This is a genomic window from Pandoraea cepalis (genome assembly GCF_902459625.1).
Taxonomy (GTDB): domain Bacteria; phylum Pseudomonadota; class Gammaproteobacteria; order Burkholderiales; family Burkholderiaceae; genus Pandoraea; species Pandoraea cepalis.
Genome location: NZ_CABPRY010000015.1, coordinates 1 through 57,531, shown reverse-complemented (window position 1 = coordinate 57,531; position 57,531 = coordinate 1). Strand labels below are relative to the sequence as shown.

Annotated in this window: 46 protein-coding genes, 3 tRNA genes, 1 pseudogene and 1 other annotated feature (1 of these 51 only partly in view); of the genes and pseudogenes, 31 read left to right on the top strand and 19 right to left on the bottom strand. The window is 62.7% G+C overall.

Features of this window, described 5'->3' with window-relative positions; genetic code table 11:
• Positions 1-741, bottom strand: the beginning of a protein-coding gene (gene ppk1, locus PCE31107_RS21450) for a polyphosphate kinase 1 (protein WP_150610600.1). It extends 1,380 nt beyond the left edge of the window; the window shows 741 of its 2,121 coding nt (coding positions 1-741); the start codon lies at positions 739-741; its stop codon lies beyond the left edge, outside the window.
• A 152-nt stretch (positions 742-893) separates the two neighbouring features.
• On the opposite strand from ppk1, the gene ppx reads away from it, so the two are divergent.
• Positions 894-2,438, top strand: coding sequence for an exopolyphosphatase (gene ppx, locus PCE31107_RS21445; RefSeq protein WP_150610599.1), 1,545 nt, complete (start codon positions 894-896; stop codon positions 2,436-2,438).
• Positions 2,439-2,555: 117 nt separating this feature from the next.
• Here the strand turns inward: ppx and PCE31107_RS21440 are convergent, their stop codons facing one another.
• Entirely contained in the window at positions 2,556-3,383 is an 828-nt protein-coding gene (locus PCE31107_RS21440) for a GNAT family N-acetyltransferase (RefSeq protein WP_130027893.1), read from the bottom strand.
• Between the two features lie 187 nt (positions 3,384-3,570).
• A complete protein-coding gene (locus PCE31107_RS21435; protein ID WP_150610612.1) occupies positions 3,571-4,047 on the bottom strand; it encodes a SixA phosphatase family protein in 477 nt (158 codons plus the stop codon).
• A gap of 177 nt (positions 4,048-4,224) precedes the next feature.
• Between PCE31107_RS21435 and PCE31107_RS21430 the strand changes: the two genes are divergently transcribed.
• From PCE31107_RS21430 to PCE31107_RS21410, 5 genes are all read left to right on the top strand, one after another.
• Positions 4,225-4,301: transfer RNA gene (locus tag PCE31107_RS21430), tRNA-Pro, on the top strand.
• 495 nt (positions 4,302-4,796) lie between these two features.
• Positions 4,797-6,626: a DEAD/DEAH box helicase gene (locus PCE31107_RS21425; protein ID WP_174966752.1), complete on the top strand. Its 1,830-nt coding sequence runs from the start codon at positions 4,797-4,799 to the stop codon at positions 6,624-6,626.
• Between the two features lie 197 nt (positions 6,627-6,823).
• A complete protein-coding gene (locus PCE31107_RS21420) occupies positions 6,824-7,180 on the top strand; it encodes a hypothetical protein (protein ID WP_150610598.1) in 357 nt (118 codons plus the stop codon).
• Positions 7,181-7,547: 367 nt separating this feature from the next.
• Positions 7,548-7,760, top strand: coding sequence for a 30S ribosomal protein S21 (gene rpsU / locus PCE31107_RS21415; protein ID WP_017231887.1), 213 nt, complete (start codon positions 7,548-7,550; stop codon positions 7,758-7,760).
• Between the two features lie 161 nt (positions 7,761-7,921).
• Positions 7,922-8,395: a WbuC family cupin fold metalloprotein gene (locus PCE31107_RS21410; protein ID WP_130026471.1), complete on the top strand. Its 474-nt coding sequence runs from the start codon at positions 7,922-7,924 to the stop codon at positions 8,393-8,395.
• Between the two features lie 35 nt (positions 8,396-8,430).
• On the opposite strand, the gene PCE31107_RS21405 is transcribed toward PCE31107_RS21410, so the two are convergent.
• The 3 genes from PCE31107_RS21405 to PCE31107_RS21395 all read right to left on the bottom strand — a co-directional run bounded on the left by PCE31107_RS21405 (position 8,431) and on the right by PCE31107_RS21395 (position 10,736).
• On the bottom strand, positions 8,431-8,877 hold the full coding sequence (locus PCE31107_RS21405; protein WP_150610597.1) for a glycosyltransferase family 9 protein: 447 nt from the start codon (positions 8,875-8,877) through the stop codon (positions 8,431-8,433).
• 402 nt (positions 8,878-9,279) lie between these two features.
• Positions 9,280-9,354, bottom strand: a tRNA-Arg gene (locus PCE31107_RS21400).
• A 158-nt stretch (positions 9,355-9,512) separates the two neighbouring features.
• Positions 9,513-10,736, bottom strand: a complete 1,224-nt coding sequence (locus PCE31107_RS21395) for a CaiB/BaiF CoA transferase family protein (protein WP_150610596.1) — start codon at positions 10,734-10,736, stop codon at positions 9,513-9,515.
• Positions 10,737-10,979: 243 nt separating this feature from the next.
• Between PCE31107_RS21395 and alaS the strand changes: the two genes are divergently transcribed.
• The 5 genes from alaS (at position 10,980) to PCE31107_RS21370 (ending at position 17,694) form a co-directional block, all read left to right on the top strand.
• Positions 10,980-13,604 (top strand): alanine--tRNA ligase, encoded by a 2,625-nt coding sequence (alaS, locus tag PCE31107_RS21390; protein WP_150610595.1) that lies wholly within the window; start codon positions 10,980-10,982, stop codon positions 13,602-13,604.
• Positions 13,605-14,073: 469 nt separating this feature from the next.
• Positions 14,074-15,339, top strand: coding sequence for a YbfB/YjiJ family MFS transporter (locus PCE31107_RS21385; protein ID WP_150610594.1), 1,266 nt, complete (start codon positions 14,074-14,076; stop codon positions 15,337-15,339).
• Between the two features lie 55 nt (positions 15,340-15,394).
• Positions 15,395-16,165: a class II aldolase/adducin family protein gene (locus PCE31107_RS21380; protein ID WP_150610593.1), complete on the top strand. Its 771-nt coding sequence runs from the start codon at positions 15,395-15,397 to the stop codon at positions 16,163-16,165.
• Between the two features lie 108 nt (positions 16,166-16,273).
• Positions 16,274-16,474 (top strand): 4-oxalocrotonate tautomerase, encoded by a 201-nt coding sequence (locus PCE31107_RS21375; protein WP_246181927.1) that lies wholly within the window; start codon positions 16,274-16,276, stop codon positions 16,472-16,474.
• Between the two features lie 86 nt (positions 16,475-16,560).
• Positions 16,561-17,694, top strand: coding sequence for a threonine aldolase family protein (locus PCE31107_RS21370; protein WP_246181926.1), 1,134 nt, complete (start codon positions 16,561-16,563; stop codon positions 17,692-17,694).
• Between the two features lie 42 nt (positions 17,695-17,736).
• Here PCE31107_RS21370 and PCE31107_RS21365 read toward each other — a convergent pair whose 3' ends face one another.
• A complete protein-coding gene (locus tag PCE31107_RS21365) occupies positions 17,737-18,981 on the bottom strand; it encodes a chloride channel protein (protein WP_425494742.1) in 1,245 nt (414 codons plus the stop codon).
• 286 nt (positions 18,982-19,267) lie between these two features.
• Here PCE31107_RS21365 and PCE31107_RS21360 point away from each other — a divergent pair, with 286 nt between their 5' ends.
• Together PCE31107_RS21360 and PCE31107_RS21355 are read left to right on the top strand one after the other, a co-directional pair.
• On the top strand, positions 19,268-19,798 hold the full coding sequence (locus tag PCE31107_RS21360; protein ID WP_150610591.1) for an NUDIX domain-containing protein: 531 nt from the start codon (positions 19,268-19,270) through the stop codon (positions 19,796-19,798).
• Between the two features lie 99 nt (positions 19,799-19,897).
• Positions 19,898-20,125 (top strand): sulfurtransferase TusA family protein, encoded by a 228-nt coding sequence (locus tag PCE31107_RS21355; RefSeq protein WP_017231876.1) that lies wholly within the window; start codon positions 19,898-19,900, stop codon positions 20,123-20,125.
• 116 nt (positions 20,126-20,241) lie between these two features.
• Here the strand turns inward: PCE31107_RS21355 and galU are convergent, their stop codons facing one another.
• On the bottom strand, positions 20,242-21,126 hold the full coding sequence (gene galU, locus PCE31107_RS21350; protein ID WP_150610590.1) for a UTP--glucose-1-phosphate uridylyltransferase GalU: 885 nt from the start codon (positions 21,124-21,126) through the stop codon (positions 20,242-20,244).
• Positions 21,127-21,155: 29 nt separating this feature from the next.
• The gene (locus PCE31107_RS21345) at positions 21,156-24,017 is read right to left on the bottom strand and encodes a valine--tRNA ligase (RefSeq protein WP_130026455.1); all 2,862 of its coding nucleotides are present in this window, start codon (positions 24,015-24,017) and stop codon (positions 21,156-21,158) included.
• 111 nt (positions 24,018-24,128) lie between these two features.
• On the opposite strand from PCE31107_RS21345, the gene PCE31107_RS21340 reads away from it, so the two are divergent.
• On the top strand, positions 24,129-26,450 hold the full coding sequence (locus PCE31107_RS21340) for a UvrD-helicase domain-containing protein (protein ID WP_150610589.1): 2,322 nt from the start codon (positions 24,129-24,131) through the stop codon (positions 26,448-26,450).
• 89 nt (positions 26,451-26,539) lie between these two features.
• Here PCE31107_RS21340 and PCE31107_RS21335 read toward each other — a convergent pair whose 3' ends face one another.
• The 3 genes from PCE31107_RS21335 to PCE31107_RS21325 all read right to left on the bottom strand — a co-directional run bounded on the left by PCE31107_RS21335 (position 26,540) and on the right by PCE31107_RS21325 (position 28,852).
• Positions 26,540-27,349 carry a BPSS1780 family membrane protein gene (locus tag PCE31107_RS21335; protein WP_150610588.1) on the bottom strand — a complete coding sequence of 270 codons (810 nt, stop codon included), beginning with the start codon at positions 27,347-27,349 and terminating at the stop codon, positions 26,540-26,542.
• Between the two features lie 31 nt (positions 27,350-27,380).
• Entirely contained in the window at positions 27,381-28,352 is a 972-nt protein-coding gene (locus PCE31107_RS21330) for a homoserine kinase (protein ID WP_150610587.1), read from the bottom strand.
• A gap of 128 nt (positions 28,353-28,480) precedes the next feature.
• On the bottom strand, positions 28,481-28,852 hold the full coding sequence (locus PCE31107_RS21325; RefSeq protein ID WP_150610586.1) for a hypothetical protein: 372 nt from the start codon (positions 28,850-28,852) through the stop codon (positions 28,481-28,483).
• 352 nt (positions 28,853-29,204) lie between these two features.
• Between PCE31107_RS21325 and PCE31107_RS21320 the strand changes: the two genes are divergently transcribed.
• Positions 29,205-30,440: a YeeE/YedE family protein gene (locus PCE31107_RS21320; RefSeq protein ID WP_150610585.1), complete on the top strand. Its 1,236-nt coding sequence runs from the start codon at positions 29,205-29,207 to the stop codon at positions 30,438-30,440.
• Positions 30,441-30,556: 116 nt separating this feature from the next.
• On the opposite strand, the gene PCE31107_RS21315 is transcribed toward PCE31107_RS21320, so the two are convergent.
• A complete protein-coding gene (locus PCE31107_RS21315) occupies positions 30,557-31,291 on the bottom strand; it encodes an LOG family protein (protein ID WP_130026450.1) in 735 nt (244 codons plus the stop codon).
• Between PCE31107_RS21315 and polA the strand changes: the two genes are divergently transcribed.
• The 4 genes from polA to PCE31107_RS21295 all read left to right on the top strand — a co-directional run bounded on the left by polA (position 31,292) and on the right by PCE31107_RS21295 (position 37,834).
• The gene (polA, locus tag PCE31107_RS21310; RefSeq protein ID WP_130026449.1) at positions 31,292-34,030 is read left to right on the top strand and encodes a DNA polymerase I; all 2,739 of its coding nucleotides are present in this window, start codon (positions 31,292-31,294) and stop codon (positions 34,028-34,030) included.
• A gap of 215 nt (positions 34,031-34,245) precedes the next feature.
• Positions 34,246-35,637, top strand: coding sequence for an NAD(P)/FAD-dependent oxidoreductase (locus PCE31107_RS21305; RefSeq protein WP_174966753.1), 1,392 nt, complete (start codon positions 34,246-34,248; stop codon positions 35,635-35,637).
• 265 nt (positions 35,638-35,902) lie between these two features.
• A complete protein-coding gene (locus PCE31107_RS21300) occupies positions 35,903-36,778 on the top strand; it encodes a dienelactone hydrolase family protein (protein WP_130026447.1) in 876 nt (291 codons plus the stop codon).
• Positions 36,779-36,910: 132 nt separating this feature from the next.
• Positions 36,911-37,834 (top strand): ZIP family metal transporter, encoded by a 924-nt coding sequence (locus tag PCE31107_RS21295; protein WP_343032357.1) that lies wholly within the window; start codon positions 36,911-36,913, stop codon positions 37,832-37,834.
• On the opposite strand, the gene PCE31107_RS21290 is transcribed toward PCE31107_RS21295, so the two are convergent.
• The 3 genes from PCE31107_RS21290 to PCE31107_RS21280 all read right to left on the bottom strand — a co-directional run bounded on the left by PCE31107_RS21290 (position 37,765) and on the right by PCE31107_RS21280 (position 40,941).
• On the bottom strand, positions 37,765-38,649 hold the full coding sequence (locus PCE31107_RS21290; protein ID WP_130026446.1) for a sulfurtransferase: 885 nt from the start codon (positions 38,647-38,649) through the stop codon (positions 37,765-37,767). The genes PCE31107_RS21295 and PCE31107_RS21290 overlap by 70 nt on opposite strands.
• A gap of 51 nt (positions 38,650-38,700) precedes the next feature.
• Positions 38,701-39,555: a DMT family transporter gene (locus PCE31107_RS21285; RefSeq protein ID WP_150610583.1), complete on the bottom strand. Its 855-nt coding sequence runs from the start codon at positions 39,553-39,555 to the stop codon at positions 38,701-38,703.
• 270 nt (positions 39,556-39,825) lie between these two features.
• Positions 39,826-40,941 (bottom strand): aromatic ring-hydroxylating oxygenase subunit alpha, encoded by a 1,116-nt coding sequence (locus PCE31107_RS21280; protein WP_150610582.1) that lies wholly within the window; start codon positions 40,939-40,941, stop codon positions 39,826-39,828.
• A gap of 228 nt (positions 40,942-41,169) precedes the next feature.
• Between PCE31107_RS21280 and PCE31107_RS21275 the strand changes: the two genes are divergently transcribed.
• From PCE31107_RS21275 to folE2, 4 genes are all read left to right on the top strand, one after another.
• Positions 41,170-41,439 (top strand): exodeoxyribonuclease VII small subunit, encoded by a 270-nt coding sequence (locus tag PCE31107_RS21275; protein ID WP_017231860.1) that lies wholly within the window; start codon positions 41,170-41,172, stop codon positions 41,437-41,439.
• 114 nt (positions 41,440-41,553) lie between these two features.
• Positions 41,554-42,459, top strand: a complete 906-nt coding sequence (locus PCE31107_RS21270) for a polyprenyl synthetase family protein (RefSeq protein ID WP_150610581.1) — start codon at positions 41,554-41,556, stop codon at positions 42,457-42,459.
• A gap of 198 nt (positions 42,460-42,657) precedes the next feature.
• Positions 42,658-44,574 carry a 1-deoxy-D-xylulose-5-phosphate synthase gene (gene dxs, locus PCE31107_RS21265; RefSeq protein ID WP_150610580.1) on the top strand — a complete coding sequence of 639 codons (1,917 nt, stop codon included), beginning with the start codon at positions 42,658-42,660 and terminating at the stop codon, positions 44,572-44,574.
• A gap of 199 nt (positions 44,575-44,773) precedes the next feature.
• Complete coding sequence (gene folE2 / locus PCE31107_RS21260; RefSeq protein WP_150610579.1) at positions 44,774-45,583, top strand: GTP cyclohydrolase FolE2; 810 nt, start codon at positions 44,774-44,776, stop codon at positions 45,581-45,583.
• 82 nt (positions 45,584-45,665) lie between these two features.
• Here folE2 and tsaD read toward each other — a convergent pair whose 3' ends face one another.
• Positions 45,666-46,697: a tRNA (adenosine(37)-N6)-threonylcarbamoyltransferase complex transferase subunit TsaD gene (gene tsaD, locus PCE31107_RS21255; RefSeq protein ID WP_017231856.1), complete on the bottom strand. Its 1,032-nt coding sequence runs from the start codon at positions 46,695-46,697 to the stop codon at positions 45,666-45,668.
• 91 nt (positions 46,698-46,788) lie between these two features.
• Here tsaD and PCE31107_RS21250 point away from each other — a divergent pair, with 91 nt between their 5' ends.
• The 3 genes from PCE31107_RS21250 (at position 46,789) to dnaG (ending at position 50,698) form a co-directional block, all read left to right on the top strand.
• Positions 46,789-48,039: a BaiN/RdsA family NAD(P)/FAD-dependent oxidoreductase gene (locus tag PCE31107_RS21250; RefSeq protein WP_130026439.1), complete on the top strand. Its 1,251-nt coding sequence runs from the start codon at positions 46,789-46,791 to the stop codon at positions 48,037-48,039.
• A 261-nt stretch (positions 48,040-48,300) separates the two neighbouring features.
• Complete coding sequence (locus PCE31107_RS21245; protein ID WP_130026438.1) at positions 48,301-48,747, top strand: GatB/YqeY domain-containing protein; 447 nt, start codon at positions 48,301-48,303, stop codon at positions 48,745-48,747.
• Positions 48,748-48,814: 67 nt separating this feature from the next.
• On the top strand, positions 48,815-50,698 hold the full coding sequence (dnaG, locus tag PCE31107_RS21240) for a DNA primase (RefSeq protein WP_130027884.1): 1,884 nt from the start codon (positions 48,815-48,817) through the stop codon (positions 50,696-50,698).
• Between the two features lie 14 nt (positions 50,699-50,712).
• Here dnaG and PCE31107_RS21235 read toward each other — a convergent pair whose 3' ends face one another.
• Entirely contained in the window at positions 50,713-51,192 is a 480-nt protein-coding gene (locus PCE31107_RS21235) for a hypothetical protein (protein ID WP_150610578.1), read from the bottom strand.
• On the opposite strand from PCE31107_RS21235, the gene rpoD reads away from it, so the two are divergent.
• Both rpoD and PCE31107_RS21225 read left to right on the top strand, forming a co-directional pair.
• Entirely contained in the window at positions 51,089-53,392 is a 2,304-nt protein-coding gene (gene rpoD / locus PCE31107_RS21230) for an RNA polymerase sigma factor RpoD (RefSeq protein ID WP_425494743.1), read from the top strand. The genes PCE31107_RS21235 and rpoD overlap by 104 nt on opposite strands.
• Before the next feature lie 28 nt (positions 53,393-53,420).
• Positions 53,421-53,496 (top strand) — tRNA-Ile (locus tag PCE31107_RS21225).
• Between the two features lie 174 nt (positions 53,497-53,670).
• Here PCE31107_RS21225 and PCE31107_RS21220 read toward each other — a convergent pair.
• Positions 53,671-54,944: pseudogene (locus tag PCE31107_RS21220) on the bottom strand (IS3 family transposase).
• Positions 54,511-54,627, bottom strand: a sequence feature (AL1L pseudoknot). (Overlaps the previous pseudogene by 117 nt.)
• Before the next feature lie 375 nt (positions 54,945-55,319).
• On the opposite strand from PCE31107_RS21220, the gene PCE31107_RS23750 reads away from it, so the two are divergent.
• The 3 genes from PCE31107_RS23750 to PCE31107_RS21200 all read left to right on the top strand — a co-directional run bounded on the left by PCE31107_RS23750 (position 55,320) and on the right by PCE31107_RS21200 (position 57,392).
• Positions 55,320-55,700, top strand: a complete 381-nt coding sequence (locus tag PCE31107_RS23750) for an integrase catalytic domain-containing protein (protein ID WP_246181925.1) — start codon at positions 55,320-55,322, stop codon at positions 55,698-55,700.
• 21 nt (positions 55,701-55,721) lie between these two features.
• Positions 55,722-55,907 (top strand): integrase core domain-containing protein, encoded by a 186-nt coding sequence (locus PCE31107_RS23820; RefSeq protein ID WP_343032356.1) that lies wholly within the window; start codon positions 55,722-55,724, stop codon positions 55,905-55,907.
• A 1,272-nt stretch (positions 55,908-57,179) separates the two neighbouring features.
• Positions 57,180-57,392, top strand: coding sequence for a cold-shock protein (locus PCE31107_RS21200; RefSeq protein ID WP_150610576.1), 213 nt, complete (start codon positions 57,180-57,182; stop codon positions 57,390-57,392).
• Positions 57,393-57,531: the final 139 nt, after the last annotated feature.

Below are 57,531 nucleotides of genomic sequence, written 5' to 3'. Positions count from 1 at the left end.
GAACAGATCGCTGTTGCGTGTGACGCGGAACTGATGGCAGCCTTTGGCCGTGAGTCCTGGGAACAGTTCACTGGCGAAGCGCAGCATGAGCGAGCTGAGCAGCACGAAGCTGTTGGGCAGGGGGGCGAGCGCCGCAGGCATGGGGACCAGCCGGGGCAGGGCACGCGGGGCCTGAACGATGGCGAGTTCGGCGTCGCGGCCGAAGGCGTCTTTGCCTTCGAGTTCGACGGCGAAGTTCAGGCTCTTGTTGAGCACGCGCGGGAATGGGTGCGCCGGATCGAGCCCGATCGGTGTGAGGACTGGCACGAGTTCGCGCTGGAAATAGTCGCGGGCCCACTCGACCTGAGCGTCGTTCCACTGACCGGACGGGTGAAACGCGATGCCTTCGGTTTCGAGACGCGGCAGCAGGCTGTCGAACATTGCGTACTGCTTTTCCATCAGCGCCTGTGCCCGGGCGCAGACTTGCGTGTAAACTTGCTGGAACGTCATGCCGTCGGGCGTGAGCATGCCCGGATTTTCGCGCATCTGCTCCTTCAGTCCGGCGACGCGGATTTCGAAAAATTCATCCAGATTGCTACTCACGATACAGACGAAGCGAAGGCGTTCCAGCAGCGGCGTGGCCGGATCCGCCGCCTGGGCAAGCACGCGTTCGTTGAACGCCAGGATGCCCAGCTCGCGGTTGAGCAGCGGATAATTCATGGTGACCGTGCGAAAGACATGGGATTGGTGTGAATTCTTCATCCGTATTGTTACCGTTATATGACGTTCACATTTGTCAACGACGTGTCATATTCCATTTGTAGCGTATTCGTCATTTATTTGTCGAGTGCGCGTCATGCTTTTTGTGCGACACGTTCTCCACTCCGGCACTCTTCGCTCAGGCGCATCCCGACATGAGTACTCCCTCGCCCTTGTTAGCGGCCGTCGATCTCGGCTCGAACAGTTTTCGCCTGATCATCGGCCGCGTGGAGGAAACGTCCGCCGGCACGCAGATCTATCAGGTCGATGCGCTGCGCGAGCCGGTTCGGCTGGCGGCGGGCCTGAACGACGAGAAGTACCTCGATCATCCGTCGCAGCAACGCGGCTGGGACGTTCTCAAGCGTTTCGGCGAGCGGCTGCGGGGATTTCATCCCGACAAGGTCCGCGCGGTGGCCACGAATACGCTGCGTGTCGCCAAGAACGCGGACGATTTCCTCGGTGAGGCACAGCACGCGCTCGGGTTTCCCATCGAAGTCATTGCCGGGCGGGAAGAGGCGCGCCTGATCTATGCGGGCGCCGCGCACTCGGTGCCGACGTGCCAGGGTAACCGGCTTGTCGTGGACATTGGGGGGGGCTCCACCGAATTCATCATCGGGCAGGATTACGAGCCGCTCATCATGGAGAGCCTGTATATCGGCTGCGTGAGTCATAGCCGGCAGTTCTTTCCCAGCGGCAACGTCGATGAATACGCGATGAAGCAGGCCGAACTGGCCGCCCGTCGCGAGATCCAGATCATTGCGGCGACGTATCGTGACGCCGCCTGGTCGCAGGCGATCGGCTCGTCGGGAACGGCACGTGCGCTGGCCGAATTGCTCGAAGCCAATGGGTTCAACGACGGCGGTTTGCACGGCCTCACGCGCGGTGGGCTCGAGCGCCTCAAGCGCGCGCTCATCAAGGCAGAGAACGCCAACCGCCTCAAGCTGGCGGGGCTCAAGCAGGATCGAATTCCGGTGCTGCCGGGCGGCCTGTCCATCATGTTGTCCGTCTTCAATGAACTCGAGGTCGAGCATATGGAGACGACCGACGCCGCGCTGCGGCTCGGCGTGATGTACGACTTGCTGGGGCGTACGCAGCATCAGGATATGCGGGCGGTGACCGTCGAGCAGTTCGTGCGCCGGTATGGCGTGGACCGTGCCCAGGCCGAGCGTGTAGGACGCCTGGCGATTCGGCTGTATCGCCAGTTGCCGGTCGAGGCGGTCGAGGTGCTCGAAGACGACGGCGCGGCGGGGGATCTGGACGACGGTCGCGGGGAAGGCGAGGCGTTGCTCAACTGGGCGTCGTCGCTCCACGAGATGGGGTTGTCGATCTCGCACAGCGCGTACCACAAACATTCGGCGTACATCGGCAGCAATGCGGATATGCCGGGCTTTTCGCGCCCCGATCAGGCGCGGCTGGCCGAGTTGCTGCTGGGGCATGTCGGCAAGCTGGGCAAGTTGGCATCGCAGGCGCAGCAGGTCGATTGGCAACTGTTGTTCTGTCTGCGCCTGGCGGTATTGTTTTGTCGCCGCCGCACGGATGCGTTGCCGGACGCCATCGAGGTCAAACGGCTTGGCGATGGCTTCATGGTGTCGGTGCCGCGTGCGTGGATCGACGCCAATCCGCTGACCGACTACAGCCTGCAGCGTGAGGCGCAGGAGTGGGAGAAGATCGGCATGCGCTACAAGGTCGTGTACGCCTGACGCATGAGGGCCAGCTCGCCTCTTGAAGGCGGGGGGGCAAACGACGAAGCCCGGCATCTGCCGGGCTTCGTCGTGCCCGTTGGCGAGACGGACGACTTGCGAGGAGGCGGCAGGCGATCAGGCCTGTTTGAGCTTGTTCAGCAGTTCCGCGCCAAGAAAATGGCGTGCGTAGCGCGGGTTGATATCAGACAGGCGGAATAGCGTGAGGAAGTCGGCAGTGTTGAAGTCGGGGTCCCAGGCCGGGGCGCCGCAAATACGGGCGCCAAGGCGCAGGTATCCCTTGACCAGAGCGGGCGGCTCGACCTCCAGCGTCGATTGCAGCTCGCTCACCGGCAGCGCGATGCGCGGCACGGCGTGATACTCGGCCGGCGCCATGGCGGTGTCCTGCAGCTTGCGATAGAGACTGGCGGCGTAGTGGCCGCCGTCGGCCATCGGCACGCTGGCGCAACCGAGCATCGTCTCCAGGCCGTTGCGCAGCATGTACTCGGCCAGACCGCTCCAGAGCGCCATGATGACGGCGCCGTTGCGGTATTCCGCATGCACGCATGAGCGACCGGTTTCGAGCATCTTCGGGCGCAGATGGTCCAGCCGCGAGAGATCGAATTCCCCTTCGGAGTACAAACGGCCAAGGCGTTTGGCTTGGTCCGGGGGCAATACGCGGTAGGTACCGACCACCTTGAGCGAATCCTGATCGCGCACGATCAAGTGGTCGCAGTATTGGTCGTACTCGTCGACATCCAGGCCTGCGGGGCCCTTGACCGACGCGCCCATTTCTTCGGCAAAGACGTGGTATCTCAGGCGCTGGGCTTCCCGAAGCTCGCTTTCGTCGCGTGCCCACGCCACACCCAGATTCGGCTTGACAGGCGTTTCAGGGCGAGGAAGACGCCTCCGCGAGGTGGGGGTCAACGAAGAGAGCGGCATGGTGGGGTTCGGCAGGTCGCGCATAAAGGCCCTTTGTTTGACGGTCGCGTTGCGACGTACTTTAAAAAGCATCAATGTCGATTCCGTGAACGGTGAGTGACAATTCTATGACAAAACTTTCGGTATCACGCTGTCAGGGCGCGTTTTGGGCGCCTTGCGCCAGCCAATTCACGGGGGGGGGCGGAGAGGGGGCGTCGCCGTCGCATGCGCTTCAGAGCAGGTCAGGATTGACGACGGCGCGCACGACCACCTGGCTTTCCTCTTCGCGGCGGCGTGAGGAGAGCCACCAGATGCCGGCCTTCTTGATCGTCCAGTAGGCTTCCTGGCCGGTCAGCAGCAGGGCGGCGAGTTGGCCGAGGGCGGGTTGGTGACCGACGAGCACGACCGTCTGGACGTTGCCGGGCCAGCCGATGGTCCCCAGCAGCGTCATGGCGTTCGCACCGGGGGCGAGATCGCGCACGATGCGCGGTGTGGGGGTGAGCGCCTGGGCGGTCTGGACCGCCCGCAACGCGGGGCTGGAGAGGATGAGCGCATCTTCGGGGAGGCGCGGGCGCAGCCATTGGGCGGCCTTTTCAGCCTGTTTGCGGCCACGGTCGGTGAGCTCGCGGGCCAGATCGGCCTGGGCACTGAGGGCGAGGGAGGCTGGCAGGTTTTCGGCGTCGGCGTGACGCCAGAGAATCAGGTTCATCGACACAGGTTCGGACATGGTGAACCTCCCACTATGACGGGGTTTCGTGGCGACGGCATGACCGTCGGCGAGCCGCTGCGAGACAACTATTGTGCCAGCGGTGGATGGAAAAATGCCGACGCAGAGCACATTGATTTGACGCGGTGCGCCGAACCCACTAGAATGCGTGCTCTTCGTCGGAGCGTAGCGCAGCCTGGTAGCGCATCTGATTTGGGATCAGAGGGTCGTAGGTTCGAATCCTATCGCTCCGACCACTAAATTCAAGGGGTTGGGACAGGCAACATCTATTGTCCCTAATCTCTGCCCTTGTAATTTCCCAACGACTTTAGCGACAACGTCTTGCGCGTGTGCATGTGCCGCGTGGTTCGCTGTGCGTGTCCGCTGCGGCGCGCTGGGCATGCCATTTGCGTGCCATGACGGTCTCTTGCCTCCATGTTGATTAGTAGACCAATGTAAGTTGGCGCGGCGGTCGTGGACGCGCATCGCGTATCTCGCATTGTCGAACGGCTTAACCGCCGAGCGAGACTTCCGGTTGGGATGTATCCGATATTCATACGAACGGGCTAATTGGCTCGTCGCGTCCGCGCTAGACGCGCGACCGCCTCGGGGCGACCTGTGACGACGGTGTGCATACGTTCTTGGCGTTTCGATGAGACGCGCTGGCCTTGCAAACGATAACGAAAGCCGGATAACTTGAAAAAAGACACATCGATTCTTTGACGGCTGAATTCGTTAGATTTTGGAGGCGCATGGCAACGATCATTCCCTCTCTGTCCTCATGCGCGGGCAGAATGCAGCCCGGCGAACGCAGACTCGCCGAGCGGCTGGAGCAGAAGCTCGAAGACGACTATTTGATCTGGTATGACGTTCCCGTCGCCACGATGCAGTCGTACCCGGACTTTGTGGTGCTGCACCCTCAGCGTGGGTTGCTCATACTCGAAGTCAAGGATTGGAAGATTACGACCGTCCTGCGTGCCGATCGCGGCGACTGGCAAATTCTGGGCTGCAACGGCCCCAAAACCGTCATCAGTCCGCTTGAGCAGGCGCGTCGATATACGCTCGAAATCGTCAACGCGCTTGAGCGGGATCCGCAACTGGTGAATCCGCCAGGGCACGCCTACGAGGGGAAATTGCGGCTGCCCTGGACGTTCGGCGTTGTGCTGCCGAATATGACGCGCAAGCAATTCACGGATGGCGGTTTGGGGCATGCACTCGAGCCTTCGAGAGTCATTTGCGCTGACGAAATGACCGAGTCTGTCGACGCGGAAGCGTTTCAGACCCGGTTGTGGCAAATGTTCAAGTTCCAGTTCCGCGAAAAACTGACGTTGCCGCAGATCGATCGATTTCGATGGATACTTTTCCCGGAAGTGCGCGTGCAAGGCACCCAGCTCGACCTGCTGTCGGATCAGATCGAATTGCCCGACATCATGGCCGTCATGGACGTGCAGCAGGAGCAGTTGGCATGTAGCCTGGGCGATGGTCACCGCGTCATTCACGGCGTGGCAGGGTCGGGAAAGACGATGATCCTCGGTTATCGCGCCGAATATCTGGCGACGCAATCGGACAAGCCCGTGTTGGTGCTTTGTTTCAGCGAGCCACTTTCCCGAAAGATCCAATCGGTAATGGAGGCCAAGGGCTTGTCGGCCAAGGTCATCGTCCGACATTTTCACGGCTGGTGTTCGGATCAATTGAACGCCTATCACGTCACGCGCCCGAAAGGGGCGGGTGAACGGTTTTTTGCGGAACTCGTTCAGTGCGTGATCAACGCCGTTGATCGAGGCAGTATTCCCGCGGCGCAGTACGCCGCCGTGCTGATCGACGAGGGCCACGACTTCGAGCCGTCGTGGTTCAAGCTAGTCGTGCAAATGGTCTCGCCGGAATGCCGTCATTTGCTCGTGCTGTATGACGACGCACAATCGATCTTCAATCGTTCCGAGCGGCAGGGATTCAGCTTCAAGAGCGTTGGCGTGCAGGCGCAGGGACGCACGACAATTCTCAAGATCAACTATCGGAATACGCGGCAAATACTCGCGCTTGCCGCGAGCGTGGCCGAGGACATTCTGGACGCGAAGGCCACTGACGACGATGGGGTGCCTTTGATTCGTCCGATCAGCTGTGGGCGAGAGGGGCCGCAACCCATGCTGATCAAACTTCCGTCGATTGCCGATGAGGCCGAAGCCATTTCGAAGCAAATGGGCCAGGCGCATCAGCAAGGCACGGCGTGGCAGGACATGGCGATCGTCTATCGGACATGGAGTGTCGGCCAGGCGTGCGTTGACGCGCTGGCGAAGGCGCGAATCCCCTACCAGTGGCAACAGCGAGATCGCAAGCGGTTCTCTCCCAGTGCGGACGCGGTCACCTTATTGACCATGCACGCCAGCAAAGGCCTGGAGTATCCGTTCGTGGCCGTGCCCGGCGTCGGAGCGATGTCGCTGGATGACGCCGATCTGAAGCAAGAGGCTCGCCTCTTTTACATTGCGGCGACACGCGCGACTCACCGGCTCCTTGTCACTGGTAGCGGGGATTCTCTGTTCATGCGCAAGCTGTTTCCTGAGAATGCGTTGCCAGTCACTTCCTGAGCGCGGATCGGGCGCGTAGTGAATGTGCGGCGGAAAGTGGCCCGTCGCCTCCGTCGCTCACGCGAACCTTCCGCGTCGATCGCCTGCCTGTGGGTATGCAGATTGCGTCGTGGTACGATCGGATTCATTCACGTCATTCAGATCGTGGTTTCGATCCGGTCCGGGCCCGTCGCAAGGCGGGTACATCAGGGGGCAATATGTCTGCCGAGCAAAAGACGCCTTATCGCGGGTTCATCATCGTTACCGTTCTCGAACGCCTGCCCAAGGGGCGCGCGCGACTCTCGGCCAAGGTGCTTGCCGACGATGCGGATCACAAGCGGCGACTTGGCGGAAAGAAGCTCCTGCAGGCCAAGCGTTGGTTCGATCATTTTGCCGACGACCTGGTCGCGCCCATCATCGAAGGGCTCAAGCGCACGATCGACCTCGAATTGGCGGCGGCAGCGAAGGCGGCCAAGTCTCTCAAACCTGCAAAGGCGGCGATCGGTGTGAAGTCCGTCAGGACGACAAAGCCCAAGGTCGTGAAAGTGCCGACGGTCGCCACTGTCGATCGCTGACAATCCGATCATGTACATTTTCCGAGATTTGTGTGTATAATCCCGACCTTGTCCAAAACTTGGGCATCGAGGGAGGCGGTCCTCATTGACGAACGATGAGTGTGCCGCTTTGCCATCAATCAACCGTTCAGCCAGTCTGGAAGGCGCAATGCGGGGTTCGCGGTAAGCGAGCCGGGCGTTGAAAGCCAATCGGGAGATCGCAGAGGAGGTGATTCGCGGTCCCGCCGGATGTGGTGTAGTGCAGTCCGTGGCAAATCCGTTCGTCGTGCCTGGCAGGGGATGTCTCTTGCAGGGCGGGGAAGGGTGCTTTTGCCCGGTAAGTTAAATTTGCGGCTCTCGCGAGCCAATTCACTATACGAGCTATTGCATGACCAAGATTCTGATTAAAGACGGTGAACCCGTTGAAGTCGCACTGCGTCGTTTCCGCCGCGCCATCGATGGCACGGGCCTGATCAAGGAAGTCAAGGCACGTGCGGCTTACGAAAAGCCGACGGCCGAGCGCAAGCGCAAGAAGGCTGCTGCCGTGGCCCGTCTGCGTAAGCGTCTGCGCAGCCAGACCCTGAAGAAGAAGATGTACTAAGCACGGCGTTGCGCCCTATGGGTGCGGTGAAGTGTGAAGTGAAAAACCCGCCGACAGGCGGGTTTTTTTATGGACGAGCGGCGATCATCGATTTGCTACACTCGTGGCCGTCGCCGCGATGCCGCGAAGGCTTCATTCCCCAGACTCCCCATGATTCCCCTATGAAAACGTTGACTTTTGCCGCGCTCGACGCGCTGACCCAGCAAGCCGAGCAGTCGCCGCGTGCACGTATGAACCAGAACTTGCACGCGTCGCTGGACGATCCGATTCAGCGCCTGGCCATTGCGATGGAGCCTGCTACGTACATTCGCCCGCATTTGCATCGTTACACATGGGAACTGCTCACGGCGCTGCGCGGGTGCTTTGTCGTTCTGACGTTTGACGAGGCAGGCGTTGTCACGGACCGCAAGGTGCTGGGCGAGGACACGAGCGTAACGGAGACGGCGCAGGGCACCTTCCACACGGTGCTTTCGCTGGACCCGGGGGCCGTGATTTTCGAGGTAAAGCACGGCCCGTATCGGCCGTTCGTCGAGTCGGACTACGCGGGTTGGTCGGCGCCGGCAGACACGCCCGAGGCGGCCGCGTTCATGGAATGGGTCAAGACGGCGCAGGTGGGCGACCGCTGGGCCGCCTGACGGACGGAGGTGTCGCTGCGGCACACTTTCGGCGGTTAGCGCGTCCAGCCTTGAAACCCGGCGGCCATGGCGAGCAGTGCCTGGGTCGCCGCGTCGATGGCGCTGTGCCAATCATCTCCGGCGAAGCGTGGGTGAAGGTCGCGCGCATCGGTGACGCCCTCGGGGCTGACAGATGGTTCGCGTCGGGCTTCGTTGCCGAACGACGTGGTCGCCGCGGCATGCAACCGCCAGACCGGCACGCCCAAACCCGTGGCCAAGTGCGCGTGTGTGGTGTCTAAAGAAATCACCAGATCCAGATTGTCGATGAGCGAGGCCTCGTCGGCCAGATCATCGCAGTCGGCGCGCCAGTCGATCCAGTCGACGGTTTCGGGCGGAATGGCGCGGGACGTGTCGCACGTGGGCCGACCCAGGGGTACCCAGGAAACGCCCGGTACGCGGAGCAGCGGTGCTAGCGCTGTGAATCGGGCGGTGCCGCGTGCCACGGGCGCTTGGGATTCGTCATGCGAATCTTGGCATCGAAAAGAGGGCAAGGACCGGCGAGATCACGGCGCCGGGCAGATGGCACGGTAACGCCGCGCCTACGGCATACCGGGGAGCTGTCACGCCCGACATGATAGAGGAGGCAGGCCATTGCATTTCGACGTCACTTTTGCCAACGGGGCAGATGCTTTTGCCTGAAGGCAAAATATTTGAAGTGACCGATGCTGGCGCGGTCTGAGAAGAGGTGCTGTTGTGGAGGCGGGCTGTAGTGAATCGCTGCGAAGCGCGGCGCCAAAGCGGAACGCCGGCATGACCATCGCATCGGGCGGAGGCAAAAAAATGCCCCGGCGAGCCCGGCTACGCGGGGCATTTCGGCCATTCTTGGGATGCGCCAAATGCGTATATGGTCCCCCCGACAGGAATCGAACCTGTATCTAGCGCTTAGGAGGCACTCGTTCTATCCATTGAACTACAGGGAGGGCGCGATGACGGTTTGACGCAGGCATCCTACAGTCTCGCGAGCGCAAGAGTATAACAAAAAGATCTTGCGCGACACCGTCAAAACAGCGATCGCGATTTGGCTCATGCCGCTGACGCGTCGCCGAACACGTCGGTTGTGTATGCGGGCGTGGCCGCGTCAAACCACACCCTCGGCGCGCAACTGCGCGATCCTGGCGTCGTCGAATCCGAGGTGTTCGCGCAGGATGTCGTCGCTGTGCTGTCCCAGCGTGGGCGGTGCGGAGTGCGCAAGCGGCGGCGTCTCGCTCATCTTCATGGGACTCGCCACCACCCGAGCGACACCCCCCAACGCATGCGGCAACGACACCTCCATGCCGCGCGCCTTCACCTGCGGATTCGCGAACACCTCCGGCAACGTGTTGATCGGCCCACAAGGCACGCCTGCGGCTTCCAGCTTGTCGATCCAGACATCCTTGCCGAACTTGCGCACCATCTCGGCGAGCATCGGCACCAGCACTTCCCGTTGCCGCACGCGCGATGGATTCGTCGCAAAACGCGCGTCGTCCGCCAGTGCCGCTTCGCCGCCGGCCTCCACGAACTTGCGGAACTGGCCGTCGTTGCCTACCGCCACGATGATCCAGCCGTCGTCCGCCGTCTGGAATGTCTGATACGGCACGATGTTCGGATGCGCGTTGCCCCAACGCACTGGTGCCTCGCCGCTTGCGAGATAGTTCGTATTCATGTTCGCCAACGTCGCCACCTGCGTGTCCAGCAGCGCCATGTCGATGTATTGACCCACGCCCGTGCGGTCACGATGCGTGAGGGCCGCCATGATGGCGATGGTCGCGTACATCCCGGTCATCAGATCGGCAATCGCGACGCCCGCCTTCTGTGGGCCGCCGCCGGGCAGGCCGTCACGCTCGCCTGTAATGCTCATGAAGCCCCCGATGCCCTGCACGATGAAGTCGTAGCCCGCGCGCGACGCATAGGGACCATCCTGGCCGAAGCCGGTCACCGAGCAATAGACGAGGTCCGGCTTGATGGTGCGCAACGAAGCGTAATCCAACCCGTATTTCGCCAACTGTCCAACTTTATAGTTCTCGACGATCACGTCGCTCTGCGCCGCCAATGCCTTGACGATAGCCTGCCCTTCGATAGAGGCGATATCCAACGTGAGCGAGCGCTTGTTGCGGTTTGCGGCGAGGTAGTAGGCGGCTTCGCCCGTCTCGCGTGCGTCGGCGTCGCGCTGATAAGGCGGCCCCCATCGGCGCGTGTCGTCCCCGACACCGGGACGCTCGACCTTGATCACGTCCGCGCCCAGATCGGCCAGATTCTGTGTGGCCCACGGGCCGGCCAACACGCGCGAAAGGTCCAGCACCCGGATATGACTCAGCGCACCCATCGTCCTCTCTCTCCTCGGTTTCATTGTTTGATCGCTGTCCCGATGTTGCGCGCGGAACATTGTTTTGCATTGCGGAACTTTCGAAGGGAAGTTTACGGTGCGCAACGGGCCGCTGACCAGCGCCGTTTCGCAGTGCGGTTGTTGGCTGGGCGCCGTGGGGGGGCTGATTTCCCGTATAATCAAAAGTTTGCAAAATACCCCGCCCAGCTTGACTGGCCCGGTCCCCACGCTCCTTCGCACGCTATGAAAGTCGCAGACATTCGGGAAAAATTCCTCACCTTCTTCGAGTCGAAGGGGCACACCATCGTGCGCTCGTCGAGCCTCGTGCCGTCCAACGACCCCACGCTGCTGTTCACGAACTCCGGCATGGTGCAGTTCAAGGACGTCTTCCTCGGTCTCGAAACGCGCCCCTACAAGCGCGCGACCACGGCCCAGCGCAGCGTGCGCGCGGGCGGCAAGCACAACGACCTCGAGAACGTCGGTTACACGGCCCGCCATCACACGTTCTTCGAAATGCTGGGCAACTTCTCGTTCGGCGATTACTTCAAGCGCGAAGCCATTCAATACGCTTGGGAACTGCTGACGAACGTCTACAAACTGCCCAAGGACAAGCTCTGGGTGACCGTCTACCAGGAAGACGACGAAGCCTACGACATCTGGGCGAAGGAAGTCGGCGTGCCGACCGAGCGCATCATCCGCATCGGCGACAACAAGGGCGCGCGTTACGCGTCGGACAACTTCTGGCAGATGGCAGACACCGGTCCGTGCGGCCCGTGCTCGGAAATTTTCTTCGACCACGGCGCAGACGTGTGGGGCGGCCCGCCCGGATCGCCGGAAGAAGACGGCGACCGCTATATCGAAGTCTGGAACCTCGTGTTCATGCAGTTCAACCGCGACGAGCAGGGCAACATGACGCCGCTGCCCAAGCCGTGCGTGGATACCGGTATGGGGCTGGAGCGTATCGCGGCCGTGCTGCAACACGTACACAGCAACTACGAGATCGACCTGTTCCAGCACCTGATCAAGGCGGCCGGCCGTGAGACCGGCGTGACCGATCTCGCCGCGAACTCGCTCAAGGTGATCGCCGATCACATCCGCGCGTGCGCGTTCCTGATCGTCGACGGCGTGATTCCGGGCAATGAAGGCCGCGGCTATGTGCTGCGCCGAATCATCCGCCGTGCGATCCGCCACGGTTACAAGCTCGGCTGCAAGACGCCATTCTTCTACAAGCTCGTGCCCGACCTGGTCGCCGAGATGGGCGCGGCCTATCCGGAACTGGCACAGGCGCAGCAGCGCGTGACCGACGTGCTCAAGCAGGAAGAGGAACGCTTTGGCGAAACCATCGAGAACGGCATGGAGATTCTCGACGGCGCCCTGGCCGATCTGGCCAAGCGCGGCGTGACCACGCTCGACGGCGAACTCGCCTTCAAACTGCACGATACGTACGGCTTCCCGCTCGACCTGACGGCGGACGTCTGCCGCGAGCGCAGCATCACCGTGGACGAAGCGAGCTTCGACGCCGCCATGGCGCGTCAACGTGAACAGGCGCGCGCCGCCGGCAAGTTCAAGATGGCGACGGCCCTCGAATACAACGGCGACAAGACGCGCTTCCAGGGCTACGACAAGCTCGCACTCGACGGCGCGAAGGTCACGGCGCTCTACGTCGACGGCACGAGCGTGAACAAGCTCGCCGCCGGGCAGCAGGGCATCGTGGTGCTCGACACCACGCCGTTCTACGCCGAGTCGGGCGGCCAGGTGGGCGATCAAGGGCTGATTACGGCAGGCGGCGCCCGCTTCGGTGTGGCGGACACGCAGAAGATTCAGGCCGACGTCTTCGGTCACTATGGCAAGCTGGAATCGGGTGAATTGACGGTGGGCGCGGCGGTCACGGCGCAGGTCGATGCCGTGCGTCGCGCACGCACCGTTCGCAACCACTCCGCAACGCACCTGATGCACAAGGCGCTGCGCGAAGTGCTGGGCGGCCACGTGCAGCAGAAGGGCTCGCTCGTCGACGCCGACAAGACCCGTTTCGACTTCGCCCACAATGCCGCGATGACCGCCGAGGACATCCGTCGTGTGGAGGACATCGTCAACGCCGAAGTGCTGGCCAATGCACCGACGCAGGCTGCCGTGATGTCGTTTGACGACGCGGTCAAGGGCGGCGCGATGGCGCTTTTCGGTGAGAAGTACGGCGACGAAGTGCGGGTGCTCGATATCGGCACGTCGCGCGAACTGTGCGGTGGTACGCACGTGGCGCGCACGGGCGACATCGGCCTGTTCAAGATCGTGATGGAAGGGGGCGTGGCCGCCGGTATTCGCCGCGTGGAAGCGATCACCGGCGACAACTCGGTGCGTTTCGTGCAGAAGCTCGACGATCAGGTCAACGAAGCGGCTGCGGCGCTCAAGACCCAGCCGGCCGAACTGACGCCGCGCATCGCGCAGGTGCAGGAACAGGTCAAGTCGCTGGAGAAGGAACTGGCGGCACTCAAGTCGAAGCTGGCGTCGAGCCAGGGCGACGAATTGCTCGAGAAGGCCGTCGATGTGAGCGGTCTGAAGGTGCTAGCCGCGCAACTCGAAGGCGCCGACGTCAAGTCGCTGCGCGAGACGATGGACAAGCTCAAGGACAAGCTGGGCAGCGCGGCAATCGTGCTCGCGGCGGTCGAGGGCGGCAAGGTCAGCCTGATCGCCGGCGTGACGGCCGATGCCACCAGCAAGGTCAAGGCCGGTGAGCTGGTCAACTTCGTCGCGCAACAGGTCGGCGGCAAGGGCGGCGGTCGTCCCGACATGGCGCAGGCCGGTGGTACCGATCCGTCGCAATTGTCGCAGGCGCTCGCCGGTGTGCAGGGCTGGGTGGCTGGCAAGCTGTAACGGTGAGGCGAGCGCGGCGGCGTTCGTCGCGGCTCGCCGTGGGACCTGCCAGCCCCGGTAGCGCATCGTGATCGCGCTTGCAGCACGCAAGTTGCACAGAACCCCAAGCGTTGGATCGCGATCCGACCCTTGGGGTTTTTTCATCGTGACCGGCTCAGGCGACCCTCGACGGGCGACAGTCGGCCAGCGCTTCAAGCGCGATGTCGTGCAGCAGGGGCGCGTGTCGTCGAATGCTGCCGAAGCGCGTCATGTGGCCTGATACCCCAGCGGTACAGTTTCGGTATTCGAAAGGATCGGTAAGCCGGAGAGGTCAGTGTTTCGCGAGAGAAAGGATCCAGGCGGACGCGCACGGAGAATGCGGCGCATTGCCCCTGATGCCACAGGGGAACCCCCGCTTGTCCTGATGGTTTGCATGTAAAGTATTCGGCAGAGCTCGCGTGCCTTCGCGCGATTTTCCTCCGCTACCGTTATGCCCGCCACCTTCACCGAATCCGACCGCGCCATCTCGTCGCGCCAGCCGTCGCCTGAGCGCGCGGCGTGGCGCATTGCGCTGTCCTGCATGCTCGCGCTCGCCATTGCCATGGGGATTGGCCGCTTCGCGTTCACGCCGATGCTGCCGCTGATGCTGCATGAGCACCTCACCGACATTCAACACGGCAGTTGGCTCGCGTCGCTCAACTATGCGGGCTACTTCGTCGGCGCGCTGTCGTGCATGTGGCTGCGCTTTACCCCGACGCGCATCGTGCGTTTCGCACTGGCGCTCACGGTCGTGCTGACGCTCGCCATGGGCCTGCTCGATTCGTTCGCCGTGTGGGCCGTCGTGCGTACGCTGGCGGGGATCATGAGTGCCTGGGCGATGGTGTTTTCGGCCGGCTGGGCCTTCCGAAAGCTCGGTGAGTTACACATGCCGAGTCTGGGGGGCGTGATTTTCGCGGGCCCCGGCGCCGGCATCGTGGTGACGGGGCTGCTCGCGAGCCTGAACAGCTCGCTCGCGTGGCCTGCGCGCGGTGGTTGGCTGCTGTGCGGGGGGCTGGCGCTGGCGCTGCTCGCGTTGATCTGGCGCACCTTCGAGCCGGATGGCCCCGCACCCGCGACGGCGGCTGGCGCGGCAAACCCCGGGCACGCTACGCACGCCGCACTGGCGCAGCCCGCGGCGCATGCCGTCAATCATGGCAGCGGCGAGACGGTGATTCCCGTCACGGTGCTCTACGGGTTTGCCGGCTTCGGCTACATCATCACCGCCACCTTCCTTCCAGTGATTGCGCGACAGGCGCTGCCTGGCTCGCCGTGGCCGGATCTCTTCTTTCCGTTGCTCGGCCTCATGGTGATGCCCGGCGCGATCATCGGTGCACGGGCGCCACAGGCTTGGGACAATCGTCTACTGCTCGCGGCATGCTATGTCACGCAAGGGTTGGGCGTCGGCATCGGCATCGTGCTGCCAAACGTCGTGGGGTTCGCGGTGGGTAGCGTGCTGGTCGGACTGCCGTTCACGGCGATTACCGTGTACGCGGTGCGTGAGTGCCGACGCCTGCGTGGGGACAATGCCAATGGTCTGATCGGCCTGGTGACGGCATCCTACGGGATCGGGCAGATCGTTGGACCGCTGGTCGCGGCGCCTCTGGTCGCGGCGACCGGTAACTTCACGGCAGCACTGCTATGTGCGAGTGGCGCGCTGGTGCTCGGGGCGATCGGCTTCGTATGCGACTGGCGACGCTCGCTCGAGCGCGCACCTTGATGCGCCCGGGGCGCCAAGGCGCCGCGGCGACACTTCCATCCCCTTGGAACTTGCTATGTCTTTTACTCTGCAGGCGGGCAGAAAAGCCGCCACGGCCATCAGCGACGCCGAGCGCCAGATGCGTGTCGACCTCGCGGCGTGTTACCGGCTCGTTGCGCTGTATGGCTGGGACGATCTCATCTACACCCATATCTCGGCGATGGTGCCGGGCGAGCCGGGGCATTTCCTCATCAATCCGTTCGGTCTGGCGTTCGATGAAGTGACGGCGTCGAACCTGGTGAAGATCACGATGACCGGCGAGATCGTGGGCGAGAGCGAACATCCGGTGAACGTGACCGGGTTCGCGCTGCATGGCGCGGTGCATGCGGCGCGCCCGGATGCCGTATGCGTCATGCATCTGCACAACACGGCCGGCATCGCGGTGTCGATCCAGCCGCATGGCTTGCTGCCGATCTCGCAGCACGCGCTGCGCTTTCACGAGCGCATCGGCTATCACGATTACGAGGGGCTGGCGTTCTCGCCATCCGAGGGTGAGCGGCTCGTGGCGTCGCTCGGGGCGCACTCGGCCATGCTGCTGCGCAATCACGGCACGCTCACGACCGGGCGCTCGGTCGCCGAGGCCTTCGTGCTGATGGCCACGCTCGTCAAGGCGTGCGAGATCCAGTTGCAGGCGTTGGCGGGCGGCACGGCGCCCCATCTGCCGAGTCCGGCCGTGCAGGACAAGACCGCGTTTCAGCTCGAAGATGGCGGCGCCATCGAAGGCGTGCTCGAGTGGCCTGCACTGCTGCGCAAACTGGATAGAATAGACGCCTCGTTTCGCGATTGAACGCCGTGCCGGCGCGACATCGGGAACGGATGGCAAGCCCGCGAGCCCTTGATGGAGGGCGAGGGCGGCGCTGCCGATCTTGATAACGACACAAGGAGAGAGACTGCAATGCCAACGTTTCACGTCGAGATGTTCGAGGGGCGCTCGATCGAGCAAAAGCGCGCATTCGTCAAAGCGGTCACGGAAGCGGCCGTGACGACGATCGGTTGCACGCCGGAATCCGTCGACATCATCATTACCGACGTCAAGTCTGAGAACTGGGCCACCGCCGGCGCGCTGTGGTCGGATCCACGTCCTGAGTCCGTCTGAATGTGCCGGTGGCCTCCCGCGGGGCGCCACCGGCAGGTCAAACGCACGGGGTCTTACCGGATCCCTGCCGCATTGATGAGGTTGTCATGTCGCAAGTCCCGTCTGCATCGAATCTCCACGCTTCCGCCCTGACGAACCCTGTGTCCCCGACTGCCGCGGATGGCGCGGCGGCCCAAACGCCGCAACACTTCGCGTCGGACAACTACGCCGGGATTTGCCCCGAGGCGTTGCATTATCTGATCGAGGCCAATGCCAGCGGTCACGAGGTCGCCTATGGCGACGATACCTGGACGCAGCGTGTGTGCGACGGCATTCGCAAGCTGTTCGATACGGACTGCGACGTCTTTTTCGTCTTCAACGGCACGGCGGCGAATTCGCTGGCGCTGGCCTCGCTGTCTCAGTCGTACCACTCCGTGATCTGCCACGAACTGGCGCACGTCGAGACCGACGAGTGTGGCGGTCCCGAATTTTTCTCCAACGGCGCGAAGCTGCTCACCGCGCGCGGCCGCGAGAACAACGGCAAGCTCACCCCGGACGCCATCGAGTCCGTCATCAATCGACGCTCCGACATTCACTTCCCGAAGCCCAAGGTCGTCACGCTGACGCAGGCCACGGAGGTCGGCACGGTCTACTCGGTCGACGAAGTCAAGGCGATTTCGGCGTTGGCCAAACGGCGCAACTTGCGCGTGCATATGGACGGCGCGCGCTTTGCCAATGCGGTCGCGACGCTGGGCTGTCATCCGGGCGACGTGACGTGGCGGGCCGGCGTGGACGTGCTTTGCTTCGGCGGTACGAAGAATGGCTTGCCGGTCGGCGAAGCGGTGGTGTTCTTCAACCGTGCGCTGTCGGAAGACTTCGCGTATCGGGTAAAACAGGCCGGGCAACTGGCCTCGAAGATGCGCTTCATTTCCGCGCCCTGGCTTGGCATGCTGGAGAACGACACATGGCTGCGCAACGCGCGTCACGCGAATGCGATGGCGCAGTTGCTCGCGCAACGCATTCGCGACGTGCCGGGGGTGTCGATCATGTTCGAGACGCAAGCCAATGCCGTATTCGCGGAACTGCCGCTGCATGTGATCGAAGCGCTGCGAGCCAAGGGCTGGCGCTTCTATACGTTCATCGGCGCGGGCGGTTGCCGCCTGATGTGCGCGTGGGACACCCGCCCGGAGACGGTCGAGCGTCTGGCGGCGGATATTCGGGCGCTGAGCGCGAACCGGTAACGCACACGTCATCGATCCCGGCGCGGCAGTCCGTCGCGCGATTTATGCCTGTCGCGGCGTGGGCACCGTGGGGGTGAGAAATCGATGCGCCAGCGCGTGATAGAACGACGGCGCGATCGTTTTCGACACCTGGGTCGAGAGCAGGGCCACGGCCATGAGTGGGATCACCATCTGGTGGCCGTCGATCATCTCCATGACGATCACGAACGACGTGATCGGTGATTGCGTGACCGCCGCCAGATACCCGACCATACACAACGCGGCAATGGCCGGGAGCGGCACCACGGAAGTCAGATGGGCCATCACATTACCCAGTCCGGCTCCGATGGCGAGCGACGGTGCAAAAATGCCGCCCGGAATGCCCGACAGATAGGACACACACAATGCCGCGAACTTCAGCAGTGCATAGAGCGGCGACAGTGCGACATGCGACTCCAGCAGGCCGCGCGCCTCCGCGTAGCCGCTGCCGAAGGTCGTGCCCCCCGAGACCAGCCCGATGATGGCGATGGCCAGACCACACAGAAACGCGAAGCGCACCGGGTGCGCACGACGCATGCCGACCAGCGGCGCGGGCATCCAGCGAGGCACGTTGAGCATCAGCCAGCCGAACAGTCCTCCGGCCACGCCGGTCAGCAGGCTGGCAGCAACGAGCACCGGGATCAGCGTCCAGTGAAACTCGCTGAGCGCCTTGATCTGTCCGAAGTACAGGTAGTTGCCCTGTAGACCGAGTGCCACGACGCCGGAAAAGATGATGGCTGTGATGAGCGTGCCGGAACTGCGAGCGACGAAGCTACGGCTCAGTTCCTCAATGGCGAATACCACGCCCGCGAGCGGCGTGTTGAACGCCGCTGCGAGGCCGGCGGCCGCGCCGGCCAGCGTCAGCTGACGCTCGATATGGACACTGCTGCGCCGATACCCGCGCCGCATGGCATACATGAGCGACGCGCCGATCTGCACCGTTGGCCCTTCGCGACCGATGGTGAAGCCGCAAAGAATGCCGATAAACGAGATCGCGATCTTGCCGATCATGATGCGCATCGACAATAGCGACGACGACAGGCGCGACTCCTGAAGCGTTGCGATGACTTGCGGAATCCCACTGCCCTCTGAGCCGCGGAAGAACTTCTGCGTCAGCCAGATGGCCAGCGAGGCGCCAAGCGGCGTAACGATCAGGGGCAGCCAGATGCCATGCGACAGCATGCGCTGGAACAGCTCGAAGCCGAAGTCGATCACCTTGGCGTACACCACCGAGACCAGACCCACGAGCACCGCACCCAGCCAGAACACGCCGTAGTTATGCCAGAGACGACGCGAGCGATGAATGCCACGTCTGGCTAGCCGCTTCGATAATGTGAGCGATGCGGGCGACGCAGGGGGGGAGGGCGGGGAGGGCGGTGTTGACGCGGCGTTGGACGAGAGATCTGACACGGGATCGTGAGCGACGACGGAGAAGGGTTCGCACGATTATACGCCGTGGCCCCTATGGGCTTGGTCCACAGGTGTCTCGGAATCTACCGAATGTGCAGTGCGTCATGAGTTCATTTAAGATATTCGAATTCGCCAAAGAATGATCATGAACGAACTCATTTTCTGTCCCCGCTGTGCCACGCCGCTCGACTCGCGTGAGGTCGCTGGGCGCATTCGCCGCGCTTGTCCCGACGCGGCTTGCGGTTTCGTCCACTGGGACAATCCGCTGCCGGTCGTGGCCGGACTCGTGGAGTACCGCGGCCAGATCCTGCTGGCGCGCAATGCCGCCTGGACCGAAGGCATGTTTGCGCTCATCACGGGCTTTCTCGAGCGCGACGAAACGCCTGAAGACGGCATCCGGCGCGAGATCAAGGAAGAAACCAATCTGGATGCTGGCGCGATGTCGCTGCTCGGCGTCTACGAATTCATGCGCAAGAACGAGCTGATCATTGCCTATCACGCGGTCTGCGATGGGGACATTCGTCTGTCGGACGAACTCGCCGAGTTCCGGCTCGTCGAGCCCGAGCGGGTGCGTCCGTGGCGCGCCGGCACCGGGCACGCGGTGGCCGAGTGGCTGCGGCGGCGCAATCTGCCGGTCGAATACGTCGAATCGGCCCGGCTATCCATTGCCGGCTGACAAGCGGGCGCGAGGACTGCGGTAGAATCGCAGCTTGCGGGCCAACCCCCGGTACACGATCAGAACGAGTCGGATCCAAGGGACATCAGGAACATGAGCATGGAATTTCAGAAAGAAGTCGACGCAAGCGGACTGAACTGCCCGCTGCCGATCCTGCGCGCCAAGAAAGCGCTCGCCGACATGCAGAGCGGCGAAGTGCTGCACATCATTGCCACTGATCCGGGCTCGGCGCGCGACTTCAGCGCGTTTGCCAAACAAACCGGCAACGAACTCATCGAATCGCGCGAAGAGGGCAAGACGTTCCACTTCCTGATGCGCCGCCGCTGATCGCGCGGCGGCATCTCGCCGAACCCGCCCGCCGGTGCGTGATGCACGGCGCAGCGGGCACAAAAAAGCCGACGGACAACTGCCGTCGGCTTTTTCTTGGGCGCAAGTCCTGGCGCTTATGCCAGATCGAGTTGCGTCTCGCGCAGGTATTCGCGGAAGGCATCCTTGAGTTCCGGATGGCGCAGCGCGAACTCCACGGTGGCTTTCAAGTAGCCGAGCTTGCTGCCGCAATCGAAGCGCTTGCCCTGGTAGCGATACGCCAGCACGACTTCATCCTGCATCAGCTTCTGGATGGCGTCGGTCAACTGAATCTCGCCGCCCGAGCCCGGATCGATTTCGCGGATGCAATCGAAAATGCGCGGGCGCAGCACATAACGGCCGACCACGCCCAGATTCGACGGGGCATCTTCCGGCGCCGGCTTTTCGACGATATTCGTGAGCTTGACGATGTCCTTCTCGCCCCACTCGTTGCCCGCGACGATCCCGTACGAGCGGCTTTGCTCGATGGGGATCTCTTCCACGCCGATGATCGAGTTGTGATACTGGTTGTACAGATCGACCATCTGCTTGAGCACGGGCGGCTGGCCGTCGAGCAAGTCGTCGGCGAGGATGACCGCGAACGGTTCGTCGCCCACGAGTTTCTCGGCACACAGCACCGCATGACCCAATCCCAGTGCCTTGGGTTGGCGCACGTAGAAGCAGTCGATATGCGGCGGCTTGATCGAATGCACGACGTCAAGCAGTGCCTGCTTGTTCTTGGCCTCGAGTTCCGCTTCGAGTTCGAAGGCCGTGTCGAAGTGATCTTCGATCGCGCGCTTGTTGCGCCCCGTCACGAAGATCATCTCCGTAATACCGGCGGCCGCCGCTTCTTCCACCGCGTACTGAATCAGCGGCTTGTCCACGACGGGCAGCATTTCCTTGGGGCTCGCCTTGGTGGCCGGGAGGAATCGGGTGCCGAGGCCCGCAACGGGGAACACGGCTTTGGTCACAACGGCTTTCATTGGTATCTCCCTGGTGATATGAGCGCGTCTCAGGCGGGCAGGCGGGCGAGCTGAGCCTGCAGTTTACCGAGCACGGCTTCAAAGTCGACCAATCGTTGCTTCTCGAGTTCCACCACATTGGCGGGTGCACGTGCCACGAAGCTCTCGTTGGAAAGCTTGCCGTGGCATTTGGCGATCTCGCCTTCGAGGCGCTTCACTTCCTTGCCGAGTCGCTCGCGCTCCGCGGCGACGTCGACTTCCACCTTCAGCGCCAGCTTGTTCGCCCCCACGACAGCAAGCGGCGCACCGGCCGCCTGCGCGTCGAGCGTCGCTTCGTCTGTCAGCACTTGCACTTCAGAGAGCTTGGCGAGCGTTTGCAGATACGGCGCAATCGACGTGAGGAATTCCACGTCGCCCGCGACCAGCAGCGGCACGCGTTGCGCCGGCGAGAGGTTCATTTCGCCGCGCAGGTTGCGGCAGGCGTCGACGGCGGTCTTCAACTGCTGCATCCAGGCTTCATCGCCTTCGTCGATCTTGCTCGCGTCGGCCACCGGATACGGCTGCACCATGAGACTGGCTTCGCCCGCCGCCTTGTCTGCCGGATAGCGGCCCGCCAGCGGTGCCACCTTTTGCCACAACGCTTCGGTGATGAACGGAATGATCGGATGCGCCAGACGCAGCACCGTTTCGAGCACGCGCAGCAAGGTGCGACGCGTGGCGCGCTGTTGCGCCGGGGTGCCGTTCTGAATTTGCCACTTGGCCAGTTCAACGTACCAGTCGCAGTACTCGTCCCAGACGAACTTGTAGATCGCGCTGGCGATGTTGTCGAAGCGATAATCGGCAAAGCCCTTCGCTACATCGGCTTCCACGCGCTGCAGCAGCGACACGATCCAGCGGTCGGCGCGCGAGAAGTCGAGCTGGCCGTCGGGGCCGCAATCGCCCACGCACGGCGCGAGGCCGCAGTCGTGGCCTTCGCAGTTCATCAGCACGAAGCGCGTGGCGTTCCACAGCTTGTTGCAGAAGTTGCGATAGCCTTCGCAGCGCGCCAGATCGAAGTTGATGTTCCGGCCAAGCGTGGCCATCGAGGCGAACGTGAAGCGCAGGGCGTCGGTGCCGAACGGCGCAATGCCGTCCGGGAATTCCTTGCGCGTCTTCTTCTCGATGCTCGCTGCCTGCTTCGGATTCATGAGACCCGTCGTGCGCTTGGCGAGCAGGGCGTCGAGCGACACGCCGTCGACGATGTCGATCGGATCGAGCGTGTTGCCCTTCGACTTGGACATCTTCTGACCTTCGGCGTCGCGCACCAGACCATGCACGTAGACCGTCTTGAACGGTACCTTGCCGGTGAAGTGCGTGGTCATCATGACCATGCGCGCCACCCAGAAGAAGATAATGTCGAAACCGGTCACGAGCACCGACGACGGCAGGAAATGCTTGAGTTCGGGCGTTTCTTGCGGCCAACCGAGCGACGAGAATGGCACCAGCGCCGATGAGAACCACGTGTCGAGCACGTCTTCGTCGCGCTTGAGCGCGCCGGTGTAGCCCGCGGCACGGGCCTTCTCGGCGGCTTCCTCTTCCGTGCGGGCGACGTACACGTTGCCGGCGTCGTCATACCAGGCCGGAATCTGGTGGCCCCACCAGAGCTGACGCGAGATACACCAGTCCTGGATGTTCTCGAGCCACTGGTTGTATGTGGTCGTCCAGTTCTCCGGGACGAACTTGATCTCGCCGCTGCGCACGACGTCGAGCGCGGTTTCGGTGATCGACTTGCCCGGATGGAACGTGCCTTCCGGGGCCGGTTTGCTCATCGCCACGAACCATTGGTCGGTGAGCATCGGCTCGATGATCGTGCCGGTGCGGTCGCTGCGCGGCACCATCAGCTTGTGCGGCTTGACGGATTCGAGCAGGCCGAGCGCGTCGAGATCGGCCACGATCTGCTTGCGCGCGTCGAAACGATCCAGCCCGCGGTACTTTTCCGGGGCGTTCTCGTTGATCTTCGCGTCGAGCGTGAGGATGTTGATCTGCGGCAGGTTGTGGCGCTGACCGACGGCGTAGTCGTTGAAGTCGTGTGCCGGCGTGACTTTCACCACGCCCGTGCCGAATTCGAGATCGACGTAATCGTCGGCAATGATCGGGATTTCACGATCGCACAGCGGCAGCCTGGCCGTCTTGCCGATCAGGTGCTTGTAGCGCTCGTCTTCCGGATGGACCATCAGCGCGGTGTCGCCGAGCATCGTTTCCGGACGCGTGGTCGCCACCGTGAGCGACCCCGAGCCGTCGGCGAGCGGGTAGCGGATGTGCCACAGCGAGCCGTCTTCTTCCTCGCTCACCACTTCCAGGTCGGACACGGCCGTGAGCAGGGTCGATTCCCAGTTCACGAGACGCTTGCCCCGATAGATCAGTCCTTGCTCGTGGAGCGTGACGAACACGTCGCGCACGGCGCGCGACATCTTCTCGTCCATCGTGAAGTATTCACGGCTCCAGTCGATCGACGCGCCCAGGCGGCGCACCTGGCGCGTGATCGTGCTGCCCGATTCTTCCTTCCATTCCCAGACGCGCTCGACGAATTTCTCGCGGCCGAGGTCGTGGCGCGAGACTTTCTGGGCATCGAGCTGACGCTCGACGACGATCTGCGTGGCGATGCCCGCGTGGTCGGTGCCCGGCACCCAGAGGGTGTTGGCGCCTTTCATGCGGTGATAGCGGGTCAGGCCATCCATGATCGTCTGGTTGAACGCGTGACCCATGTGCAGCGTGCCGGTCACGTTCGGCGGCGGCAACTGGATGCTGAAATCTTCGCGGGCGTCGTCGAAGGTCGGCCGGGCATAGCCGCGGCGCTCCCATTCGGGGCCCCAGTGGGCTTCGACGTCCTGCGGCTCGAAGCTCTTGGCAAGCGTATTGTCGCTGTCGCTCATGGATTGGATGGACCGTGTAATGCGTGAAACCCTGAATTATAAAAGATTCGGTGGCATTTCCGCGCCGCAGCAGGATTTATAATCGAGCTTCACTCGAATTTCCTTCCCGACATGCCCGATCTGCTCGCCAACCTGAACCCCGAACAACTGGCCGCCGTGACCCTCCCGGACGAGCCGGCCCTCATTCTGGCGGGCGCGGGTTCCGGCAAGACGCGCGTGCTGACCACGCGTATTGCCTGGCTGATCCAGCATGGGCACGTGGGGCCGGCCGGGATTCTGGCCGTCACCTTCACCAACAAGGCGGCCAAGGAAATGCAGGCCCGTCTGGGCGCGATGCTGCCGATCAGCACGCGCGCCATGTGGATCGGCACCTTCCACGGGTTGTGCAACCGTATGCTGCGCGCGCATTTTCGCGACGCCGGGCTGCCGCAGAGCTTCCAGATCCTCGACCAGGCCGACCAGCTCTCCGCTATCAAGCGTCTGCTGAAGGCGTCGAATGTCGACGACGAGAAGTATCCGCCGAAAAACCTGCAATATTTCATCAACAACGCCAAGGAACAGGGCCTGCGCCCGCACGAGGTCGAGGCCAACGACGCCTTCAACCAGAAGTTCGTCGAGCTGTATGCCGCCTATCAGGCGCAATGCCAGCGCGAAGGCGTGGTCGATTTCGCCGAACTGCTGTTGCGCTGTTACGAGCTGCTCAAGCACAACGAGCCGTTGCGCGTGCACTACCAGTCGCGCTTCCGGCACGTTCTGGTCGATGAGTTCCAGGACACGAACAAGCTCCAGTACGCGTGGCTCAAGATGCTCGCGGGATCGAACGCCGCGGTATTCGCCGTGGGCGACGACGACCAGAGTATTTATGCGTTTCGTGGCGCCAACGTCGGTAATATGGCCGACTTCGAACGTGAATTCCGCGTGCGCCACCTGATCAAGCTGGAACAGAACTACCGCTCGCACGGCAATATCCTCGACGCGGCCAACGCGTTGATTTCCAACAATGCGCGGCGTCTGGGCAAGAATTTGCGCACCGACGCGGGGCACGGCGAGCCGATCCGTGTCTATGAGGCGGCGACCGACCTGCAGGAAGCGAGCTGGCTCGTCGAAGAGATCAAGGCCCTCGTCGCGCAGGGGCTCTCGCGGCAGGACGTCGCCATTCTCTATCGCAGCAACGCCCAGTCGCGGGTGATGGAGCACGCGCTCGTGGGTGCGGGCATCGCCTACCGGGTGTATGGCGGTTTGCGCTTTTTCGAGCGCCAGGAAGTCAAGCATGCGCTGGCGTATCTACGCCTGATCGAGAATCCGAACGACGATACGGCGTTCGCGCGGGTCGTGAATTTCCCGACGCGGGGAATTGGCGCGCGTTCGTTGGAGCAACTGGCCGACGCGGCGCGACTCTACAACTGCTCGATGTACGCCGCAGTGCCCTATATGACCGGCAAGGCGGGCACGAATCTGACGGCATTCGTGCGGCTCGTGGAGCAGATGCGCCACGATACCGAGCGGCTCACGCTGCCGGAGGTCGTGGCGCGCGTTATCGACGCCAGTGGGTTGATCGCGCATTATCAGACCGAGAAGGAAGGCCAGGATCGCATCGAGAACTTGCAGGAATTGGTGCATGCGGCCACGGCATTCGTTGCCGAGGAAGGGTATGGGCTCGATGCCCCGGCGCGGTTGATCGCCATGCGTCCTGCGCTGCCGGGCGCGCCCGACGTGCTGGCCTCGCCCGACGGCGTGGTTGACGCCGATACGCCGGTGGAGATGACGCCGCTTGCCGGCTTCCTGTCGCACGCGTCGCTCGAAGCGGGAGACAATCAGGCCGAGGCGGGGCAAGACGCCGTGCAATTGATGACGGTTCACGCGGCCAAGGGCCTTGAATTTACGGCGGTGTTCGTCACCGGTCTCGAAGAGGGACTCTTCCCGCACGAGAACAGTGCGCTCGAACTCGACGGTCTCGAAGAAGAGCGGCGGCTGATGTACGTGGCCATTACGCGTGCCAAGGAACGGCTGTATCTGTCGTTCACGCAAAGCCGCATGCTGCACGGGCAGACGCGTTACAACGTGCGCTCGCGCTTCTTCGACGAAATCCCCGAGACGGTGTTGAAGTTCCTGACACCGCGCTCGCAGCCGGGCGCGCGGCTGGGGCAGGCCGAGCCGGCCTGGGGGCGCGATTGGTTCGGGCGTGGCAAGACGAGTGCGCCGAAGCCGGAAGAATGGGTGGCCACCAAGTCGGAGCAGGCGCTGGCCGACCGTTCGCGCGCGTCGGAGACGGGCTTCAAGTTGGGGCAGGGCGTTTTTCACACCAAGTTCGGCGAAGGCAAGATCATCGGCCTGGAGGGCGCGGGGGCGGAAGCCCGCGCCCACGTGAAATTCGGCCGACATGGGGAGAAGTGGCTGGCGCTGGCTGTCGCGAAGCTTCAGCCGATCGAGTAACGGCGCGGCCCCGTCATCGTCACCCACGACAAAGGGCACCCGAGGGTGCCCTTTTTTTGCGCGTCTGTCGTTGACGCCGCCGTTCCCGCTTACGCTTCCGGCGGGGCGACGTTCGGATCGATGGCGCCGATCTCCTGCACGCCGAAGCAACCGCGATAGCTCGCGTAGAACGAGCAATACAGCACGGCCGTGAACAGGATCGAGTAAGGCATCAGCAAGAGCATCGCGTATTGATGAATGCCCATCGCAGCCATCGCCAGCGTCACGATCAGCGGCAACACGGTGGCGACGACCGCCGTGCACAGGCCGTAGACGACGAATGCACGGAAGTTGCGCACGCAGGCCGTCCAACTGAAGAACAGCGCCTTGATGGGCGGGATGTCGTGCCAGGCTACGAGCACCGGCGCGAACCAGAACATCATCGCCACCGGTATGTAGGCCACCGCCACCGCCAGCATCGCCTGGCCCATCGAGCCGTTGGTGAGCGACTCTTCGCTGATGCGGCCATCGAAGAGCATCTTGTTGACCAGGTCGCCGCCGTCGAACAGCGCCGAGAACAGGAACACGACGGTCATCGCCACAATGTAGTAACCGCCGAGCATGAGCAGCCGGCGCGAGACCTCCTTGCCGTGGCCGCGAAAGCCGTCGAGCAATACGTGGGGCAACACCTGCTTGTTCTTGATGATGTCGCGACAGGCCGCCATGAAACCCACCGACAGGCCCGGGATGAACAGCAGCGGCAGGAAGGCGCCCACGACCGGCAGGATCGAAAGCAACATCACCCCGAACAGATAGGCGAAGAGCAGCGTCAGAATGGCGAGCGGGTTCTTGCGGAACAGCCAGACGCCTTGGCGCAGCCACACATATCCACTCTTCGGCGGGACTTCAAGCAATTGCATAGGGTTCGAATGACTCCGATAGGATGTCGAGTTACCGCCAGGGGATGGAATGGGCTTCGATGCGTTGGCGCAGGATTCGTTCGAAATGCCCCGGATCGTGCGGCTTGAGCATTTCGGCCGCCCGTGGCAGGTGAAAATCATACAGGCGCGACAGCCAGAAGCGCAGCGCGGCGGCGCGCAACATGTCGCGCCAGTGCGACGCTTCGATGTCGGTCAGAGGGCGCACCGTCTCGTAGGCGCGCAACATGGCATGCACACGCGCCTCGTCCAGCACGCCGGTCGACAGGTCGCAGCACCAGTCGTTGACCGTCACGGCCAGATCGAACAGCCATTTGTCGCAGCCCGCGAAGTAGAAATCGAAGAATCCGCCCAATCGTGGCGAACCGTCTTCGGCCTTGTCGAACAGCACATTGTCACGGAACAGATCGCAGTGGCACGGACCTGCCTGCATGGCACGATAGTCATTCGACGCGAAGAACGCGGCCTGATGCGCCATCTCGCTATCCAGTAGCGCGCGTTCGGCGGCGCTCAGGAACGGCGTGACCTCGGGGGCGGCCTCGCGCCACCAGGGCAGGCTGCGCAGATTGGCTTGCTCCAGCGTGAAGTCGCGCCCGGCCAGATGCATGCGTGCCAGCATCGCCCCGACATGCGCACAGTGTTCGGGCGCGGGGGCCAGCTCGGAGCGTCCGGCCAGCTTGGTGACAATGGTGGCGGGCTTGCCGTTCAACTCGCTCAGAATCTCGCCCGTGCGATCGGGCATCGGATCGGGCACCGGCACGCCGTGATGGGCGAGATGGCCCATCAACTGGAGGTAAAACGGCAACTGCGTGGCCGTGAGCTTCTCGAACAGCGTCAGCACGAACTCGCCGCGCTCGGTCGTCAGGAAGTAGTTGGTGTTCTCGATGCCGGAGCTGATGCCCCGAAAATCGAGAACGTTCCCCAGATCGTAGCGTTGCAGCCATGCCTGGAGCTGCTCGGGCGAGACGGTAGTAAAAACAGCCATGCGTGCGTTAAGTGGAGATGTCTCAGACAAACGGCCCGCGCACGTGCAGCGGGCCGCTGGTGTGAAACAGACAGGATGCAGGCGCACCGCTGGGCGGTGCGCGGAGGTGACTCAGATTACCAGAGACGTCAGAACTTCAGGCCGACGGACGGCAAACGGTCGTTTTGCGACGTGTTGTCGCGCGTACGCGGCGCGTTGTCCGGCGGCGTGGTCAATTGGTAATTGGTGCCGAAACGCGAGTGGACATCGACCTCCGTGGGTTTGCCGCGGTCGCGGAACTCGGTCACGGTGGTGCCTTGGTCGTTGACGTAGTAGCTCGGCTTGCGCTCCTGGTTGACGTCGACCGACGATTTGCTGGTGGCGGCGGCGCGGGCGTCGGCCTCGCGTTTGGCGGCCTGCGCGGAGGTCTCCTGACCATTCTGGGCGAAGGCATGGCCCGCGAACAGCAGGCCCGCACCGATCATCAGGGGCAGGGCACGGGAAAAGCGCGTTGTCATCATTATTCTCCGAGGGCGGGAACGCATTCGCGGCGCGTGAGGCAAGCCTGGCCGTCGCAACGGGTTCCAATGCTTCCATTCTATCAAACGTCCCCCGCTTCGCATCGTGAAATCGCGTCGAATGTGCCGTAGTTGCTTGCCTCGCGAGGGATGCCATGCCTTGGACTCGCATTTTTTATCGTCATCGGCGCTGGGCTAAGCGATTCGATTGCGTACCCTTAGCGTCTTTATATTGCTTTTGGTTATAAATAAATCGCAAGACAATCGTTTTCGTTGAAGTCATCTTCTGGCATTCTGCGTCACTGTCTTGATGGGCGGCCGTGTGTCGCCCATTTGCATTCTGGAGTCCCAAATCATGTCGTTATCCGCCGCCTCGGCCGCCGTCAAAACGGCCCCGCCTTCGCCGTCCTCCTATAACGCCCGGCCGCTCGCCATCGCGCTGGTGCTGATTGTTGTGGGCATCGCCTACGTGCAGGCCACCGTAGGGCCGAAGCAGGCCGCACTGGCCGGTATCGGCGCCTTGCTCGGCGTGACGCTTTACCACGCCGCATTCGGCTTCACGTCGGCTTGGCGCGTGTTCATCGCCGACCGGCGCGGTGCGGGTCTGCGCGCACAGATGGTCATGCTCGCCGTTGGTGTCGTGCTGTTCTTTCCCGCGCTGGCGGATGGCGTGCTCTTCGGCAACAAGGTTGCCGGCTTCGTCTCGCCGGTTGGCGTGTCGGTGGCGTTCGGCGCCTTCATGTTCGGTGTCGGCATGCAACTCGGCGGCGGTTGCGCGTCGGGCACGCTCTATACCGTGGGGGGCGGCAGCACGCGCATGATCGTGACGCTCGCGGCGTTTGTGGTGGGGTCGGTGGTGGCAACGGCGCATCTGCCGTGGTGGGAAGCACTGCCGCATATCAAGCCGGTCTCGCTGGTCAAGACGTGGGGCTTGTGGCCTGCGCTCGTCGCCAACCTGGCGTTGTTCGCCGCGATCGGTGGCTTGACGCTATGGGCGGAGAAGCGTCGTCACGGCCGTGTCGTGGGTGTGCCGATGACGCGCAGCGCAAAGGGCACGCCCGCCTTGCTGCGTGGCCCCTGGCCGCTGGTGTGGGGTGCGCTGGCGCTCGTGCTGCTCAATTACGCCACGCTGGCATTGGCCGGCCGTCCGTGGGGCGTGACATCGGCGTTCGCGTTGTGGGGCGCCAAGGCATTCATGGCGCTGGGCATCGACGTGGCCTCGTGGCCGTACTGGGCGAAGCAGGCCAATGCGCTGAACGCGCCGATCGCACAGGACGTCACCACCGTCATGGACATCGGGATCATTCTCGGCGCGCTCGCTGCCGCGTCCATCGCGGGCAAGTTTGCCCCCGTGTGGAAGATACCGGTGCGCTCGCTGCTCGCGGCGGTTATCGGCGGATTGCTGCTCGGTTACGGCGCACGTCTGGCGTACGGCTGCAATATCGGTGCGTACTTCAGCGGCATCGTCTCGGGCAGCCTGCACGGTTGGCTGTGGTTGGCGGCGGCGTTTGCGGGCAATGTGTTCGGCACACGCCTGCGTCCGCTGTTCGGTCTGGCCGTGGAAACCACGCCACGCGACAGCGGCTGCTGATCGACATCCCCCCGCCGGCAGATCTTCCGTCTGCCACACAAAAATACGGCGCCTGCGATCACTCGCGGCGCCGTATTGACTTTGGATGATGACGCTTGGGCGGCTGCCCGTCGCGATCACAGGTAGAACATCTTCTCGCTGCTTTCCGTTTCGGGCTCGATATGGCCGTCGTAGAACGCGAACACCGCTTTGAGGATGTCGTCGGGGTCGTCCATGACCTGCACCAGGTCGAGATCCTTTTCGCCGATGAGGCCCATCGGCAGCATCGTCGAGCGCACCCATTCGAGTAGCCCCTTCCAGAATTCCGTGCCGACGAGGATCACGGGCACATGGCGCGACTTCTGCGTCTGGATGAGCGTGAGGACTTCGGACAGTTCGTCGAGCGTGCCAAAGCCGCCCGGCATGATGACGAACGCGTCCGAGTTCTTCACGAACGTGACCTTGCGCGTGAAGAAGTGTCGGAAACGTAGTGAGATGTCCTGGTACTGATTGCCCTTTTGTTCGTGCGGCAGTTCGATGTTCAGGCCGACGGTCGGCGAGGCGCCACCGTGCGCGCCCTTGTTGGCGGCTTCCATGATGCCGGGCCCGCCGCCGGAGATGACGGCAAAGCCGTTGTCGGAGAATTTGCGGGCGATGGTCATCGTCAGTTTGTAAAACGGCGATTTCGGCTTGATGCGCGCGCTGCCGTAGATGCTGACGGCCGGCCGGATCTCGGACAGGTACTCGGTCGCCTCGATGAACTCTGCCATAATCGTGAACATCTGCCACGACGCGCGCGCCTTTTTTGCGGTGGCGCGCTCATGGTCTGCCAGCATGCGCAGACTCGGTATTTCTTTTCTTCTCTTGGTCATATGTCGGAACAGCAAAGTCTGGAAGGTAAGACGCTCTTATTGGTCGATGGTTCGAGTTATCTCTATCGAGCCTATCACGCCCTGCCGGATTTGCGCGGTCCCAATGGCGAGCCGACGGGGGCGCTTCACGGCATCGTCAATATGCTGCGCCGCATGCGTAAAGACGTCCACGCAGAGTATAGCGCCTGCGTTTTCGATGCCAAGGGCAAGACGTTCCGGGACGATTGGTACCCCGAATACAAAGCGAATCGTCCGTCGATGCCGGAAGATCTGCGCGCGCAGATCGAGCCGATTCACGAGGCGGTGCGCGCCATGGGCTGGCCGCTGTTGATGATCGATGGCGTGGAGGCCGATGACGTCATCGGCACGCTGGCAAGGCAGGCGGCCGAGCGCGGCATGCGCGTGGTCGTCTCCACCGGCGACAAGGATCTGGCGCAACTCGTGAACGACCGCGTGACACTGGTCAACACAATGACGAACGAAACGCTCGATGCCGCCGGCGTCGCCGCGAAATTCGGCGTGCCGCCCGAGCGCATCGTCGATTACCTCACGCTTGTCGGCGACACGGTCGATAACGTGCCGGGCGTGGACAAATGCGGGCCGAAGACGGCCGTCAAGTGGCTCACGCAATACGGAGATCTCGACAATCTCGTTGCGAACGCCGCGGAGGTGAAAGGGGCGGCGGGCGAAAACCTGCGCCGCGCGCTCGACTGGCTGCCGATGGGGCGCAAGCTGGTGACAGTCGCGCTCGATTGCGATCTCGCACCGCAGGTCACCTCCATCGACGCGAGCTTGCAATCGCAGCCCGAAGATGTCGAAACGCTGCGCGATTTCTTCGTGCGTCACGGCTTCAAGACCTTGCTGCGCGAAGCGCAGGCCGCCGTTGCCACGCAGGCCGGTGAGCCGGCGCCGGCACCTGTGGCCGACACGATCGCGCGAGAATACGAAGCCGTGCTGACGTGGGCGCAGTTCGACGCATGGCTGAAGATCATCGAGTCGGCCGAGTTGACGGCATTCGATACCGAGACCACCTCGCTCGACGCGATGCAGGCGCAACTGGTTGGCCTGTCGTTGTCCTGCGAACCGGGACGCGCCGCCTACATTCCGGTGGCGCATCGCGCACCGGGCGATGTCGACCAATTGCCGCGAGACGAAGTGCTGGCGCGCCTGAAGCATTGGCTCGAAAGTCCTGACCACAAGAAGGTCGGACAGAACCTCAAGTACGATGCCCACGTGCTGGAGAACTACGGCATCGTGTTACGCGGCATTGCGCACGACACGATGCTTCAGTCGTACGTGCTCGAATCGCACCGCGGCCATGACATGGACGGCCTGGCCTCGCGCCATCTCGGCGTGACGACGATCAAGTACGAAGAGGTGTGCGGCAAGGGCGCCAAGCAGATCGGCTTCGACGAAGTCACCGTCGAGCGCGCGACCGCCTACGCCGCCGAAGACGCCGACATCACGCTACGACTGCACCGCGCGATCTATCCCGACGTGGCGCGTGAAGCCACGCTGGAGTTCGTCTACCGAGACATCGAAATGCCCACGGCGCGCGTGCTGCAGCGCATGGAGCGCAACGGCGTGCTTGTCGACACTGCCCGTTTGGCCGCGCAGAGCGACGAGATCGGCCAGAAGCTGGTCGCGCTCGAAGCCGAAGCGTACACACTGGCCGGGCAGCAGTTCAATCTGAATTCGCCCAAGCAGATCGGCGACATTTTCTTCACGCAGCTGCAACTGCCGATCGTCAAGAAGACGGCGAGCGGTGCCCCGTCGACCGACGAGGAAGTGCTGCAGAAGCTCGCCGAAGACTATCCGTTGCCGAAGGTGCTGCTCGATTACCGTGGCCTTGCCAAGCTCAAGTCGACGTACACCGACAAGTTGCCGAAGATGGTCAATGCCTCGACCGGCCGCGTGCACACGAACTATGCGCAGGCCGTGGCGATCACCGGGCGCCTGGCGTCGAACGATCCGAATTTGCAGAACATTCCCGTGCGCACGGCCGAGGGTCGCCGCATTCGCGAGGCATTCATTGCACCTCAGGGCAGCCAACTGGTGTCGGCGGACTACTCGCAGATCGAGCTGCGCATCATGGCGCATATCTCGGGCGACGAAAGCCTGCTGCGCGCATTCGCCAACGGCGAGGACATTCACCGCGCCACGGCGGCGGAAATCTTCGCCGTCACGCCGATCGAGGTGTCGACCGAACAACGTCGCTACGCCAAGGTCATCAACTTCGGTCTGATCTACGGCATGAGCGCGTTCGGGCTGGCCGCGAACCTCGGTATCGAACGCGACGCCGCCAAGCAGTACATCGACCGCTATTTCATGCGCTACCCGGGCGTAGCGCGTTACATGGACGAGACGCGCAAGAGTGCGAAGGCGCGCGGCTATGTCGAAACGGTCTTCGGACGCCGTCTGTGGCTACCGGACATCAATGGCGGCAACGGACCGCGCCGCCAGGCCGCCGAGCGTGCCGCCATCAATGCCCCGATGCAGGGCACGGCCGCCGATCTCATCAAACTCTCGATGATCGCCGTGCAGCGCTGGTTGGACGACAGTGGCCTGCAGACGCGTCAGATCATGCAGGTGCACGATGAACTGGTGCTCGAAGTGCCCGACCATGAACTGGCCGAGGTTCGCAAGCGTTTGCCGGAACTGATGTGCGGCGTGGCGAAGTTGCGCGTGCCCCTCGTGGCCGAAGTCGGCGTGGGCGAGAATTGGGAACAGGCCCACTGAACGGCGTTGGGTTGACACCTAAAGTGAGCGCGTCGCGCGGGCGGCCCCGCGCCTTGGCCGACGCCGCTGTCGGCCCGTATCGCATGGCTCAATAGCGGGAATAGGGTGACAGCCATACCCGAACTCCGCACTCTGCGGTAAGGTAATCGCTATCGCCGGCGCGGCAAATGCCGACCGGCCGGACGGTTTTCCAAGCACGGGGAGTTATTGTGAGTGTGCATCGTATCGTTGTGGTCGGCGGCGGCGCCGGCGGTCTGGAGCTTGTCACCCGCCTGGGCGACAAGTACGGGCGTGGGAAGGACGTTCAGGTGACGCTGGTCGACCGTTCCTTGTCGCACATCTGGAAGCCGCTGTTGCACGAGGTCGCTGCCGGTGTCATGGACACCGCAACGCATCAGCTCTCGTATGTCGCTCAGGCCAACTGGCATCGTTTCGAGTTTGCGGCCGGCGAGATGATCGGTCTGGATCGCGCGAACCGGACGATCCGGCTGGCGGCGGTGCCTGCGGCAGCCGACGAAGGCGAGGGCGATTTGCTGCCCGAGCGCACACTGGCGTATGACACGCTCGTGCTCGCCATCGGCAGCACGACCAACTTCTTCGGGGTGGCCGGTGCTCAGGAAAATACCATCGCACTCGATACCGTCGAGCAGGCCGAGCGTTTCCGTCGTCGGCTGATGGCCGCCTGCGTGCGCGCGCAGAATGAAGCCGAAGCGCCGTTGCCGAGCGCGCTGGCGGCGCCGGTCGCGCAAGGCGTTCATGAGGTGCCCCCCGATACGGCGGCTGCGCCCGCCCCCAAGGTCGAAGGCCGCCCCAAGGTCAACCTCGTCATCGTGGGCGCGGGCGCGACGGGTGTCGAACTGTCGGCAGAGCTGCGCAACACGGCGGAAGTGTTGCGTTCCTACGGGTTGAAGCTCGATCCGCGCAAGGATGTACGCATCACCATCATCGAATCGAGTCCTCGCATTCTGAAGGCGTTGCCGGAGCGCGTATCGGGAGCGGTGGCCGGATTGCTGGGCAAGCTCGACGTCGACATCCTGTGTGGCGATTCGGTCGCCGAGGTGCGCAAGAATGAAGTCACGACGACTGGGGGCCGTGTGCTGCCGGCCGACATCACGGTCTGGTCGGCGGGCATTACGGCGCCGCCGGTGTTGGGACAACTGGGGCTTAGCGTCAATCGTCTGAATCAGATCGAAGTGTTGCCGACGCTACAAAGCAAGTCGGATCCGGACATCTTCGCGTTCGGCGACTGCGCGAGTTGCGAATGGCCGGAGCACGGCTTCGTGCCGCCGCGGGCGCAAGCGGCGCACCAGCAGGCGAGCTTCCTGGTCAAGGCGATTGACGCCCGGCTCAAAGGGCAAAGCCTGCCGACGTTCACTTATCGCGATTTCGGTTCGCTAGTCTCGTTAGGCAAGTTCAGCGCGGTGGGCAATCTGATGGGCGGGCTCATCGGCGGCAGCATGTTCATCGAAGGGCTGTTTGCGCGGGTGATGTATACGTCGCTCTACCGCATGCACGTGGCGGCGCTGCATGGGGTCTGGCGCATGATGCTCGATACCGTTGCCAATCGCCTGCGTCGTTCGACCGTGCCGCGCGTGAAGCTGCACTGACGCTCAGCTGACGTTGGGTTCACGTTTTGCCGCTGGTCAGGCCGCACGGGTTTCGCGGTCTGACCGGGTGTCAGGCGGCCTGCGCTGTGGCGGTGGGCACCCGTTTCGGAGGGTTCCGATCGACGGCGCGCCGGCGTCCGAGTGCAAGCGCATCTTCACTCTAGTAAGATCCCAACGTCCGGCCCCGGGGCGGAGGCGCATCCCGACGTTTCCGTTGGCGGTCTCCCCGGCATGCCTTTACTGACGTGTTTCCCTGGAGTACGACATGTCGCAAGCGGATCTGGATAGTCTTGTGCCCGAAGTGGCGCCGAGCAACCGGCGCGAATTTCTGAAGACCGCCGTCGGTTCGGCGTTTGCGCTGGCCGTGCTGCCGGTGGCGGCCGAAACCATCACGACCGATGCGCAAGGGCTGGACGCGGGCGAAACCCTGCTCGACGTGCCCGACATCAAAATGCCGGTCTACTACGCGAAACCTGCGGGCAAGACGCATCTGCCGACCATCGTCGTGGTTTCGGAGATCTTCGGCGTGCATCAGCATATTGCCGATATCTGCCGACGTTTCGCCAAACTCGGGTATCTGGCGGTCGCGCCGGAGCTATTCGCGCGCGCGGGCGATCCGCAGTCGCTGGGCACGGTTGCCGAGATTCAGTCGCAGATCGTCGCCAAGACACCGGACGAACAGGTGATGCGCGACATCGACGCGACGCTCAAGTGGGCGCTGGCCAATGGCGGAGACGAGAAGCGTATCGCCATTACCGGCTTCTGCTGGGGCGGCCGCGTCGCCTGGCTCTACGACGCGCACAATCCCAATGTGAAGGCGGCGGTGGCCTGGTACGGGCGCATCGTCGGTGACAGGAGCCCCGATTTCCCAAGGCAGCCGATCGATATCGCGGGCAAGCTGCACGGGCCGCTGCTCGGCCTGTACGGCGGCAAGGACCAAGGCATTCCCGTGACAAGCGTGGAACAGGCACGTGAGGCCCTTGCGCGCGGCGATGCGGCGTCGAGAGCCTCGAAGCTGAAGGTATTCCCGAATTCGGGACACGCATTCTTCGCAGATTACCGGTCGAGCTATGTCGAAGCCGACGCGAAGGAAGGTTGGACATTGGCATTGGACTGGCTGCACAAGCACGGCGTGGCGTGAGCCGCCGATGTCGCGGGCCGGCTGGCGAGGGCATTGAGCCCGTCGGTGGGGGGGACGCCACTGTGCTTCGCGAGCCGACGGTTTGCCTGTGACGGGAAAAGCTGGTTAAATCGCCGCCTTGCCTGCGGGAGAATCACCATCGACGCCATCTTTCTTTTTATCGTCATCGCCACGCTGGCTTCCGGCGTGTTGAGCCTTGCCGGCGCGGCGTCGCTGTCGCTTGGCCTGCTCTCGAAGCTCATTGACAAGATGGTCAGCTTTTCGGCGGGCGTGCTGCTTGGGACGGCGCTGCTGCACCTGCTGCCGGAAAGCCTCGAGTCGCATGTCGATGCGCACGTCATCACCGGTTGGCTGCTGGGCGGATTGCTTGGATTCTTCCTGCTGGAAAAGCTGGCGTTGTTGCGCCACAGCCATCATCACGAAGGCGACGGGCATCACCATGAGCACGGGCACGACGCCCATGAAGCAGGCAAAGGCGGCTGGATGATTCTGGTCGGAAGCGCGATTCACAACTTTGCCGATGGTGTCGTGATCGCGGCGGCGTTCCTCACCGATCCGCGCCTCGGGGTTGCGGCAACGGTCTCCATCACGGTCCACGAGGTGGCGCACAAGCTCGGCGACTTCATGGTGCTGCTCAACGCCGGTTTTCCGCGTCGCAAGGCGTTGGTACTGACGCTGGCCTCGAGCCTGACGGCGCTGGCCGGCGGTGTGCTCGGTTACTTCATGCTCGACCGTCTTCAGAGCCTGATCCCGTATTTGCTGGCGCTAGCGGCAAGCAGCTTCATCTATATCGCCGTGTCGGACCTGATGCCGCAGATGCAGCGCCGCACGTCGCCGCGCGACGCGCTGCCCCAGATCCTACTGATCGCGGTGGGACTGGCGCTGGTGGTATGGCTCAACGGCCACGATCATGAGCACGCCCACGGTCGCGACCATGACGCCCCCCGCAGCGCCCTGGCGATGTCGTTGGCAGGTGTCGGCGGGGCTTACGGCTGGGCGCCGGTGGCGACCGGACGGCGCTTGTCCGCACACCACTCGCTCCACGACCCCGCATAGAGGCTGGCCCCATGAAGGCCCGCGACCTCCATCGCCAGCAGATTGTGGCAAGCCGTCACGCCTGAGCCGCATTGCGAGATGACGCGCTCGGGCAGGCGATCCTTGCCGATGACCTGCGCGAACGCTTCGCGCAGGGCGGCGGCGGGTTTGAAGCGCCCATCCGGGCCGAGGTTGTCCTTGAAGAAGTGATTGACTGCACCGGGAATGTGACCGCCGATCGGATCGAGGGTTTCGTTCTCGCCGCGATACCGATCCGGTGACCGTGCATCGACGATCAGACGCTCGTGCGACGTCAGGTTGCGCTCGATGGCCGCCGCGTCGGCGGTGGTGGCGAGCGGCTCGCCTGCGGTGAAATCACCCGGCGGCGGCGCTTCGGGCGGGGCGGCGTCGAGCGTGAAGCCGGCCGCTTCCCAGGCCTGCAGGCCGCCGTCGAGCACGGCAACAGACTCGTGGCCCAGCCAGCGCAGCAGCCACCACAGGCGGGCGGCATAGACGCCACCTTGCGCGTCGTAGGCGACGACTTGCTGGCCCTTCGACAACCCGCATGCGGCGAGTTGGCGGGCGAGGGTGTCGCGCTCGGGCAGCGGATGGCGACCGTTCCTGCCTGTCGTCTTTCCCGACAGGTCGCGTTCGAGGTGGGTGTAGAAGGCGCCGAAGAGGTGGCCGTCGACATACGCCGTTTCGCCGGCCGTCGGATTCGCGAGATCGAATCGGCAATCGAAGAGGATCACCGGGGCACCGCCGTCGGCGGCGGTTTGCATCAGCGCGTCAAGATTTTGCGGGCTGATGAGCGTGGTGAAGTGCGTGTGAATCATGGCGTCTCCGCAGGCGGGCGTGGGGGAACGGGTGGCGGGAACCACCCGGCATCAGGCCGTGGCCGACGGTCGGCGCAGTGCGGTCATGCCGCTCGCCACAATGAGCAGCATGCCGATCCAGCCGGCCAGCGCGGGCCAATCGTCCCAGACAAGCATGCTGACCAGTGTAGCGAAGATTACGCCGGAATATTGCAGATTCGCAGTGACCAGCGTGTTGCCCAAACTGAAGGCGCGGGTGAGTGCCGTTTGGGCGACGAGCGCCGCGATTCCGACTCCGAGCATGAGGCCGGCGCTGCGCCAGGTCAGCGCGTGCATGCCGTCGATGGCGACCCAGCCGAGGCCTAGCAGTACCCCACCCAGCGAAAAATAGAAGACGATGCGCCAATCGGGTTCGCCCGCCGTGCCAAGGTCCTTGACCTGCATGTACGCGATGGCCGAGAACACGCCCGAGACGACGCCCGCCACGCCGGCGGTCCACGCCTGGCTGTCGATCGTCGGCTGGAGCAACAGGGCAACACCGACGAATCCCGCAAAGATCGCGGCGACCAGGCGGAAGTCGGCTCGCAGGCTGCCGCGCATGGCCGCCGTCGCCATCACGATCAGGGAGATCCAGATCGGCGACATGTAATTGAGGGTCATCGCCGTGGAAAGCGGCAGTTGCGTCAGGGAATAGAACCACAGGCCGAGGGAGATCACGCCGGCAGTACTGCGTTTGACGTGCGCGCCGAGGTGGCGTGTTCGAATCGAATGACCGCGTGCGCGCGCCAATACCAGCAAAACGACGACACCGATAAGGCTGCGGTAGAGAATGATTTCGCCGGTGTTGTATTCGTTTGCCGCCAGCTTGATGAATAGCCCCATCAACGTGAACATGAAGGCGGAGACCAACATCCAGAGCGATTGCATGGCGAATGGGGGCCGATTGACGGCGAAGAAGCGAGCTGAGGCGCTGTGAACCGAGCGCGGGCAACGCGTGCGGCAGATGGAGTGCGCGCGCGGTCATGTCGAGAACGTTGCGACGATTCTAACGAAAACGGCGGGCCGATGGCCCGCCGTTCTCCGAAATTTCGGCAAATATTTAATTCAGTCTCGCGGGCGCCACATCGGCCGTCCGGTGGTGTCTCAACCCGGCGCTTCAACCGTCTCAACTCGTGAGACGGGCTGGCGTGCCAGCGCTCAGAAATCGCCCATCTGGCGGCGCAAGAACTCATGGAAGTGCTGCATGCCGTCTTCCATCGGGCTTTGATACGGACCGACTTCCGACACGCCGCGCTCGAACAATGCACGACGGCCGGCGTCCATGCGCTCGGCGATCTCGTCGTCTTCGCGGGCGGTTTCCATATACGCGGCCCGCTCGGCCTCGATGAATTCGCGTTCGAAGAGCGCAATTTCCTCGGGGTAATAGAATTCGACGATGTTCGTCGTTTTCTGCGGTCCGCGCGGAATCAGCCAGGACACCACCAGCACGTGCGGGTACCACTCGATCATCAGATGCGGGTAGTACACCATCCAGATCGCGCCGAAGTCCGGCGGCACGCCTTCGCGGTACCGCATCAGCACGTCGTGCCACTGTCGATAGATCGGGCTGCCCGGCTTGGCGAGACCTTCGTGCACGCCGACCGTCTGAACGCTATACCAGTCGCCGAATTCCCAGCTCAGGTCTTCGCAGGAAACGAAGCTGCCCAGCCCGGGATGGAACGGTACGACGTGATAGTCCTCGAGATAAACCTCGATGAACGTCTTCCAGTTGTAATTGCATTCATGCACTTCAACGTGATCGAACATGAAGTTCGAAAAGTCGAGATGATGCTTGACGCCCAGGCGGGCAAGATCGGCCTGAACGTCGCGGCCCTGCGCTTCGAACAGCAGTCCGTTCCAGCGCTGCAGCGGGAACTTGCCGAGGTTCAGGCAGGGCTTTTCCGGGAAATGCGGCGCGCCGAGCAGTTCGCCCGTCGTGTCGTAAGTCCAGCGATGGAGCGGGCACACGATGTTGCGCGCATTGCCACGGCCGCCCAGCATGATCGCCTGACGATGGCGGCAGACGTTCGAGAGCAGTTCGATGCCGCCATGCTGGCCCGCGCCATTGCGCACCAGCATGCGACCTTCCTGTTCGGCAGGCAGCGCAAAATAGTCGCCGGCGTCGGGCACCATCAGCTCATGGCCTACGTACCGAGGACCGTGTTCGAAGAGGACTTCACGTTCGCGGGCGAGGAGCGCCTCGTCGAAATACGTGTAGACCGGCAGTTGGCTCGAGGCCGGTTTGAGTTGCAAAGCGCTGCTTAGATTGGACATTCCCACTCCCGACTAGCTTGAAAGCAGTGAACAACCCAACCATCGAAAAATCGATTTAGGGGAACCGAGAATTATACCTTGTCTGGGCTGATGAGGGCCGCTAAGTCCATGATTTGCGTTAAATAATGTCCGAAAATTGTCAGTGCGATCGGTTTTGAGGCAATTTACGCTCTGCGAGCCGATGCGCTTTTGCCGTAAAATGGAACATTCGACCCGAATTTTGCGTTTATGGCCAAGACTGCAAAGTCGCAAGACGCGGCACCCGACGTGCCGCAGGACCTGCCCGAGACCTATGAGGCTGCGCTCGCCGAGCTCGAAAAGCTTGTGGGGCGTATGGAAGGCGGTGAGCTGGGGCTGGAGGAGTCGCTTGGCGCCTACCGGCGTGGTGCCGTGCTGGTGAAATACTGCCAGGGCCTGCTCGAGAAGGTGGAGCAGCAGGTCAAGGTGCTCGAGGGAGAGACGCTCAAGCCGCTCGAGCCGGTGCGCGACGAGTTCTGAGCGGCGCCGGGTGATACGGCAAGCCGACCTGCGACATGTGACGCATGAGCGAAGACGTCCCAACGCGGCGTGGGGCGACTCAATAACACGCACGGCCCAACGGGCACGTGCAGGATGAAGACGATGGCGGATCAGAATATCAAGGCCTGGATGCAGGCAGTACAGGCCCGTGTGGAACAATCGCTCGACGCCGCGCTGCCCAAGGCTACCGATGGCGGCTCGGCACGACTGAATGAATCGATGCGCTACGCCGTGCTCGGCGGCGGCAAGCGTGTGCGTCCGCTGTTGTGCTTTGCCGCCGGCGAGGTGACCCAGGCAAGCGAGACGGCCCTGGATCGCGCCGCGTGCGCCGTGGAAATGATCCACGCCTATTCGCTGGTGCATGACGATCTGCCGTGCATGGACGACGACGCTCTGCGCCGCGGCAAGCCGACGGTGCATGTGCAATACGACGAAGCGACCGGCCTGCTCGCGGGCGACGCGCTGCAAACGCAAGCGTTTGTGCTGCTCGGCGAAGCCACGGGCGACCTGAGCGCCGCACAGTCGCTTGCGCTGGTGCGCGAACTGGCCCTGGCCGCGGGGGCGCTGGGCATGGCCGGCGGGCAGGCGATCGATCTGGAGAGCGTCGGCATCAAGCTGAACCAGTCGCAACTGGAAAACATGCATCGACTGAAGACGGGCGCCTTGTTGCGCGCGTCGCTGCGCATGGGCGCCATCTGCGGCCGTGCGTTGTCGGACGATGAAACGCGCGCGCTGGACGCCTACGCGGCGGCCGTCGGTCTGGCCTTCCAGGTCGTGGACGACATTCTCGATACCACGGCCGATTCGGCCACGCTCGGCAAGACGGCCGGCAAGGACGCGGCCAACGACAAGCCGACCTACGTATCGCTGATGGGCCTCGACGGCGCGCGCGGCTACGCGGAGAAGCTGCGGGCCGATGCTCACGCGGCGAGTGCGACGCTCGGCAATGCGGATCGGCTGCGTGCCCTGGCCGATTACGTGGTCGATCGCATCAACTGACCGGCGAATCGCCGGACAGGCAAATTTCGAGGCGACCCAAGCGGCAAAGGATCGCGTGATCCGGGGGCGTTTGCAGTAGAAACAGGCAAGGGGCAATGAGGGTCGGCGCGGATCTCCCCACAGAACGCACCGGCAGGAGATCGGGACCGGCTCGCCAGGCAGGGCTGCCCGACCAGAACGCCTACATATGGAATGACGATGTACGAACTGCTAAATACCATCGATGACCCGGCCGCGTTGCGGCGTTTGGAGCGTCGCCAACTCGCACCGTTGGCCGAAGAGCTGCGTGCCTTCGTGCTCGAGAGCGTGTCGCGCACGGGCGGTCACCTGTCGTCCAATCTCGGCACGGTCGAGCTGACGATTGCACTGCACTACGTGTTCAACACGCCGGAGGATCGCATTGTCTGGGACGTGGGGCACCAGAGCTATCCGCACAAGATCCTGACGGGTCGCCGCGACGCCATGGCTTCGCTGCGTCAGCTCGGCGGTATTTCGGGCTTCCCGAAGCGCGATGAATCGCCCTATGACACGTTCGGCACGGCGCATTCGAGCACATCGATTTCAGCGGCGCTGGGCATGGCGCTTGGTGCGCGTACGAAGGGCGAACATCGCTTCGGCATCGCGGTGATCGGCGATGGCGCCATGACCGCCGGTATGGCGTTCGAGGCGATGAACAATGCGGGGGTGCATGAAGACGTGCCGCTGCTGGTCATCCTTAACGACAACGACATGTCGATCTCGCCGCCGGTCGGTGCCCTCAATCGCTATCTTGCCCGCCTGATGTCGGGTCGCTTCTATGCTGCGGCGAAGAAGGGCGTGGAGAAGGTGCTGAGCGTGGCGCCGCCGGTGCTGGAGCTGGCGCGCAAGTTCGAAGAGCATGCCAAGGGCATGGTCGTGCCGGCGACGATGTTCGAAGAGTTCGGCTTCAACTACATCGGCCCGATCGACGGTCATGACCTCGATTCGCTGATTCCGACGCTCGAGAACATCAAGAATCTGAAGGGGCCGCAATTCCTGCACGTGGTCACGCGCAAGGGATACGGCTACAAGTTGGCCGAAGCCGATCCGGTGCTGTATCACGGTCCGGGCAAGTTCAACCCGGCCGAAGGGATCAAGCCGAGCACGAGCAGCAAGAAGACCTACACGCAAGTGTTCGGCGACTGGCTCTGCGATATGGCCGAAGCCGACAAGCGTGTCGTGGGGATCACGCCAGCCATGCGCGAAGGCTCGGGCATGGTGGAGTTCGAGAAGCGTTTCCCGACGCGTTACTACGACGTGGGCATTGCCGAGCAACACGCCGTGACGTTCGCCGGCGGTATGGCGACCGAGGGCCTCAAGCCCGTGGTCGCGATCTACTCGACGTTCCTGCAGCGCGGTTACGATCAGCTGATTCACGACGTTGCGCTGCAAAATCTGCCGGTCGTGTTCGCGCTCGATCGGTCGGGCCTGGTCGGCGCAGACGGTGCAACGCACGCGGGCGCATACGACATCGCCTATTTGCGCTGCATTCCGAATATGGTCGTGATGGCGCCGTCGGATGAGAACGAATGCCGTCAGATGCTCTATACCGGTGTGCAGATCGACGGCCCGTCGGCCGTGCGTTATCCGCGCGGTGCCGGCACGGGCGCGGCGATCGAATCGACGATGAGCGCACTGCCGATCGGCAAGGGTGTTGTGCGACGCGAGGGACATGCCGAGGCTGGACGCCGTGTGGCAATTCTTGCGTTCGGCAGCATGGTGGCTCCGGCGCTTGCCGCAGCCGAGGAACTCGACGCCACCGTGGCCGACATGCGCTTCGTCAAGCCGATCGACGAGGCATTGATCGCACGACTGGCGCAAACGCACGACTATCTGGTCACGGTGGAAGAGGGCAGCATCATGGGCGGTGCGGGGTCGGCCGTGGCGGAATCCCTGCTTGCCGGTGGGGAGATTCGGCCTGTACTACAATTGGGCCTGCCCGATCGCTTCATCGATCATGGCGACCCGGCGCTGCTACTGGCCGCCGTGGGGCTCGATGCGGCGGGTATCGCGAAGTCCATCCGTGCCCGCTTCGACCTGCCGCTGATGCAGGCGTCGCAGGCCGCTGGCAAGGTCACGACCAAGCTCGTCGCCTGAGCGTCCGGTAGTCCTGAACCTCGGAGCGATCCGGCTTACATGCCGGATCGTTTCGTTTTGAATCGCCCTTTCCCGATACCGTGCCGGGGTCTCCGGCACGATTCCGACGACAACTGTCAGCGGCTGGTGAGCCAGGCGTCGGAAACGTTTGCCCATTGCCTCCCCCAAGTCGGCTTGCCGGCAAAGAAGGAAGAATTAGATGAATCAGATGAACCCCGCTTTCGTCATGCCCGACGTGCAAAGCACCGTCGATACCCGGCAGATCCCGATTCAGCGCGTGGGTGTGCGCGGTGTGCGTCATCCGCTGTCAGTGCGTCTGGCCGATGGGGAGGCGCAGGCCACCGTGGGCTTGTTCAATCTCGACGTGCATCTGCCTGCCGATCAGAAGGGCACGCACATGTCGCGCTTCGTGGCGCTGCTCGAGGCGCATCGCGCGCCGCTGGACGTGGCGGGTTTTCGCGCCATGCTCGACAGCATGCTGGAAAAACTCGAAGCCGACGCCGGTCGAATTGAAGTGGCGTTTCCGTATTTCATCAACAAGACGGCACCGGTCTCGGGCGTGCAAAGCTTGCTGGACTACGAAGTGACGCTCACCGGCGACGTGCGTAATGGTCAGACGCGCGTGTGGCTCAAGGTGCTCGTGCCGGTCACGAGCCTTTGCCCGTGCTCGAAGAAGATCTCGCAGTACGGCGCGCACAATCAGCGCTCGCATATCACGATCGACGCCGAAATCGCGGGCGATATCGCCGTCGAGGAACTGGTGCGCATGGCGGAGGAGGAGGCGTCCTGCGAGTTGTGGGGGCTGCTCAAGCGCCCGGATGAGAAGTACGTGACCGAGCGGGCCTATGAGAATCCGAAGTTCGTCGAGGATCTGGTGCGCGACGTGGCAACGCGGCTTAACAATGAGCCGCGCGTCGTGGCCTACGCGCTTCAAGCGGAGAATTTCGAGTCGATCCATAATCACAGCGCTTACGCCGTGATCGAACGCGACAAGCGCGTGGCGGCCTGATGTTGCTGCGCCTCGCGCGGCGCATGCAAGAAAAAACCGCTCCTTGGAGCGGTTTTTTCTTGGGCGTTTGCCGGGCGATGCGCTAGACGCCGCGCACGATGTCGGCCAGATCCCAGCGCGGGCGGACCGTGTAGGCGTATTCGCTGTCCGCTTCATCCGGCCAGTACTTGAGCCGCATGGCGCCGGCGAAGGCGATCATGGCGCCGTTATCCGTGCAGAAAGCCAGGTCCGGATAGTGCACGCGATAGCCACGGCGGCGAGCGGCTTCATTGAGTCCTTCGCGAAGCTGGGTGTTGGCACCCACGCCCCCTGCCACGACCAGCGTTTTCATGCCTGTCTGCTTGAGCGCGGCCATCGACTTGGCGACGAGCACGTCGACGATGGCGTCGACGAAGCCTCGCGCGAGATCCGCCTTTTCCTGGTCGCATACGTTGCCGCCGAGATTGCGCACCTGCGTGAGCACGGCGGTTTTCAATCCGCTGAAACTGAAGTCAAGGTTGCCCGAATGCTTCATCGGACGCGGCAAGTCGTAGCGTCCCGGCGTACCGAACTCGGCCAGGCGCGAGATGGCCGGCCCGCCCGGGTAGCCGAGTCCCAGCAACTTGGCGGTCTTGTCGAAGGCTTCGCCGGCGGCGTCGTCCAGTGTTTCGCCGAGCATGGCGTACTGGCCGAAGGCGCGGACTTCCATCAACTGCGTGTGGCCGCCAGAGACCAGCAAAGCGACGAACGGGAAATCGGGGGCATCCGGTGCGAGCAGCGGAGAGAGCAGATGGCCCTCCAGATGGTGCACGCCCACGACTGGACGCCCGAGCGCAAACGCGAGGGCGTTCGCGACGCTGGCGCCCACCAGCAGTGCCCCGGCGAGTCCGGGGCCTTGCGTGTAGGCGATTGCATCGACCGCGCTGAGTGGCTTGCCAGCTTGCGCAAGCACGGCTTCTGTCAGGGGCAGCGCACGGCGGATGTGGTCGCGCGACGCCAATTCGGGCACCACGCCACCGTATTCGCGGTGCATGGCAATCTGCGAATGCAGCGCGTGCGAAAGCAGGCCGGCCTCGGTGTCGTAAAGGGCGAGCCCGGTTTCGTCGCAGGAGCTTTCAATGCCTAAAACCAGCATGGCGGAAGGGGGAGACGTGCGGCGTCAAGGTAACGAGATAACCGAGAAGTATACCAGTCGCCCCTAAGCCCTGCCGGGTACAATGCGCGCCATGGAAAAGTTCGATGTAGCAATCGTGGGGGCTGGCGCGGCCGGCCTGATGTGCGCGGCGGTGGCCGGGCAACTTGGGCTACGCGTGGTGCTCATCGATCACGCGACGCGTCTGGCGGAGAAGATCCGGATTTCAGGCGGCGGGCGCTGCAATTTCACCAATATCAACGCCGGACCGGCCAACTACCTGTCCGAGAACCCGAGATTCTGCCGCTCGGCCCTGGCGCGCTATACGCCGCGCGATTTTCTGGATCTGCTGGGGCGTCACCGCATTGCCTGGCACGAAAAGCATCGCGGACAGCTGTTTTGCGACAACAGTGCCGAGGACATCATCGACATGCTCCGCAAGGAGTGTGCGACGGGGCACGTGCATTGGCGCATGCCGTGCACTGTGCATACCGTTGCCCATACGTCCTCAGGCGGCGCGCATCCGTATCACTTGACGACAGATGCGGGTCATATCGCGGCCAAACGACTGGTGATCGCCACGGGTGGCCTGTCGATTCCCAAAATCGGCGCGACGGACTGGGGTTATCGGATCGCGCGTCAATTCGGGCTGGAGATCGTCGAGCCGCGTCCCGCGCTGGTGCCGCTCATGTTCGACGCGTCGACCTGGGCGCCGTTTGCGGGGCTATCTGGTTTGTCGCTGGAAGTCGAGGTGAGCGCGGGAAAGGGAAAGGACGCCGGTCGTTTCGTTGAGGATCTCTTGTTTACGCACCGCGGGTTGTCCGGTCCGGCCATCCTGCAAATTTCCAGCTTCTGGACGCCGGGGCAGTCAATCACCCTGGATCTGGCGCCATCGTCTGACATCGAGGTGGCATTGTTCGAGGCGAAGGCGACATCGAAGCGGCAGTTGGCCAACCTGTTGGCGCAATGGGTGCCGGCCCGTTTGGCCGACGCCTGGGTTGCGAACAGCGGGCTTTCGCCGCAGGCGCGCGTACAGGAATTGCCGGACAAGGCGTTGCGCTCGCTCGCCCAGGCGTTTTCCAGTTGGACGCTCAAGCCGTGCGGGTCTGAAGGCTGGCGCAAGGCCGAAGTCACGCGGGGTGGGGTCGATACGAAGGCACTGTCTTCCGCCACCCTGGAGGCGCGCGCACAACCGGGGCTGCATTTCGTCGGGGAAGTGGTCGACGTGACCGGGTGGCTGGGTGGCTATAACTTCCAGTGGGCGTGGGCGTCTGCCGTGGCGTGCGCGCAGGCAATGTCCGAAAGCGTGAGGGCGGAGCGGGCGGGGGGCGACGCGCTGTCGTAGACGGCGACTTCTGTGCTGTGATAATCTCTCCCCTTCGTGGAGACGACGCACCGATGGCGGAGCAGAGTCTCCTGCGAGCCCGCTTGTGATCGCGTGTGTGATCGTTTCCTCAAGCGGGTTTTTGTGCTTTCTGCGCTCGCTCACGCCGGCGCCGAGCCATCGGCTGCGGACGCACGCGGCAAGTGCCTGACGACAGTCGTCCTTTCCTTTGGGGCGGCATGCACTACACTGAAACGTATTCGAAATCCGGAACCCCTGCTCATGAGTCTGAAAGAACGCATTACCGAAGATATGAAGACGGCCATGCGTGCCAAGGCCGCGGAACGACTGGGGACCATCCGGCTGCTGCTCGCGGCAATCAAACAAAAGGAAGTCGACGAGCGCATCTCTCTCGATGACACGGCGATCGTGGCCGTCGTCGACAAGCTGATCAAACAACGCAAGGATTCCATCAGCCAGTTTCAGGCGGCCGGTCGCACCGATCTGGCCGACAAGGAGGCCGCCGAACTCGACGTGCTCATGGTCTATATGCCCCAGCAACTCTCGGCTGACGAGGTCGAGCAGGCGGTCAAGGCAGCCGTGGCGCAAACGGGCGCGGCGGGTCCGCAGGACATGGGCAAGGTGATGGGCGTGCTCAAAGGCCAGTTGGCCGGTCGCGCCGACATGACGGCCGTGTCCGCGCAGGTGAAGGCGGCGTTGGCTGCGTAATTGAGTGGTGCGGTGAGTTGCCGTCGCAAGCGACGGCACGGTGCCGTGCCGCGATGGTATCGATCCAGTGATCCCCCAGTCGTTCCTGCAGGACTTGCTCAACCGCGTCGATATCGTCGAGGTGGTGGGCCGCTACGTGCAGTTGAAGAAAGGCGGGGCGAACTTCATGGGGCTGTGCCCCTTTCATAATGAGAAGTCGCCCTCATTTACCGTAAGTCCCACCAAGCAGTTCTATCACTGCTTCGGATGTGGCGCGCACGGCAGCGCGATCAGCTTCCTGATGGAGCATGCCGGACTCGGATTTGTCGAAGCTGTCGAGGACCTGGCCCGCAATGTTGGGCTGGATGTGCCGCGTGAGGCGCCGTTGCCGGGCGCGCCGGCACCTGCCGCGCAGCGTGCGCAAACCCTCGGTCTGGTCGACGTCATGACGCGTGCCTGCGACTACTACCGCAAGCAATTGCGTAGTGCGCCGACCGCCATCGAGTATTTGAAGCGACGAGGATTGACGGGCGAAATCGCCGCGCATTTTGGACTGGGCTACGCGCCCGATGGGTGGCAGAACCTCGACGCCGCGTTTCAGGACTACCGCGACGATCAGTTGCTCGACGCGGGTCTCGTCATCGAGAGCGAGAAGGGCGAGGCGGGCAGCGCGAAGCGTCGTTATGACCGTTTTCGCGACCGGATCATGTTCCCGATCCGAAACACGAAAGGGCAGGTGATTGCGTTCGGCGGGCGTGTGCTGGACAAGGGCGAGCCCAAGTATCTGAATTCGCCCGAGACGCCGCTGTTCAGCAAGGGCAGCGAACTGTATGGGCTGTTCGAGGCGCGCACGGGGATTCGCGACGCGGGCTATGTGCTCGTGGTCGAAGGGTATATGGACGTGGTGGCGCTGGCGCAGCTCGGCTTTCCACAGGCGGTGGCCACGTTGGGCACTGCCTGTACGCCGATGCACGTGCAGAAGCTGTTGCGCCAGACCGAGACGGTGGTGTTCAGCTTTGACGGCGACGCGGCCGGCCGGCGGGCGGCCCGCCGGGCGCTCGAGGCGTGTTTGCCGCATGCCGACGACAACCGGAGCTTCAAGTTCCTGTTCTTGCCGAGCGAGCACGATCCCGACAGCTATGTGCGTGAGCACGGCGCTGACGCGTTTGCCGATGAGGTATCGCGTGCCATGCCGCTGTCGCAGTTCCTGATCGGAGAAGTGACGGCAGGCAAGGAGATGCATCAGCCCGAAGGGCGGGCGCGTGCGCTGTTTGAGGCGAAGCCGTTGTTGCAGCAGATGCCGGCAAACGCGTTGCGAGGGCAGATCCTGCATGCACTGGCCGAGCGGGTGGAAAGTTCGGTCGAAGAAGTGGCCGGGTTGTGCGAGTTGTCGATCGGCGCGGCACGCCGTCAGAACACATGGGATAAGGCGCCGGCCAAGCGCGAGAAGCGCCGTGTAGTGGGAACCGAGCATCGGGCGTTGCAGAACCTGCTCATGTTTCCGGCACTGGGGAATGAATTAACCGACGAAGAAGCCAAGATTTTGCAGGAAGGGCCCCATCACGCCGAGATTTTCTCGGAAGTGCTGGCGCATTGCCGTGAAATGGGGGCGCAGGCCGACTTTCGTTTCATGTCGGATCGGCTGCGGGTGTCGCCGAACTGGGCGAGTTTCGACGATATTCTTCGCGAAATTCTCTCGTTCGAAGAGAACGCCCGCGACCTGTTGTTGTTCGACCCGGAGGATGAGACCCAGGTCGAGCGTCGGGAGGAGCAGATCGCGCTGCGGCTTGCGGAACTGAGAAGCGCGATCCGGCGCTTGCAGTACGACGGTCTGTGCGACGCCCTGGAGACGATTTTCAAGCGGACGTCGCTGACGTCCGATGAATTGCGCCACGCTCAAGCGCTGTCGCGGCAACGCGACGAATTGAAGCGGCTGCTGGCTCCGGCCGGCACAGGAGGCACGCGAAGTTGAGGTAAGCCCGCGTGCTACAATGGAAGGTTTTCAGTGGGCTGTTTTCTGGCAAGCGAGATCGCTATGGCAAAGATGACAACGACCAGCGGAAAAAAGACGGTTATCCCTGCACCGAAGGCAAAGCGCGCGACCAGCGCGGCGGCGGCATCCGGTGGGAGGGGGGCGTCTCGTTCTGCAAAAGCTGGCGTTGCCGTGAAAGCCGATGCGGTGGGTCGAGCCACGAAGAAAACGGCCAGCCAGGCAAGTTCGGCGAAACGTACCACGCAAGTAAAGGCAGCCGCCGGCGCATCGAAGACGACCGGCAAGACGGCTGCGAAGGTGACCGATGTCACCAAGCGCAAGAGTGCGACCGCCGCGACGGTGGGGGCTGCGAAGGCAGCCAGGCCGACGGTGAAGTCCGAGCCGCCCGTCAGGGCGACGAAGGCGGCAACGACCGTGAAGGCGACGGCCGGCGGGAAACCGCAGGCCCGACAACCCGCTGAAAAAAGCGCCAAGAGCGCAACTACCGCCAAGGCATCGACCCTGGCGGGCCGCAGTAAACCTGCGACGCAAGCCCCACGAAAGACTGGGGCTTCCAGCAAACCCGAGGCTGTGGAGGTCGTGTCGGCAGCAAGTGAGCCGCTCGTCCCCAGGACGCGCGGCAAGGCCGCGAAGACCGCCGCCTCGGTGGCGCAGAGCGTCGCAGCGGATACTAGTGATCAACCCGTGAACGAAGATCAGACCAAAGTGGAAAAGCAGAAGGCGCGTGATCGCCGGGCAAAAGAGAAAGCACTGCTCAAGGACGCATTTTCCTCGCACCAGCCCGGTACGGCCGAGGAACTTGAGGAACGTCGTGGCAAGCTGCGGGCACTGATCAAGCTGGGTAAGGAACGAGGCTTCCTGACCTTTGCAGAGATCAACGACCACCTGCCCGACGACGTGGTGGAGGGCGACGCGCTGGAAGGCGTGATCGCTACGTTTAACGACATGGGCGTTGCCGTGTACGAGCAGGCACCCGATGCCGAAACGCTGTTGCTCAACGACAATGCGCCGAACGCCGCAACGGATGACGAAGTCGAGGAGCAAGCGGAAGCGGCCCTGTCGACGGTCGACTCCGAGTTTGGCCGCACGACCGATCCGGTGCGTATGTACATGCGCGAGATGGGCACGGTCGAGTTGCTGACGCGCGAGGGCGAAATCGAGATCGCCAAGCGGATCGAGGAAGGCCTGAAGCACATGGTGCAGGCGATTTCCGCGTGCCCGACGACGATTGCCGAAATTCTGGCGATGGCCGAGAAGGTCGAGCGCGAAGAAATGCGCATCGACGAGGTGGTCGACGGCCTGATCGATCCGAATGCCGAAGCGGTTGCGGCAGCGGCGGCGGCAGCGGCCGAAGACGAAGACTTCGACGCGGATGCGGACGCGGAAGAGGAAGAAGCGGAAGAGGCGGCTGACGAGGACGACGACAGCAGCGGCGGCGGGGCGTCGGCCGCGCAGGTCGAGCAGCTCAAGCGTGACGCGTTGGCCAAGTTCGCCGAGATCGCCGACTGGTTTGGCAAGATGCGTCGCGCGTTCGAGAAGGAAGGCTACCAGTCGAAGTCGTACGTGAAGGCTGGCGAGGCGATCCAGGCGGAACTGATGACGATCCGCTTCACGGCGCGCACGGTTGAGCGTCTGTGCGACACGCTGCGTTCGCAAGTCGACGAAGTGCGCAACATCGAGCGCGCTATCCTGAATATCGTGGTCGACAAGTGCGGCATGCCGCGTGCGGATTTCGTGTCGCGTTTCCCGGGCAACGAAACCAATCTCGACTGGATCTACACGGTCGTGGCGGACAACAAGGCGTACAGCTCGGTGGTTGAGCGTAATGTCCCTGCGGTGCGCGAATTGCAGCAGAAGCTGATCGACTTGCAGGCGCGCGTGGTGTTGCCGCTTACCGAGTTGAAGGACGTCAATCGCAAGATGTCGGAAGGCGAGCGCCGTGCACGCAAGGCCAAGCGCGAGATGACCGAAGCGAACTTGCGTCTGGTGATTTCGATTGCGAAGAAATACACGAACCGTGGCCTGCAGTTCCTGGATCTGATTCAGGAGGGCAACATTGGCCTGATGAAGGCGGTGGACAAGTTCGAATACCGTCGTGGTTACAAGTTCTCGACGTATGCGACGTGGTGGATTCGTCAGGCCATTACGCGTTCGATCGCGGACCAGGCACGTACCATCCGTATTCCGGTGCACATGATCGAGACGATCAACAAGATGAACCGGATTTCGCGTCAGATTCTGCAGGAGACCGGTGTCGAGCCGGATCCGGCGACGCTGGCCGAGAAGATGGAGATGCCGGAGGACAAGATCCGCAAGATCATGAAGATCGCGAAGGAGCCGATCTCCATGGAAACGCCGATCGGTGACGACGACGATTCGCATCTGGGCGATTTCATCGAGGATACGGGCACGGTAGCCCCTGCGGACGCCGCGTTGCATGGTAGTATGCGCGACGTCGTGAAGGATGTGCTCGATTCGCTGACGCCGCGCGAGGCCAAGGTGTTGCGCATGCGGTTTGGTATCGAGATGAGCACGGACCATACGCTCGAGGAAGTGGGCAAGCAATTTGACGTGACGCGTGAGCGTATTCGTCAGATCGAAGCCAAGGCGCTGCGCAAGCTGCGTCACCCGAGCCGTTCCGACAAGCTCAAGTCGTTCCTCGAAGGCAATTGATTGCAGCTGAGCGAGCGCCGGTAGTTGAGGGCCGTTAGCTCAGTGGTTAGAGCAGGGGACTCATAATCCCTTGGTCGCTGGTTCGAACCCAGCACGGCCTACCAAAGAAGTAAAAAAGCCCCTGACGGTGACGTCAGGGGCTTTTTATTTTTAAATCAATGGTTTGCGTAGATATTTTTCTCTAGTCGTCTGCGGTTTTTCGATGTCGAGAGGGTGTCGGTAGCGGTACGGTAACGGGCCAAATTGAACCGCACCGGGAATCGTGGAGGCCGGTTGGTTTAAGTTAATGCAGGCATGTCAGCGATATTTCTGAGTTGCCCGTAGTAGTTTGCCTCGGCGTCGGCGGGCCGGATGTAGCCGAGCGGTTCCATCAGTCGATGATGGTTGTACCGGGCTACCCATTCCAGCGTTGCCAGTTCGACAGATTCCCTCGTGCTGCACGGGGCGCGCCGATGAATTCGCTCTGCCTTGTACAGGCCGTTGATCGTTTCAGCCAGCGCGTTGTAGTAGCTATCGCCACGGCTGCCGACAGAAGGCTCGATGCCCGCTTCGGTCAGACGTTCGCTGTAGCGAATGCTGACGTATTGCGAACCCTTATCGGAGTGATGTATCAACGTCCCGTCGCCGCCAGGTTGCCGCGCGTACAGTGCTTGCTCAAGTGCGTCCAGAACGAAGTCCGTGGTCATCGACGAACTGACTCACCAGCCAACGATACGGCGGGCGAACACATCGATCACGAACGCCACATAGCGCCAGCCCTGCCACGTCGAGACGTAAGTAAAATCCGACACCCAGAGCTGATTCGGTCGCTGCGCCTTGAATTGCCGGTTGACCCGGTCCAGCGGACGCGGCGCGTTCGTATCGGGAACCGTCGTGCGAACCCGCTTCCCGCGAACCGCACCACATAAGCCTTGCTGCTTCATTAGCCGACCAACCGTGCAGCGGGCCACCACGATGCCCTCCCGGTTCATCTGCTTCCAGACCTTTGGCACGCCATAGACCTGCATGTTGGCCTGCCAGACACGCCTGATCTCGGGTTGCAGAATCTCGTCGCGTTTCTCGCGCGCGCAACGTCGGGATGGATCACGAAGGTGTGGCGCATGGCGTCGGTAGCCCGACGGGGCAATCCGCAAGACCCCGCAGATCGGCTCGACCCCGAAGGTGTCGCGATGCTGGTCGACGAAGGCTTTCAGGACTTGAAACGGCGGTCGAGCTCCGCCTGGGCGAAAAACGCACTTGCGACCTTGAGAATCTCGTTGGCGCGGCGTAACTCCTTGACCTCACGTTCCAACGCCTTGGGCCGCTCGCGCTCATCGGTGGTCATACCATCACGCTCCCCCTGGTCGGCCTGTTCGCGCTTGACCCATTCGTGCAGCGTCTGCGGCGTACAGCCGATCATTCCTGCAATCGATTCGAACTCCGCCCACATCTACGGATGTTCGCTACGCTGCTCGCGCACCAAACGTACTGCTCGCTCGCGGACTTCCGGGGAAACGTCGTTGCTTTTTTGTTCATGGCTCGATTCTCTCGAGAATTCGGGCCTCCACCAAATCCGGTATGGTTCATCCTGCTGCGCGGGCGCGTACAAGATAGTGGTGAACATCGTGTTGCGGTAACGCTGTGTTGGCATTAGGCACAAAGCGCTCGTATCGTCGCACATGCTCAAACTGCACGTCGTCGAGTGCGCAGGCACAGACAACTGGTAAGCCCGTGGCAGCACGAGACCGAGCAAGGTCATTTTGGGCGACTGAGGGTCGCTCCGCGACGCTAAAGCCTGAACATCCACCCGGCCAAGATGAAAAAAACCCATCACGATGGATGGGTTATGAATCCGTGGAGCGGGGGCACGACATTGCGTCACGGTCAGGACAGTCTACGCGCACCAGCTAGCCGAAATGCTAAGGAATACCCGGGCACGCACAGAATTATGCTGAAGAAGAAAGTGATAGAGCAAGCGCCACCGGATACTGCCAAAGTAGCGAACGAGATTCTGTGGGGCTCCGTGCAGCGGATGCTCCAGTTGATTGGCTGGCAGGTTCGCAAGCGGCCAATCGGCTTCAGACCTAGGATCCAGGTCCTGCCATCGGTGGCAACGATGGTCAATGAGCGTTCGTCAACGGATTTGTGCCGCGTGTGGCCGGGGCGAGATGGCTGGGCGGCGCTGACGCTGGTGATCGACTGCCACACGCGCGAGCTACTGGGCTGGCACCTGTCGCGAAGTGGCAAAGCTTGCACTGCCAGCTGCGCCCTGGAATACGCCCCGATCGCTCGCTTCGGGACGCTTGTTCGCATGCCCACTCCGTTTTGACTGCGCTCGGACAATGGCTTGGTGTTTACTTTGCGAAGCTACACCGCATTGGTGCGCAGCTGCGGATTGCACCGAGCGTACATTACGCCTCATTGCCCGCAGCGGAATGGCATGGTTGAGCGCGCGATTCGCACCTTGAAAGAGCAATGCGTGCATCGGCAATGTTTTGACATGATCCAGCATGCCGCTCGCGTGATCAGTGACTGAATACGCTTTTGCAACCACCGGCGCCCACGTCAGGCGCTTGGAATGAACGCCCCGGCTGAGGCATTTGTCTTAGCCGCTTAACCTGAGCTGATTACGCTGGGTTATTACGCTACGCCCAGGAGTTCAACGAGCGAAGCGATAACCTTTGCCAGGCTACTTCGTCACAAGCGACCAGCCGACATGGAGATCGCTTTTGCCGGACTCGTGCTCCCACTGCTGCTCGCAGGCATAACAGCGGTAGAACACGAGATTTCCAACTGCATGCGCAAAATGCTTCCTTCGAGCGGTGCCAGTCTGCACTAGATCCTGGTGCGCCACTCCGTTGGGCATTGTGCGCGCGAGTTGCTCGCATGCGGCGCATCTTGCCATATCGGTCTCCGCTTGTTTTGATGAATCCGCCCACGAGGCCATGCTCAGCATGGTCAAACGAAGCCCGCCGATGTGCAAACGCTCGAATCCGCTTCGCCGGGGGGATTGACGAACGGTCAGATCAGACTACGCCCCTCCAGGGCAGTCGGACCTAAGGAATACCCGCGTGACGCCATATCAATTCGGACCGCGCCTACTCTGGAGGGCCTAGAATGACGTCTATCGCGGCCTGACCGGAAATTTCAGCGATCAGATACGCCCATCGACGTGAAAACGGTCCATTGCGAATCTTTATCCGCGCGCCTAAAGCCATGACACCTACCGGCTTTATTGGGCCATCTACACGAAACCATACGTCGAACATGCCCTCTGTGGTCGACTTCAGCTCAATGTGGATTTCGAAGCCACGATACTCAATCATCCTTTCCATCATTTTCTCCGACTTCAAAGAGAGGGCAGCATGCGAAAAGTCCGCGTAACCATCTCTTGAGCAGCGCGCCTCGAATCGATGATACCCCCTTGGCTCTCTCGCTTTGCGCTACGTGCGTGTGGGGAACTCGGAATTCAGCGGCGCCACGCCGCCAAATTCACGCCTATGGACTATCGCTATTGGTTTCAAGCGACATCGAATCGAAAGTCATGCCGCTGACGAAAAGCGCTCCGTAATCATCCCGATCTTCGGGCGGACGCCGGGAATAAGCCCTTGCAAAAATTACGTTGTGTTGGGTATATGAACCGTGTATAAATTGTATACGGTACATCAAGTTCGATTTTCATCGACTAGAGTCGATCGCGCCGATTTTTTGCGAAATAATTCCGATCCCTGAATTTCTTGTTTGTCTGTCACTGGTGCCCAGTCAAGCCTTTCGCGATGGCAACATGTCGGGAAAATGAGGAGTTCACATGAGCACCGGAATTGTTAAGTGGTTCAACGACAGAAAAGGCTTTGGTTTCATCAAGCCGGATGAGGGTGGCGACGATATATTCGCCCACTTCTCGGAAATGCAGCCCCATGGGCGCACCGAGTTCCGCACCCTCCAAGAAAATCAGCACGTCGCTTTCGACATTGTGCGCGGGCCAAAAGGCTTGCAGGCCTCAAATGTCAAGTCCGCGTAATTAGTACCCATTACCGCTCCCCCACGTCACTGTGCCTACATGCACGGTGACGTGACGCTGGTAGAGGTGGCTGCGCGAATTCGGACAGTCGGATAAGTGGAGCGACCGGGGCCTGAGCCGGCGATAATGCTGGCAAAGG

Coding starts and splice junctions, on each gene's coding strand:
- PCE31107_RS21290 (WP_130026446.1), bottom strand. CDS start 38,649: ATGATTCACACGCACTTCACCACGCTCATCAGCCCGCAAAATCTTGAC.
- PCE31107_RS21275 (WP_017231860.1), top strand. CDS start 41,170: ATGGCCAAGACTGCAAAGTCGCAAGACGCGGCACCCGACGTGCCGCAG.
- PCE31107_RS21315 (WP_130026450.1), bottom strand. CDS start 31,291: ATGACCAAGAGAAGAAAAGAAATACCGAGTCTGCGCATGCTGGCAGAC.
- PCE31107_RS21200 (WP_150610576.1), top strand. CDS start 57,180: ATGAGCACCGGAATTGTTAAGTGGTTCAACGACAGAAAAGGCTTTGGT.
- PCE31107_RS21300 (WP_130026447.1), top strand. CDS start 35,903: ATGTCGCAAGCGGATCTGGATAGTCTTGTGCCCGAAGTGGCGCCGAGC.
- PCE31107_RS23750 (WP_246181925.1), top strand. CDS start 55,320: ATGCTGAAGAAGAAAGTGATAGAGCAAGCGCCACCGGATACTGCCAAA.
- tsaD (WP_017231856.1), bottom strand. CDS start 46,697: ATGCTGGTTTTAGGCATTGAAAGCTCCTGCGACGAAACCGGGCTCGCC.
- PCE31107_RS21355 (WP_017231876.1), top strand. CDS start 19,898: ATGGAATTTCAGAAAGAAGTCGACGCAAGCGGACTGAACTGCCCGCTG.
- PCE31107_RS21395 (WP_150610596.1), bottom strand. CDS start 10,736: ATGGGTGCGCTGAGTCATATCCGGGTGCTGGACCTTTCGCGCGTGTTG.
- polA (WP_130026449.1), top strand. CDS start 31,292: ATGTCGGAACAGCAAAGTCTGGAAGGTAAGACGCTCTTATTGGTCGAT.
- PCE31107_RS21440 (WP_130027893.1), bottom strand. CDS start 3,383: ATGCGCGACCTGCCGAACCCCACCATGCCGCTCTCTTCGTTGACCCCC.
- dxs (WP_150610580.1), top strand. CDS start 42,658: ATGTACGAACTGCTAAATACCATCGATGACCCGGCCGCGTTGCGGCGT.
- galU (WP_150610590.1), bottom strand. CDS start 21,126: ATGAAAGCCGTTGTGACCAAAGCCGTGTTCCCCGTTGCGGGCCTCGGC.
- PCE31107_RS21425 (WP_174966752.1), top strand. CDS start 4,797: ATGGCAACGATCATTCCCTCTCTGTCCTCATGCGCGGGCAGAATGCAG.
- PCE31107_RS21320 (WP_150610585.1), top strand. CDS start 29,205: ATGTCGTTATCCGCCGCCTCGGCCGCCGTCAAAACGGCCCCGCCTTCG.
- PCE31107_RS21250 (WP_130026439.1), top strand. CDS start 46,789: ATGGAAAAGTTCGATGTAGCAATCGTGGGGGCTGGCGCGGCCGGCCTG.
- PCE31107_RS21330 (WP_150610587.1), bottom strand. CDS start 28,352: ATGGCTGTTTTTACTACCGTCTCGCCCGAGCAGCTCCAGGCATGGCTG.
- folE2 (WP_150610579.1), top strand. CDS start 44,774: ATGAATCAGATGAACCCCGCTTTCGTCATGCCCGACGTGCAAAGCACC.
- PCE31107_RS21325 (WP_150610586.1), bottom strand. CDS start 28,852: ATGATGACAACGCGCTTTTCCCGTGCCCTGCCCCTGATGATCGGTGCG.
- ppx (WP_150610599.1), top strand. CDS start 894: ATGAGTACTCCCTCGCCCTTGTTAGCGGCCGTCGATCTCGGCTCGAAC.
- PCE31107_RS21370 (WP_246181926.1), top strand. CDS start 16,561: ATGTCGCAAGTCCCGTCTGCATCGAATCTCCACGCTTCCGCCCTGACG.
- PCE31107_RS21435 (WP_150610612.1), bottom strand. CDS start 4,047: ATGAACCTGATTCTCTGGCGTCACGCCGACGCCGAAAACCTGCCAGCC.
- PCE31107_RS21375 (WP_246181927.1), top strand. CDS start 16,274: ATGCCAACGTTTCACGTCGAGATGTTCGAGGGGCGCTCGATCGAGCAA.
- rpsU (WP_017231887.1), top strand. CDS start 7,548: ATGACCAAGATTCTGATTAAAGACGGTGAACCCGTTGAAGTCGCACTG.
- PCE31107_RS21410 (WP_130026471.1), top strand. CDS start 7,922: ATGAAAACGTTGACTTTTGCCGCGCTCGACGCGCTGACCCAGCAAGCC.
- PCE31107_RS21280 (WP_150610582.1), bottom strand. CDS start 40,941: ATGTCCAATCTAAGCAGCGCTTTGCAACTCAAACCGGCCTCGAGCCAA.
- PCE31107_RS21245 (WP_130026438.1), top strand. CDS start 48,301: ATGAGTCTGAAAGAACGCATTACCGAAGATATGAAGACGGCCATGCGT.
- PCE31107_RS21285 (WP_150610583.1), bottom strand. CDS start 39,555: ATGCAATCGCTCTGGATGTTGGTCTCCGCCTTCATGTTCACGTTGATG.
- PCE31107_RS21335 (WP_150610588.1), bottom strand. CDS start 27,349: ATGCAATTGCTTGAAGTCCCGCCGAAGAGTGGATATGTGTGGCTGCGC.
- PCE31107_RS21385 (WP_150610594.1), top strand. CDS start 14,074: ATGCCCGCCACCTTCACCGAATCCGACCGCGCCATCTCGTCGCGCCAG.
- PCE31107_RS21340 (WP_150610589.1), top strand. CDS start 24,129: ATGCCCGATCTGCTCGCCAACCTGAACCCCGAACAACTGGCCGCCGTG.
- PCE31107_RS21345 (WP_130026455.1), bottom strand. CDS start 24,017: ATGAGCGACAGCGACAATACGCTTGCCAAGAGCTTCGAGCCGCAGGAC.
- PCE31107_RS21420 (WP_150610598.1), top strand. CDS start 6,824: ATGTCTGCCGAGCAAAAGACGCCTTATCGCGGGTTCATCATCGTTACC.
- alaS (WP_150610595.1), top strand. CDS start 10,980: ATGAAAGTCGCAGACATTCGGGAAAAATTCCTCACCTTCTTCGAGTCG.
- PCE31107_RS21380 (WP_150610593.1), top strand. CDS start 15,395: ATGTCTTTTACTCTGCAGGCGGGCAGAAAAGCCGCCACGGCCATCAGC.
- PCE31107_RS21360 (WP_150610591.1), top strand. CDS start 19,268: ATGAACGAACTCATTTTCTGTCCCCGCTGTGCCACGCCGCTCGACTCG.
- PCE31107_RS21270 (WP_150610581.1), top strand. CDS start 41,554: ATGAAGACGATGGCGGATCAGAATATCAAGGCCTGGATGCAGGCAGTA.